Consider the following 56,453-nt stretch of genomic DNA (forward strand, 5'->3'; position numbering starts at 1 on the left):
CTTGAACGGGACCCAGCCGGGGAACAGCACGTCGATGACGAGCAGCGTCTGGTAGTCCGGCGCGTGGACGAAGATGTTGTCAGCGGTGTGGTTCGGGCCGTGGTGGGCCAGTTCCAGCCGCTCGCCGCCGACTCGCAGGGTGTGCCGATCGTGGAACGTCGTCGTCGGGAGCGGCCGGTTCGGGTCACGGTCGGTGCGCAGCAGCCGAGCGGTCTCCGCGTGAGCGATGCGTTCGACGGAGTTGCCGAAGATCCCGGCCGCGCCGATGTGGTCGGCGTGGGAGTGCGAGTACACGAGGTGGGTCACCGTACCCGGTCTGCCGTTGGCCTTCGTGACGTCGTTGATCGCCCGTAGGAGGTTCCGCCCGATGGTGGGCGGGGCGTCGACGAGCACCACGCCGGTCCGTGTGCTGAGCACCATCGCCTGGTAGCTGGAATCGGTGACCCAGTACAGGTTTCCCTTGATCCGGGCCACGTGGTAGCCGAAATCGTTGGGTTGCGGGCCGAATGCGGACGGCGGGATCGGCGCGTAGCCGGGCAGTGTATCGGCATGTGCCGGTCCTGCGAGGGCAACGGCGGGGATCGTCGTAGCGGTCGCCGCGAGGAAGGTTCGCCGCGTGGTGCCAGGTTTCATCACAGATCACTCCTGGGAATCAACTAGTTCAAGATTCAACAATCCGAATGATAGTTGCTTGCACAGGCAAGCTCAATACCCGCGCCAGACGATGTGAACAGCGTGTTGCCGCCGCTCTCAGCCGCATTGCTCTAGAGTGGCCTGGTGGCGCCGCATCGCCGGACGGTGAAAGAGCTTGCAGGCGCCAGTACGGGAAGGGCCGGTGTGATGCCGAAAAACCAGGGGCGCGAGCCCGGCCACACCGGGCCGACCACGGATCTCGACGCCACGATCGCGCGGCTGCACCGGGAAACCCCGCTATGGCAGGCATTCCTCTCGGTCCACCGGCATATCGTGGAGCGGCTGGCCGAGCAGATGCTGACCGATCACCGGCTCCCGCTCGACTGGTTCGACGTGCTTGTCCACCTCGCCGACGTGCCGGGCAGGCGACTGCGCCAGCGGGAGCTGCGCGACCGGCTGCTGCTCAGCGAGAGCGGCGTCTCCCGGCTGCTGGTGCGCATGGCCGAGGCCGGTTTTCTGGAGCGCACACCCGCCGATGACGATCGTCGTGGGGTGGCGGTGGCACTCACTGACCAGGGAGCGGCCGCGCTGGTCGCCGCCACCGGCTCACACCTCGAACTCGTCGCCGGACTGTTCACGGGCAAGCTCGACGCGACCGAGGTGGTCGCGTTGCAGCACATCCTGGCCAAGCTCGCCTGACCCAGCAGCTTGCGTGCGCAAGCATCGGCGGTGCCTAGGTATCGGGCTGGTCGAGGTCACCGAGCTCGGAGAAGACGAAGACGCGCACGGCGTGCCCGGTGTTGGGGTGGACCTGGGCGAGGTAGGCCGAGACGGGGCTGCCGACGATCTCCTCGATCGCCTCGAGGAACTCCGCCTTGGTCGCCTCGTGCAGGGCCTCGTGGTGCCGGACCACGGCGTCCAGGTGTCCCCGTTCGCTCAGCACGGCGTCGGCCACGGTCAGACTGTCCACAGACAACACGACGAGGCTGATCGGTTCGTCGTCGCTGACCGAGACCTTCACGTTGCGCGGCCCGCGCCCGTAGAACGACCGCTCCAGACTCGTGATCTTCTCGGCCACCGCGTTGCGCTGTGCTCTGGTTATCCGCACCCGGCCACCATATAGTGGCCTTTCGGGCTGTGCCGTTGGGAACGCGCGAGTGCGCGCGCGTGTCGCGGCGACACGGCTCGAGCGAGATGACAATCCGTGCTGGCCTGAGGCGACGGGATCACCCCGGCGGGTTCAGGACACCGCGGGTTCGAGCGAAAGGGCTTGTCTCGTGACGAAGGGTTCCATGGTGCCCGCACGGCGCCTCAGACACATTGTCGACGACATCGCCAACACCCCCGATATCTGGCTGCCCGAGGTCCGGTTCGACCTCTACGAACGTCACTGCGTCCGGTTGCGGCGCGACGACGAGTTCGAGGTGTGGCTGATCTGCTGGGACATCGGCCAGGACACTCTCCTGCACGACCACGGCGGCAGCGTCGGCGCGTTCTCCATCGCGCGCGGCTCCCTGGTCGAGGACTACGGCAGGATCGGCTCCCCCGCCCTGCACACCCGGCGGCACAACGCCGGGACGACCGTCGGGTTCGGCAAGAAGTACCTGCACAACCTGGTGAACGTGGGGATGGAACCGACCGTGTCCATCCACGCCTACTCCCCGCCGTTGCGCGTGATGAACTTCTACTGCTGGCTGCCGACCGGCACGCACCACCTGCGCGCCATCGAGTGCGACACCCCTGAACCGGACACCGCGGTTGTCGAGGCACAGGCCGGCGCCCTGCGCGCCGCCCAGCAGTGAACGCCATCTCCAGGCTGCTCGACCAGGCACGGGAACGGATCATCCGCTACTCCCCCGCCGAGGCAGCCGAAGCGTTGCGCCGTGGCGCGGTCCTGGTGGACCTGCGGCCGACCGAGTACCGGTGGCGGTTCGGGGAGATCCCCGGGGCCGTGCCGGTCTCCCGGCATGTGCTGGAGTGGCGGCTGGACGTGACAAGTCCCTGGCACCTCAAGGAGTTGCGGCACGGCGACGTCGACCAGGAGATCCTGTTGATCTGCAACGAGGGCTACACCTCCAGCCTGGCCGCCTACCAGGTGGCTGTCCACTTGGGACTGACCGGGCTCCGGGACGTGGCCGGCGGGGTGGCCGCCTGGCGCGCCGCCGGATACCCGGTCATGTCCCGGCTCACCACGCAGCCGGAGCGGGCGGCGGCACCACCGGAGGACGGTCGTCGCATGTGATCGTGTTGGGCAGCAGCCACGGCGCCAGCCAGCCGCCGTCGTTGCCGCCCTGATCGACCACGGAGAACTCCGAGCCGGTGGCGGGGAAGTGGAACGACCCGCAGTTGTTGACGCCGACCGCGCCGACGTTGCGGGCGTCCACGTTCTCGAAGGTGGCCGAGCCGGCCGAGCGCGCGCTCAGCACGGACGTGCCGGTGCCGTCCACCCGCAGGTCCTTGAAGTGCACGTTGGTGATCGAGTACAGGTCGCGCACGCCGAACTCGGACACCAGCATGAGCGCGTTGTAGGTGTTGTCCAGGAAGGAGTTGCCGGCGACCTGGATGTCCGCGTCGATCGACTTCTCCAGGGCGTAGATCCACAGCGCGCCCAGGCCGATGTTCCAGTTGAGCTCATAGGTTCCGGCGCGCACGGTGGTGTTGCCGGTGACCCAGACGTGCCCGGTGAACGCCTCGGCGCCGAACCGGGAGCCGAGCTGGATCGCGCTGCCCTCCCGGACCGGGTCGGCGACGAGGTTGTTCGAGATGGTGTTGTCGGTGCCGCCGTAGAGGGCGATTCCGTTGGCCAGCACCGGGGTCTGGATGGTGTTGTGGTCGAACGTGTTGCCCGCGTCGGCGGTCTTGTCCGACCACATCGCCAGGCCGTCGTCGCCGGTGTTGCGGATGAAGTTGCCGGCCACCAAGGAGTTCGTGACGCCAGTGTGGAAGTTGACGCCGTCGCCGATCTGGTCGGCGATGACGTTGCCGCGGATCGTGAGGTTGGTCATCGGGCCGTCCAGCCAGATACCGACCTTGGTCCGATGGATGTAGAGGCCTTCGATGCTGGAGTCGCTCAGGGCGCCGCCGATGCCGTTGACCTGGTCGTCGTCGATGCGTTCGCGAACGTCGCCCTCGATGGTGAACCCGTTGAGGTGGACGTTGCGGCTGCCGCCATCATTGATGTATTTGCCGTAGAAGCCGACGCCGGTGTGGATGGACTTGTCCGGCAACGGTTTCGGCAGTGTGACCTGGTGGCCCTTGATGATCGTGTGCCAGCTGCCGGCGCCGACGATGGTCACGTTGTCCACCAGGATGTGCCGGTTGACCTGGTAGGTGCCCGGCGGAATGTAGACCTTGAGGCCGGTGAGCCTGGCGAAGGCGATCGCGGTGTCGAACGCGTCGGCGGACTCGCGGCGGCCGGTCGGGTCGGCGCCGAACCACTGCACGTTCATGGCGAGGTGCTCGACGTGCGGGCCGGCCACGCGCTGGGTGTCGATCAGGTCGATCACGGTCCAGGGCGCGTTGCCCGCGGTGAGCCGGATGGTGTCACCAGCGCGGTAGGTGCGGTCCAGCTTGAGGCGTTGCTCGTCGTAGAAGTGGCTGGGGCGGAAGGGTTTCGGGAACGCCGGGGCGGGTGTGGTGGCGGCCGGGACGCAGGAGCACTCGGTGACCCACCAGTCGGGGTGCAGCAGTTCGGCGTTGGGGTCGTTGGTGAACGGGTACTGGTTGTAGAGCCACGCGTACTGCGAGGTGAGGGTCATGGTGGCTGTGCGTTTGCCGTTGACCGCCACGTCGAGGGGCGATGTGATTCCGCCGCCGTTCGGGGCGTCGGGCAGGCTGTAGCGGACGGTGATCGCGTTGGCCGCGCTGGGCAGCGTGAACTCGACGTACTGGCCCGGCGTCAGCTTGACGGCTTTGCGGCCGGACGCCTCGCCGGCCAGGGTGTAGGCGGTGCGGTCAGGGCCGATCGCGATGCCGGTGGTGGCGGCGTTCTCGGCTTCCTGCTCGGCGAACTCGACGTTCGCGCCCCGGCCCGCGACGAGGGCGGGATCCAGGGCCGCGCGGGTGACCACCGGCGCCTTCGGGGCCGCGGTCGCGGACGCTGTCACCAGGGAGAGACCGGTCGTCACCGCCGCCACGACCGCCAACCACCGCTTCATCGGGCGTCTCTTTCTCTCGGGCCACAGGGTGAAGCGACCTTAGGCCGCCATCACCGATCGAACAAGATGCTGTGCTACTTATTCGACCATTCGCCCTAGAGTTGCGTATTCTTGCCAGATGTTTGCAGACTAGGAGTCGTCCTGACGCCGGATCAGCTGCCGGACGAGGTAACAGCCGACAAGGAACAGACACTGGTGGGCCGTGGGCGTGGGCCCGGACAGCACGGCGTCCCAGCCCACCAGCAGAAGCAGCCCGTGGACGCCGATCACGATGTACGCACCGCGCAGCGCCCACACCAGCACAGGCGGCCATTTCGGCCGCTCGATCTCGCGTTGACCCACTGGACTTCCCGTCGCTCCCCCGCCGGATGACGGGCGTGCTGCAAAAAGGAGCACATACCCCGGTTGGCGACGGGTCAAACGGGTGTCCACATCGGACTGTCAGTGCAGCAGCGCGTCGGGCACCGGCAGGTCAAGGGCCACAAGGAAGCGAGACGTCTTGATCTCGATGTAGGCCGCGCCGGCGTCCTCGCCCGCTTTGGCCCGGTCCAGCGGTTCGGCAAGGTACTCCGCGATCTTCCGCCGCTTGTCGTCGATCCCCTCGGCGCTGTCCCGCGTCCTCGCCCACCACTGGACGAGCCCGTCGGCCGCCTCCTCGGCGGTGTCGCCGAGGTGCACCACGCCGTCCGGCGCGGGGCCGTAGGTGATCGTCGCGGTGTCCTGGACATCCACTTTCAGCCACGGATCCGCCGAGTCCGGCCGGGTGTCCCGGTCCACGGACGTCCAGGTCCCGTTCTCGTACAACAGCGTCCCGGAGAAGGCCATGCCTCCGGCTACCCCGTTCGCGCCTTGGAAAACGCCCTGTTTGCCCAGGTCGCAGGGCAAGGGTCTGGGCGTGATGCTCGTGCCGGGCTTCGGGTTCGGCGACCGCAGCCTCGCGTTGCGCCAGCACGGGTCTCCCGCCGTCCTCATCTTTCACGGCGTGGCAGCCGCGGCCGGCGGGATGGGCACGGCTCAGGCCGCCTGCTGGGGGTGCCAGGCGGCCTGAGCCGGTAGGGATGAACCCGGAGGTTCAGGAGGCCAGCGTCAGGCCGTAGGCCTGCAGCTCCAGGGTGAGCGGGTAGAAGTAGCTCGTCACTGTGTCACCACCGGACAGGGTGCCCAGTCCGATGCTGCCGTCGTAGGCGGGACCGCCGGAGTCGCCGTGGTCGGTGTGCGCGGTGGTGCCGAACTCATGGTTGAGCACGCCCACGTCGAAGTTCACCGACTGGTCGACCGAGGTCACCTCACCGCTGCCGCCACCGGTGGTGGAGCCCATCTTCTGGATCCGCTCGCCGACGAACGGCTCACCGGCGGTGGTGATCCGCTGGCCGGTGTTGATCTCGCCGGGTCCGGTGCCGTTGGGCCGGGTGAGCAGACCGGAGTCGGCGTCCGGGCAGTCGCTCTCGACGACCTTGGCGCCGGACACGTCGCCGCCCGCCCAGGTGCCGCCGAGGTTGGTGCAGTGCCCCGCGGTCAGCAGGAACGGCTGGCCGCCGCGGGTGACGTTGAAGCCGAGAGAACAGCGGCCCTGGTTGTTCTGGATGGCGTCACCACCGGCGATGTGCAATTCCAGTTTGCCGGTCTTGTGTTCGACACGGACCTGGTCGCCGTATTTCGCGGCGGCCGTGTTCACGGTGTCCACAGTGGACTTGCTGGCCGCCGAGTAAATCGTGACGACGACCTGGTTGGTCCGGGTGTCGATACCCCACGCGGTCTGTGGCACATTCCGCACGGTGTCCAGCGCGTTCTTGACGCCGGTGAGCGCGGTGAGGCTGTACTTCACCTTCTTGGCGGTCAGTCCGGCCGCCTTGACTTTGTCCGCGGCGTTGTCGTCGAGCACGTTCACGACGGCTTTGCCGTTGTCCAGGTGGATTCCGCCGTTGCCCATCAGCGTGCCGGCGACCTGACGCGCCTGGTCAAGGGCGGTTTGCTGCTGCCGGGCGAACGCCGCGGGATCGGCCGACGCGTCCGGGACGAACAGCGCGGCGACCGCCGCGGCAACGGTGGCCACGGCGAGGGTGTTTCGCAGGGTCATAAGGTTCCTCGAAGTTTTGGTGCAGGGCTGAAGCAGTCCGCTACCGGGCAGACACCTTCAGTGAACTCACCCCTACCCTTGATCCGAATGGCCCCCACGACTACCGCCGAAAGTAGGTTACTTGGTCACCAAGTCGGACGTATCGGCCCATTCGAGACATTCCTGGAGCCGGTCGAGGATTTCCCGCAAAATGTCCGGACTGGTCGCCAGGTTTAGCCGCACGAAATCCTGGGTATTCACCTCGGTTGGCGCGCTGAATTCCGCGCCGGGGCTGAGTTTCACCTTTGCCCGGCGCTCGACGGTGCCCGCGTCCACACCCAGCCGGAGCCAGGCCAGGTAGGTGGCCTCGGGCGGGTGGAACGAGCCGGACGCCCACTCGGTGACCATCCGCCGGTTGCCGGTCAGCTGGTTCAGCAGTCCCGCCAGCCACGCATCGCCCTCCCGCCAGGCCGCGACGGTCGCGACCCGGCCGAGGATGCTCGGCTGGCCGAAGATGTCGAGCGGGGCCGCGTCGAGCTTCGCCTTGAGGTGATCCGGTCCGATGTGTGCGACCGCGCACCGCATGGCGGCAAGGTTGAACGCCTTGGTCGCCGAGGTCGCGGTGACCGTGCGGCGGGCGACGTCCGGGCCCAGCGAGGCGAACGGAGTGTGCACGAAGGACGGATAGGTCAGGTCGGCGTGGATCTCGTCGGTGAGCACCACCATGTCCCCGGCGCCGGCCAACGCCTCCAGCTCGGCGCGCGTGAACACGCGTCCGGTCGGGTTGTGCGGGTTGACCAGGACCAGCAACCGGCAGTCCCGCAGGCCGGATGTGTCGAAGCCCCAACGACTTCCGGTGTCGACCATCGGGATCGGGACGACACGGCGACCGGCGCGGACGATGCTGGCCAGGAACGGCGGGTAGGTCGGCACGTGGATGGCGACGCCGTCGCCGGGTTCGGTGGTGGTCTCGATCATCACCTGCAGGATCTGGATCAGGTCGGTGAACACCCGCGTGCGGCCTTCCGTTGGCGCCCAACCGAACCGCGTCGCCATCCGGTCCTGGAACGCGGTGACGACCGGGTCCTCGCCGGTCCAGAACGGGTAGCCCAGATCGCCGCGTTCGATCACCTCGAGCATCCGGTCGCGGACCACGGGCGGGATGCCGAAGTCCATGTCCGCGACCCACGCGCCGAGGGTGTCCGGCGGCAGCGATCCCCATTTCACGCCGAACCCGGAGCGCAGCCGGTCCGGGTCGACCCGGTCGAACGGGCTCACCGGGACTCCGCCAGCAACACGTCGCGCATGATCTCCATCTGGCCATGGTGTTGCGCCAGTTCCTCGTAGACGTGCAGCAGCACCACCCCGCGATCCAGCCGGATATCCGGCCCACCGAACTCCGGCGGTGGAAACCCATGCAGCGGCGCCTCAAGGTCCACTTCGGACACATCGGTGTGCAGGAGCGCCTCGACTTCCCTTGCGTGGCCCACTAACTCGTCCACCGGTCCATGCGCCTCGAACTCGGCGCCGCGGTCGCGGTCGACCGGGCGGCCCGCGACCAGCCAGCCGACCCAATAGGTCACGACACCGAGGCAGTGGTGCAGCACCGCGTACGGACTGTTCGCACCCTCAAGCGCGGGACGCCGGTTGGCCAGGTCGTCGCCGAGGCCGGTGACGATCTCGATCATGCCGTTGAGGGCGCGGCCGGTGAAGTACAGGTAGTGCTCGCGGGTGATCACGTCAGCCTTCCGTCACCTACTTAGTGGGTGACTCAGCTTGAGCCGAAGCCACGTCACCTGTCAAGATGGTGACGTGAAGTTCGCGTTCGTCAGCGGCAACCTCGCCCTCGACCTGGCCGGCACCCTCAAGTGGCGCCGCGACTCCCCCGAGGAACTGCTGGCCACCCCCGACGACCTCGCCGACTGGACGGTCGCCGCCGGAGTCCTCACCAACCGCCCCGACGTCACCGCGACTGACCTCACCGCGATGCTCGACCTACGCGAAGCGGTCTACCGCCTGGTCACCACCACCGCCCACCCCGGCGACCTCGACCTGCTCAACACCCACGCCGCCGGCCCGGCGCCGACCGTGTGCGTGACCGAGAACTCCGTGACCCGCAAGGGAAGCGTGGCCTCGGTCGGCTGGGCGGTCGCGTGGGCACTGGCCGACCTGCGCACCGAACGCCCGACCGTGCGCGAGTGTCAACGCCCGGAGTGCACGCGGATCTTCGTCGACCGCTCCCGCACCGCGAACCGCCGCTGGTGCGGCATGCAGGAGTGCGGAAACCGCTTCAAAGCCGCCGCCTACCGCGCCCGCAAGGTCAACTAGCTACGCAGGGCGTCGCGGAGGGTGCGGGCGACGTGGGACATCAGGGCTTCCGCGCCGGGCTGGACCGCGGCGGGCACGTGGGACTCGGTGAGGGCGGTGATGGCGAAGGTCTGGCCGTCGTCGTGTTCGACCACGCCGATCTCGTGGCGGAGGTTGAGCAGTGTTCCGGTTTTGGAGGACCAGCGGGTCGAGTCGGACATGAAGTCGGGGGCGAGGCGATGCCGCAGGATGTTCTCCCCCATCAGCCGACGCACCTCCGCGGCGACGGGAGCCTGGATCGAAGTCGGGCGCCATACGGCCTGCAGCAGATCCGTGAATGCGCGGGCGGACCCGGCGTTGGCGCGGCTGATGTCCAGTTGTGGCACGGGGTGGCCGCGGCCCGCGGTTCCGGCGGTGATCGCCAGGGTGTGCGCGAGGTGGGCTTCGGCGCGGGGGAATCGTTCCGCGGGGGTGTCGACGAGGTCGGCCATGAGGTGGCGCACTGCGATGCCGTCGTGGCCGAGTCTGCGCAGTTCGGCGCCGACCTCGGTGGGTGGGGTGAGGCCGAAGAGGGTGTCGGCGGCGATGTTGTCGCTCATCGAGGTGCTGAGGTAGAGCAGGTCCGCGAGCGCGATCGTGGCGGGGTGGCGGAACTTGGTCAGACCGATCGGGCCGGGGACGGTGCTCCTGCCGGGTGCCACAGTCATCGGAGTGGCGGGGTCGAGTTCGCCGCGGGCGATGCGTTCCAGGGTGGCGATAGCGAGCGGCACCTTCACCAGCGAGGCCACCGGATAGTCGGTGTCGGCGTCGATGCCCAGTTCGTCGCCGGTGTCGAGGTCGCGGACGAGGAACGAGCCGCGCAGGCCCGCGTCGTCGAGTGCCTGGCGGGCCTCGCGGATGACCTTGGTCGTGCCCATCACACCGCCCCGAGGCAACGCGCGATCAGCTCGGGCGGCAGGGATCGGATCCGGGAGCCGTCCTCGGGTGAGCGGGCGGCGATGTCATAACCGCGGGCGAGATCCAGTTCGCCGATCGGCCGCCAGTGCAGGCCCAGCTCGTCGGCCTGGGCCGGTGAGCAGAGCAGCAGGTCGGTCGAGGCGAGCACGTCGGCGGTGGCCGCGATCAGCGAATCGGCGACGACGACCTGAGCGGGTTGCAGGCCGACGGCGTGCCCGAGGCGCCGCACGCGGTCGCGGATGTGCGGAACGTCGTCCTCGGCCTGGATCAGCACCCGGCGCCGGCGAGCGGCCCGCTCGGCCCGGCTCGCCCGCAGGGTCTCCACGTAGATCGCCGCTCCCGGGTCATCGCGTCCGGCGAGGCCGACCGGCACGCGCCAGGTGCTCTCATCGGGCGGGACGGCGACGATCGCGGCCCGGACCTCCAGGGTGCGGGCCAGTTCGGCGCGCCGGTCGGGTCCGGCTGGGCGTGGGTCGAGGGTGACCTCGTGGGCGCGAGCCTCGGCGACGAGCCGGGCCAGCGGGCGGGCCCCGCAGATCTCCGGCACGGCCAGCCGGAACGGGCGCAGCCTGGCCTGTTCCGCGTCGTGGTCCATCTCCTCGGCCAGCTCGACCAGCCGCCGCGCCGAGGGCAGCATCTCGCGGCCGAACTCGGTCAGCCGAACCGTCCGCGAGGACCGGGTCAGCAGCTGCCCGCCGAAATGCTTCTCCAGCGCGGCGATGCGCCGGCTGGCCACGGACTGCGGGATGCGGGCGGCCGCCGCGCCGCCGGTGAAGCTGCCGTGCCCGCTCACGGCGACGAACGCCTTGCAGGCCGCGATCACGTCCACCTGATCACCTTATATGCCGGATCGGCATCAATCCGTTCGTTCATGTCTTCGACAGCATCCGGCGGCTCCTGCGAGGCTCGTAGTCGATCAAGGAGGGGATCATGACCACTTCTCGCCGTAGCCTGCTCCGGGCGCTCGCGCTGCTGCCTTTGGCAGGGTGCGCCACCACCGAACGGCCTGCGGAGCGGGTGACCAGCGCACCGCCATCGACCACTCGGCCGCCCGAGCGGGATGAGCACCTGCTCGGCCTGGAGCAGAAGTTCGACGCGCGCCTGGGTGTCTACGCCGTCGGCGCTGGTCCCGCCATCACACATCGGGCGGACGAGCGGTTCGCGTTCTGCTCGACGTTCAAGGGCCTCGCGACGGCGGCCGTGCTGTCCCGCAACCCGATGGCGCACCTGGACACCATCATCAAGTACACCCAGGCCGACCTGATGAAGAGCTCCACCATCACCAAGGACCATGTGGCCACGGGCATGACGCTGCGGGACCTGTGTGATGCCGCGGTCCGCTACAGCGACGGCACCGCGGGCAACCTCCTGCTGCGCGACGTCGGCGGCCCGGCCGAGCTGACGGCCTACCTGCGTGGCCTCGGCGACGAGGTGACGCGGATGGACCGGATCGAACCCGACCTCACCTCCGCCATCCCCGGCGACGCCCGGGACACGACCACACCGCGGGCGATCGGCGCGGTCTACCAGCGAATCGTGCTGGGCGACGCCCTCCCGGGCGACAAGCGTGACGTCCTCCGCGACCTGATGGAGCGCACAGTCACTGGCGCCAAACGGATCCGCGCCGGTGTGCCGCGAGGATGGCGAGTTGCTGACAAGACCGGCACGGGCGATTACGGCACGGCCAACGACATCGCCGTGGTGTGGCCGCCGAACGCCGCTCCGCTGACCATCGCGATCATGTCGAGCCGGTCCACTGTGGACGCGAAGTACGACGAGGCCCTGATCGCCGAAGCGGCCGCCTACGTCGTGCGAACCCTCACCTGAGGCTCATGCGGTCTTGGCGTCGGCGCGTGCCTGCGCGGCGAGGATGTCGGGCATCCGGGCCTGCAGCAGGCCGATCAGTTCGAGGGCTTTGCCGGCGATCTCGCTGCCGACCGGGGTGAGGCTGTACTCGACGTGCAGCTTGTTGGTGGTCTGGACGTCGCGGTGGACCAGGCCGTCGCGTTCGAGCGCCTGCAGGGCCTGGGCGAGCATCTTCTGGCTGACGCCCTCGACCCGGCGGGCGAGCGCGTTGAACCGCAGCGGCCCGTCGGCCAGCGCGCCCAGCGCGAGCATCCCCCACCGCCCGGTGACGTGCTCCAACGTGGGACGGGACGGGCAGCTGCTCACGAAGACGTCGTACTCGACGTCCAGGTCCTCACTCTCCACGCTACTACGATACCCAACTCACACCGGTATCTGCATGCTTGCGCTTTCAAAAAGTTACTGCGATCCTCTGGGAACCGATCTCGCTCAGAGAGGATCTCCCCGATGGATCGTCGTTCGCTGCTGACCAACGGCGCCGCAGCCGCCTTCGGAGCACTCGCCTTGACCGCCGTGACCAGCGGAAACGCCGAGGCCGCCGCTGCGGACTGGTACGGCGGCCGTGGCCTGCACCCCGACCCCGCCAGCACGCCGGTGCCCAACCCGCCGTTCCCGCACGGCCTGAACCGGGCCGAACGCCATGAGCTGGAGACGTTGGACACGCTGGACTTCGATGTGTTCACCAACCAGAAGTGGAACCGCCTGAAGGAAAGCCACGCGCAGAACATCCGCGTGCACTGGCCCGACGGGCACTACACCGACGGCATCGACAAGCACATCGAGGACCTCAAGGGCCTGTTCGCCTGGGCCCCGGACACCCGCATCCACTCGCACTACCTGCGGCTGGCCACCGATGAGCTGAGCGCGGTGGCGGGCGTCATGCAGGGCACCTTCACCAGGCCGATGCCCGACGGCAACGGCGGGTTCATCCAGCCCACCGGCAAGAAGTACTCGATCAACATGGCCACCATCGGCATCTGGAACAAGCGCGGCACGATGGACGAGGAGTTCCTGTTCTGGGACAACAAGACCTTCTTCGGCCAGATCGGCCTCGGCTGAAACCCGTTGTGATCAGCGGGCTCCAGGCGGGACGCGCGCCGCGCCTGGAGCCCGGGCCGGCAGGCTCAGCGCCGACGGTCCCCAGCCGGCCGGGTCATCGCCCGGCGGCACGAACACCAAAGCCTGCCAGAGCAGGACGATCTCCCACCACGCCGACTCGACCGGGGTCAGCGGGTGTACGGACTGGTAGCCGGCCAGGAAGTCCGCGCGAACCTCGGCCGTTGTCGGTCCCCAGTCGCGGAAACGGGTTCCGAGCAGGACTGCCGCGCGGGCCAGTTCGATGATCCGGTGGTCGGCCCTGGCTTCCTCGAAGTCGATGACCGCGACGACCTCGCCGGCTGCGCACAGGATGTTGGCAGAGCGGAAGTCGTGGTGGCCCAGCTGAATCGGGAGCGGATCGGGTGGGGCGCCGGCGAGCAGCCCGCGCAGGGCGTCACGAGCCATCGCGGAGACGTGCTCCGCAGCGGAGTCGAGCCAGCCGGTGACCCGTGCCGTCAACGGGAGGGAAGGACCGGCGATCCGGTCAGCGTCCGGGTATGCCGCCAGCGCCTCCTGCAGCCGGGCCAGAACCGCCCCTGCCGCGCGCACCTGACCGGGCTCGGCGATGTCGAGCAACTCCCCCTTGATCTCCCGCTGCAGCCCCATCGACACACCGCCGGCCTCGACCTGCAGGCGTCCGTCCAGGGCGGGAACGGGCGCTGAGACCGGCAATCCCCGGCCGTCCAGCCAATCCGTGAGCCGGGCCATCTCCCCCAGCCGTGCGAACCGCTCCCCCGCGACCGACCACTTCGCGAGCAGCCGCCCGGACGAGGTGCCGACCCACGCCAGCGCGTTGCGGTCGCTGATCACGATCCGCTCGCACGAATCGACCCGGACGCCCCAATGGTCCGCCAGCATGGCGGCGACCCAGCGCGCGGCGGACCGTCCTTCGCTGAAGCCGAATCTCCGGTCGAGCGCGTGTCGGGGATCGTCCGCTTCCCACAACATCTCCAGCACCGGTCCGGCCATGCCCGTATCCCATCATGGGACCGGCGAACGCCCTGGACCGGTCCCCTGCGAAGATCGGTCCAGGGCCGCGGTCATCAGGCCACGAACAGGTACGCGCGGATCTCGCTGGTGTTCTCCACTCGCCAGCTGTAGTGGGTCACCGTGCCCTTGGGACACGCTTTGGCGAGCGGCACCCGGCTTTCACCGTTGCCCGCGAAGGCCTTGACGTAGGCGCATCTGCCGTCCGCCTCGGTGTCCTTCACCCAGCCGCCGATGGTGATCCCGCCGTTCGCGCAGACCAGGTTCCACGCCGCCTCGCCACCGTCGGTGGACGGGTTGAACGAGTCGTTGCAGGTGCCCTGGATGGTGACCCCGCCGTCCACTGTGGACGGGGATGCGCTGGCCGGGGCGACGAACCCCAGCAGCGCCAGCACTCCCGCGATCACCGTGGCGGCACACTTCACCATGGAATGGTTTCTCATCTGGATGTCCCCACTCTTCGGCAAGACCGCGTCAACCCGCGGTCACCTCCAGAAGGAAGCGGCGGCAGCGTGGCAGCCCCCGTCCGGCGCGGGCCACGGGTCCGGCGTCCCACGGGACGGTGGGCCACGGCACACGCTATGACCTGCTGGAACGGACGTCCCGGAAACGGCGTCCCGCAACGGCTTACGAATCCCGGCCGGATACCGATGGAGGGGGTGGGGGGCGGGCAGGCCAATTGGGGCGACAGGATCCGCTGTGATCCGGTTGTGGGGGCGTTTGTGACTGACAGTTCGTTGTATGTCCGGAATCTCGGAAGACTGCTGGCAGACTTGAAGATTCGCAGTGGCCGCAGCTATGAGAGCATTGGGCGCAGGATCCACGTGAGCAAGTCCACCGTGCACCGGTACTGTACGGGCGCGTCCGTTCCGCACGAGTTCGGCGTGCTCGAACGCATCGGCAAGGCGTGCGACGCCGCACCGGACGAAATGGTGCGCCTGCACCAGTTGTGGCTCGCCGCGACCGCCGAGGAGGAACCCGAGCGGCAGGAACCGGCCGTGCCCGCTGTACGCGTGGTGCACCGGCGCAGGTTCGTGAAGTCGTTGCTGGCGGCCGGTCTGGTCACCGCACTGGTCGCGGTCAGCACATCCAGCACGCCGACGCAGGAACTCGGCAGGCCCGCACCGGCGGTGGGCCAGTGGATCTCCGGCCCGGACTGGGAGCTACCGCCGACGCCGGTCGCCAGCACGCTGTTCGGTGTGACGATCAACAGCGGCACGGGTGCCATGCCGTCGTTCCGGGTCGGCGCGGTTCGGTTGTGGGACAGTGCGACCAGGTGGTCGGAGATCCAGCCGGCGCGGGGTGCGTCCGACTGGTCGGTGCTGGACCGGCAGCTGAGCGCAGCGGACAACGCCGGTCTGCCGGTGCTGTTCACGCTCGGTGCGACGCCGCGGTGGGCGAGCCCGCATGGGCCGATGGGCCCGTATCCGGACGGGTCGTCGCCCGCGCCGCCCGATGACCTCGCTGACTGGGACGCGTTCGTGCGTGGTCTGGTCCAGCGGTATCACGGCCGGATCGAGGCCTACGAGGTGTGGGTGCTGGCCAACGACCGGCGCTACTTCGCCGGCAGCGTCGGGACATTGGTCGAGATGACCCGCCGGGCCAGCGGCATCATCCGCGCGGCCGATCCCAGGGCCACCGTTGTGTGCCCGGGCATGGGTCAGCTGTGGACGGCCGCGGGAGTCGAGTTCCTCAAGCGGTTCGCCGAGTTGGGCGGCTACAACTACTGCGATGTGGCGGGAGTGAAGCTGTTCCAGAAAACCGCGGCCGATCCGCCGGAGACGATGCTCGACCTGGTGAGCACCATCGACCGCACCATGCACGAAGCCGGTATCCAGCCCAAGGTGTGGAGCACGGGCACGACGTATGACATCACGTTGCAGGGGTCGCTGGACGAGACGAAAGCCCGGGACTACGCGGTGCGTTTCTTTCTCGTCGGTCTGTATGCACGCAAAGCGAACCTGGAACGCATGTATTTCTACAACTGGGGCGGTACGCGAATACCCATTGTGCTGCAAGCGGTCGGTGGCGCCCCCACCCAGGCGGCATTGGCGGTCGAACAACTGGAGAGGTGGCTTGCCCATGCGCGGATCCGCTCGTGTGGTCATGGTGCCGAGATCGGTTTGCCCGGCAATGTCTGGGAATGTGACTTCACCGTTGTGGAGGCGACGCGCACCTACGACGCGCGGATTGAGTGGACCGACACCGGAACCGCGACGGTGAACGCGAACCCACGTGCGCAGGCACTGCATCGGTTGGACGGCAGTGCGACGATCATCGGATCAGGGGACACGGTCACGGTCACCGAGGAACCCGTCCTGGTCGAGTCGCGGTCGCGCTGAGGCGTCCCAAGCTCGAGGTGAAACCGCTGATCACACCGGGGGTTTCGTCCCACGGCGAAGATGGGACGCCGCGGCCATTGCCCCGGCCGGGCGCCCGGCCACATGCTTCCCGGCACATGGTCCGCCGCCGGGGAGCGGCCGGACCAGTTACAGGGGAGGAGTTCTCTTGTGAGGCGCATCATCACGGTCCTCGCGTCCGTCGCGGCCACGCTCTTGATGTCACTGGGGGTCGCCAACGCCTCATCCGGTTCCGGCGATCCGGATGGCGAGGTTGTCGTCATGGGAGGGTGCGTGGTCAAAATCTGCGGCTCGGTCATGAACGAGAGCAATGCCACGGTGTGGGCGATCCGGGATTTCGACGCCAACGGCCCGAAACCGGGAACCGAATGGCGTCCGCTGGCGCCGGGCGGGCAGACTCCGTCCAATGAGGACTGGGACGGTTTCTACGTCGCGTGCAACGCCTCCGGCCGGATCGCCACCTGGACGCCGCCGGGTGTGTGGATCTGGAAGGACTTCACGCTGCCCGCCGGGTGGTGGATGAAGATCCACACCGAGCAGGACGCGCACGTTCGCGGCCAGTCCTGCTGACCGGTCAACGAGAACGTGGTCGCCGCAGGGATGTGCTTTCCTGCGGCGACCGCGTCCTCATTCGCGGCCGGTCCTGCTGCCGGATGGACGAAAGAGCGGTCGCCGCGGGGTGCGTTCTCCGGCGGCGACCGCGGTGTCATTCGCGGCCGAGGGTCTGCTCGGGGGTCACGCCGGGCCGGGTCCATTGCGGCACGGGGCGGCTCGTCGGGCCCCAGCTGGGGTTCCCGTCGGGGTCCGAGCGCCACGTCCAGCACGCGTGCTGCCCTTCCGGCCAGCCCTCGGGGGTGTCCTCCCAGGTCTCGCCGCGGCCGTAGGGCGTCATGTCGAGCAGGGCGAAGTGCCCGCTGGCGACCTCGCCGCCGCGGCCGGTGGTCGAGTAGGTGAGGAACACGCGGTCACCTTCGCGCAGGAAACACATGATGTACCCCATCTCGCCACCGACCGGCTCGGCCACGTCGCGCACCGAGTACCAGGGCTGGGTGTAGCCCATGAACTCGGTGAACGCGGCCACCTCGTCCCAGCGGCCCGGGGTCAGGATGGCGAACGAGACACCGCGCGCGTTGAGGTACGCGGCGTCCTTCAGGGCCCACGCCGTGACGGTGCAGCCCTCGCACTGCCCCTGATGCGGAGCGCCGTCCCACCACATGTGCTTGTAGACCACGAGTTCGTCGCGGCCCTGGAACAGCTCGACGAACGGGACCGGGCCGGCGGGTCCGACCACCTCGACCTTCCCGTCGAACTCCACCATCGGCAGCCGCCGGCGGGCCGCGGCGATGGCGTCGCCCTCCCGGGTGTGCGCCTTTTCGCGGACCAGGAGCTCGTCGCGGGCGGCCTGCCAGGTGGCCATGTCGACGATCGGCGGGCGGCCGGGTTGCGTCGTGGTCATGGTGTGTCCTCCGTCGTGTCGCGTAGTGCTCACCAGAACAGACGGCCGCCGAGGTCCAAACTCATCGGTTACTCCGGTACCAGGTCGCGCTGGTACCAGGTGCCCGGCTTGCCGCCGAGGTGGGCCGGGTCGGCCGGGCCGACAGCGACGAACCCGGCGTTGGTCAGCACCTTCTGGGACGCGATGTTCGCCTCGGCCGTGGCCGCCCGCAGCGTGCGCAGCCCGTGCCGGTCCACCGCCACCCGGCACAGCTCCTGGACGGTCGCGGTCGCCACGCCGCGACCCGTGACATGCTGGGCCACCCGGTAGCCGAGCTCCGCGGTGTGGTCCTCGATGTCGATGAGGTTGAACCGGCCGAGCACCGAGCCGTCTTCGGCGAGGAGCACGTAGAAGGCGCAGATGCCGTCGTCCTGCTCGGCCAGCAGGGCGTTGAAGCGGTCGGTGAAATGCTCGAAGTACGCGTCGCCGCGGTCGGAGATCGAGGCGGCGAAGTAGGCGCGGTTGGCCAGCTCGAACGCCAGGACCGCGGCGGCATGAGCGGCATCCAGCCGCTTCAGCTCAGGCATTTGCCCGACCCTACTCAGATGATCGGCGGAGGCGATCTGGTTTTCGCCGGGACGGGTGGTGGTTGACAAGGGCGGTGGTGGTGGCGAACTATCGGATCATTGGAGAGCGCTCTCCGAACCCTGCACACCACTGCCGCTGGAGTCAACGTGGACCGGCCGTCGACTGTGGGCGCGCGCTCGCGCTCGGTTTTCCCTGTCCTAGCACTGTTGTTGTCCCTGCTCATCGTGCCCGCGCCGGGTGTCGCCGCAGCTGCGACGGCGACCGCGTCCAGCGTCGAGAACGCCGGTACCCCGGCGGCCGCGGCGGTGGACGGCGACCCGAACACCCGGTGGTCGAGTCAGTTCAGCGATCCGCAGTGGCTGCAGGTCGATCTCGGCGTGCGCACCACTGTCACCCAGGTCGTGCTGGACTGGGAGACCGCCTACGCGACGGCGTATGACATCGAGATATCAGATGACGCCAGCAGTTGGCGTCAGATCTACAGCACGACAACGAGTACTGGCGGACATCAGACGTTGTCTGTCAGCGGGATGGGCCGTTTTGTCCGCATGCTCGGCAAGCGGCGGGCGACCGGGTATGGGTATTCGCTGTGGGAGTTCCAGGTCAACGGCGCCGCGAACGGGCCGGGTGGCGTGCATGTCACCGGCACCCAGGGCAACTGGCAGCTGACAGTTGACGGCCAGCCATACCTGGTGAAGGGCCTGACGTGGGGACCGCCGCCGCAGGATGCCGCGATCCGGCTGCCGGAGCTGCGCTCGATCGGTGTGAACACCGTGCGCACCTGGGGCACCGACGGCACCACACTCCCCCTGCTCGACGCGGCCGCGAACAACGGCATCAAGGTGATCAACGGGTTCTGGCTGCAGCCCGGCGGTGGCCCGGGCAGTGGCGGCTGTGTCGACTACACAACGGACGAGAACTACAAGTCGACCATGCTCGGCGAGATCCGCCGCTGGGTGACCGAGTACCGCAACCACCCGGGTGTGCTGATGTGGAACGTCGGCAACGAGTCGATCCTGGGCATGCAGAACTGCTACGCCGAACCCGCTCTTGAGCAGCAGCGGATCGCCTACACGAGGTTCGTCGACCAGGCGGCGCAGGCGATCCACGCCATCGACACCAACCACCCGGTCACCTCGACCGACGCGTGGACCGGCGCCTGGCCGTACTACAAGGCCTACGCGCCGAACCTGGACCTGATGTCGGTCAACTCCTATGCCCAGGTGTGCAAGGTGAAGCAGGACTGGATCGCGGGCGGCTACACCAAGCCCTACATCGTCACCGAGACCGGGCCGGCCGGCGAGTGGGAGACCCCGCTGGACGTCAACAAGGTCCCGACCGACCCGACGGACATCGAGAAGCGCGACGGCTACATCAACGCCTGGAACTGCATCCTGGCGCATCCGGGAGTGGCGCTGGGAGCGACGTTGTTCCACTACGGCACCGAGGGCGACTTCGGCGGGATCTGGTTCAACATCTTCACCGGTGGCGAGAAACGCCTGTCGTACTACGCGGTGCGCAAAATCTATAGTGGACTGACAGATGGCAATACTCCACCGGTGATCAGGAACATGTCGTTGAGCCGGGTCACGGATGTGCCCGCCGGCGGGACGTTCACGCTACGGGCGGACGTGTCCGATCCGGACGGTGACCCGATCACCTACACGATGGGGTACAACAGCAAGTACATCAACAACGCCAGCGGCCTGGTCCCGGCGTCGTTCACCGGCTCGGGCACGTTCACGGTCACCGCGCCGCAGGGCCTGGGCGTGTGGAAGATCTACCTGTACGCCCGGGACGGTCACGGGAACGTTGGTATCGAGGGGAAGTCGTTGCGGGTGGTCGCTCCCCCGGTCTCCGGGACGAACATCGCGAAAGGCGCGGCGACGACCGCGTCGTCGTTCCAGGCGGTCGGGCCGGGTGCGCCCTATCCCCCGCAGGCCGCGACCGACGGTGACACGACCACCCGCTGGGCCAGTGACTGGAGCGATCCGCAGTGGATCCGGGTGGACCTGGGCCGGGTGACGAGCTTCAACCACATTCAGCTGGTGTGGGAGGCGGCGTTCGGCAAGGCTTACACGATCGAGGCCAGCGATGACGGGTCGAACTGGCGTCAGGTGTACGCGACCGGCGCCAGTGACGGCGACGTCGACGACCTGGCGGTCACCGGCAGCGGCCGGTACGTGCGCCTGACCGGGACGCAGCGCGGCACCGGGTATGGGTACTCCCTGTACGAGTTCGGGATCTACCAATAGGCATAGTAGTGGGGTGCGAACCGATGAGCTGACCGCGTTCCTCGAGGCCGAGATCGGTGCCGGCCGGGTGCCCGGAGCGGTGCTGGGGATCGCGCACCGCGGCGACGTCCACCTGGAGGCCGTCGGGTTCCTGGACCAGCCGCGGGCCATCCCGATGCCGCAGGACGCGTTGTTCTGGATCGCCTCGATGACCAAGCCGGTCACCGCTACGGCCGCGATGCTGCTGGTGGAGCGGGGCAGGCTGGTGCTGGACGCGCCGATCAGCACCTACCTGCCCGGGTTCGCCCGCGAGGTCGAGCCGACGGTGCTGGACCTGTTGCGGCACACCGCGGGCATCCCGGAAGGCCTGCTCGGCGACACCGACGTGCACAAGCTGTACGCCGAGGCCGTGGGCAACGGCATGACCTCCTACACCGGCGAGGAGTTCGTGGACCGCCTGTCCGGTCTGCCGTTTCTGCACGCGCCGGGCGAGATGTGGCACTACGGGTGGGGCCTGGACCTCGTCGGGCTGATCATCGAGCGGATCACCGGCGTGTCGCTCGGGGAGTTCCTGCGGGACAACGTGTTCGAGCCGCTGGGGATGACCAGTACGACGTTCGGGGTCTCGGCGCCCGCGCGGTTCGCCCGGCCGCTGCCGGGTCATGAGCTGCCGGACCTGTCGGTGGCGCGGTTCCAGTCCGGCGGCGCGGGGCTGGTGAGCACCGCGAGCGACTACCTGAAGTTCGTGCAGATGTTGCTGCGCAAGGGCGATCCGGTGCTGGGGCGCAAGACCACCGAGTACATGCTGGCCGACCAGCTGCCGCCCGGGACCGACATCACCCGGCTGACCAGGCCGGGCTGGAATCCCGGGCACCGGTTCGGCATCGCGATGGCGGTGCGCACGAGCGTCGGCGGGTTCCCGGCGCCCGGGTCGGCCGGTGAGGTGACCTGGCCGGGTGCGGGCGGCACGACCTGGTGGGCCGACCCGGCCGAGGACCTCGGGGTGGTGGTGATGACCCACACCAGGGCGGCGATCGAGCCCCAGATCAGGGCGATTGTCGCGGCGGCGCTGGATCGGTGAGGCTCGTTGTGCGGGCTCGCGCCGTGGTCTCTAGGCTCGGGCCGTGACGACGCTGATGCTCTACGCGGGCTCGGCCGCCGAGGACGCGCCCGGGACGCGGACCGGCGGCGTGCCGCTGGTGCCGGCCGGGTTCGAGTGGCCGACGTGCAAGACGTGCGGCGGGCCGATGCAGTTCCTGGCCCAGCTCCAGCTGCCGGACGCGTATCTGGCGATCTTCATGTGCGCCAACGACTCCGGCATGTGCGAGGAGTGGGATCCGTTCGCGGGCGGCAACAAGGCGCTGCTGTTCGGCACGGACGGGCTGACCGCGGCGACACCGCCGGACACCGGGGTGACCAAGCTGCCGGAGGTGTCGGCGGTCAAGCTCGAGGACCATCCGGACGAGGACTACGACACCGCTCGCCGGTCGTTCGGGGAACGGACGCGGGACGTGCTCGGGCAGCTCGGCGGTGAACCCTCCTGGATCCAGGGCGACGAGACGCCCACCTGCCCGGTGTGCGGCAAGCCGATGCGGTTCGTGGCGCAGCTGGAGGAGGGGCACCAGTACGAGACCGCCGCCAACTTCGGCGGCGGTTCCGGGTACGCGTTCGCCTGCATGTCCGACAAGCAGGCTGTTTTCCTGTGGCAGCAGTGAAACCTAGCTGATGCCGGTCCAGTAGCCGCGGTCGAACCCGTCGGGTCCGGTGGCGCGGCCGAACACGAGCTGGCGGTCGGCGATGGCCTTGACGGTGTCGCTGGCCTGCCGGTCGAGCAGGGCGTCGATCTCCGCGCCGGACAGGCCGTCGATCTCGTCCCAGAAGCTGAGCACCCGGTTGACGTACAGGGCGATCAGGTGGTCGCGGGCGGGCTGGAACCGGCCGAGCGACAGGGCTTCGAACGCGTCGGCGAGCAGGTGCGGCCAGTCCTGGGTCAGGATCCGCAGGCCCCACCGGGTCTCGCGCAGGTTCGCCGAGGCCGGGAACATGGCCCGGACCTCGGTGCCGTGCTGGGCGAAGTAACCGGCCACTGTGGTGGTGACGTGCTCGATCAGGGCGGGGTCCTGGCGCAGGGCGGCGGTGTCCACTGCGGACCGGCGGGACACCCGCTGGTCCATCGCGGCCGGCCGGGGCCCGTCCAGCCGCAGGGTGACGTGGAACAGCGCGTCGAGCACCTGCAGCGGCAGGTGCAGGATCTTCGGGAACGGTGAGTTGTGCAGTTTGGTGCCCAGCGGCACCTCTTCGACGTGGTGGCCTTCCCGCAGGGTGTTCGCGGTCAGCCAGATGTCGATGCCGTAGAGCTCGGCGCTGGCCGGGACCGGCCAGTTCACCGCGCGCCGCAGCAGGGCCTGGTTGAGCGCGAACTCGCCGCCGATCGGCTGCTGCAGCGGGGTTCCGAACAGGGCCGCGACCAACGGGCTGGCCAGGTGGTTGGTCGTGTTGGCCTCGTACCGGTTGCGCCGGTAGGTGGGCACGGCCAGCACCGGAGCCGGGGAGTCGACCGCGGCGGCCAGCCGCCGGATCCACTCCGGTTCGCCGGAGCGGACGTCGGCGTCGAGCAGGATGAGCCGTTCGGCGCCGTGCTCGACCGCCATTCGCATCAGGGCAAGGAGGTTCGTCCCCTTCCCGGTGCCTGCTCCCGGCGAGGAGACCACCAGCCGGCGCGTCCGCGTCTCGGCGGCCAGAAACCGCGCCGGCGTCCCATCGGTACTGCCGTTGTCGGCGAGCACGATGAGATTGTCATTACCCGGACAGGCAGCACGCAGTCCGGCGTCCGCGACCGTCGCGACATTCGCGATCGTGGCGGCTTCGTTGCGGGCGGGAATCCCCACCATCGTCGTCACAAGCGGCAGGGTGAACGTCCATTGTTTCCAGCATGTTTCGCGGACGGGCCGTTCACACGCCGGACACGGAAACTATGCGCGTTCGTCACGCTCGGCGGCCGTTTTCCTTGCCATGCCTACGTAATCTCTTCACCGCGGGAAGGTCTGGACCGTCACCTGGCGACCTGCTGTCCACTTTGCAGCGTGTAGCTGATCGGGAGGGTCTTCAGGCCGCCGGCGAGGGTGGTGGCGGCCGGCTTCGGGGTGCCGGCCAGGTCGATGGATCGCAGGCGGGGCAACAGCTCGGCGTAGAACGCGCGGATCTCCATCTTGGCCAGGGCGGCGCCGAGGCAGTAGTGCACGCCGAAGCCGAACGCGAGGTGTTTGTTGGGGGTGCGGCCGACGTCGAACCGGAACGGGTCGTCGAAGACCTCCTCGTCGCGGTTGGCCGACACGTACGACAGGAAGACCGCGTCGCCGGCCTTGATGGTCACACCACGCAGGTCGTAGTCCTCGACGGCGTTGCGCATGAACCCTTTGGCGGGTGAGGTCCACCGGATCATCTCGTCGGCCGCGGTCGGCAACAGGCCCGGATCGGCTTGGAGGCGGCGCAGCTCGCCCGGGTGCTCGATGAGCGCGTGCAGCCCACCGGCGAGCGACGCTGTGGTGGTCTCGTGCCCGGCCGTGGCGATGATCGTGTAGTAGGAGATGGTGTCCAGTTCGGACAGGAGCTCGCCGTCGACGCGGGCGTTGGCGATCACCGAGGCGAGGTCGTCGGTCGGGGTGGCCCGGCGGCGGGCGGTGAGGTCGCCGAAGTAGCTGAAGAAGTCCCGCTGGACCTCGGTGAACTTGGCCGGGTCGGTGTCCCGGGCGAGTTCCTCGTCGCTGTTGCCGAACATCTCCCGGGTCAGGTGCAGCACCCGCGGGAAGTCCTCCTCGGGCAGGCCCAGCAGCGACAGGATCGCGTACAGCGGGAAGTGCGCGGCGACATCCGTCACGAAGTCGCACCGCCCACCGAGTTCGGCCATCCGGTCCACATACCGCTTGGCCAGTTCCTGGATGCGGGTCTCCATCCGGCGCATGGCCCGCGGGGTGAACCAATCCGCGCCGATCGCGCGCATCACCTTGTGCTGCCGGCCGTCCATCTGGACCAGCGTGCGGAAGCCTGACCGCTGCTTCGTGACCTGCTCCTCCACCCTCGTGGGAACCAGGATCGGGCGTGGCGCGTTGCGGAACAGCTCGGGCTGACGCTCGATCGTCATCACATCCGCATGCCTGGTGATCCCCCAGAACGGCCGGTAGTTCGGCGACTCCACCCAGTGCACGGGCGATTCCCGCCGCAGCACCGCCAACGAACTGTCCAGCTTGTTCACATCCGTGTACGCCCCGGGATCGGCGAGCACATCCCCCGCTTCCAACGCCGTCATCACCACTGCGAAACCCCCACTGCGGAACGATTTCCCCGGATCCTACCGATCATGGTCGGCCGAACTGCCGACATGTCAAAGCTTCGGCCAGGGGAATCCTGACCTTGCCAAGCCGATCAGGCCGCTGTCGACGCCCACCGGAACCAGCCACGGCAACGGCGCGCCGACCTGTCTGACCACATTGGACACTGGGCTCGTAGGGGCCGGCCGCGCCAGACACGGCCAATCCCACAGCGCCCCCATCGTCCGCTCACCGGACGGGTGGCACGACCAGGACCACGTAGCCGCCTGGTCGTACCAGTTCACTCCAGGCCCCCGCAAAAATCTTGGCGCGATGTTGTCGATCCGCGCGGGGCCGCTTCGACGCCTCTGTGTCAGAGCGACAGAGCGAAGTCCCGGAAGGACCCCGAAATGACCACCTCGACCCTGCCCACCACCACCAAGACCGCCGTCTCCGGCGCCACCGTCTCGGCTTTCCGGGTCGTGGTGTCGTTCCTGTTCGTCTGCCACGGCCTGCAGGGGTTCGGCCTGTTCGGTGGCGTCGACGGCGCTGGCACCGCCGTCCCCTTCGGTGTGTGGCCCTTCTGGTACGCCGGTGTGATCGAGCTCGTTGCCGGAGCGTTTGTGCTGCTTGGGATCTACACTCGCCCGGCCGCCGTGCTGTGCTCCGGCATCATGGCCTTCGCGTACTTCACGGTGCACCAGCAGCTGGGCCTGTTGCCGTTGCAGAACATGGGTGAGCCCGCCGCGCTGTACAGCTGGATCTTCCTGCTCATCGCCGTGCTGGGCCCGGGTTCGCACACTGTGGCTTCCATCCTGCGCCGCCGCTGAGGAGGTCTCGCCACATCCATCCTCGGCAAGCCGCGGTTGTGAACCAATCCGCATGCACCAGACGTATTGGGGGTGCCGGTGCGCAGGCAGCAGATTTCCCTTCTCGCCGAAGAGGTTGCCGATGGATGCGCACATACGAAGACGTTCCGCTCCCCTGCTCGCCGTCTGGGTCATCGCGCTTGTCGCCGTCGTCGCAGGCTGCGGCCTGTTCGGCGGGTCGAGCCCCGGCGCGGCGGGCACCACGGGGCCGGAACGGCCGAAGATCAAGGTCGGGGCGATGACGATCATCGATGCCGCGCCGGTGTGGATCGCCCAGCAGAAGGGCTACTTCGCCCAGGAAGGGCTGGACGTCCAGCTGGAGACCGTCGCCGGCGCCGCGGTGGCCGTGCCCAAGATCGTCAGCGGCGACCTGCAGTTCACCTATGGCGCGTACGTGCCGTACTTCCAGGCCCAGGCCAAGGGCGCCGCCGACCTGAAGATCGTCGCGGACAGCTACCAGACCGCCGCGAACATCTTCATGATCATGGTGCGCCGCGACTCGCCGATCAAGAGCCCGAAGGACCTGGCGGGCAAGCGGATCGCCACCAACACCAAGAACAGCATCACCGACCTGCTGGCCAAGTCCGCGCTGGACACCAACGGCGTCGACTACTCGAGCGTGACCTGGGTCGAGTTCCCGTTCCCGGACATGCAGGCGCGACTGGCCGACGGCAGTGTGGACGCCGCCGTCATGCTCGAGCCGTACGTCACCCAGGCCGAGCGGTCCATCGGCGCCACCCCGGTGCTGGACACCTCCAGCGGCCCGACCGCCAACTTCCCGATCTCCGGGTACGCCGGGTCGGCGAAGTTCGTCAACGACAACCCCCGCACCACCGAGGCGTTCCGCCGAGCCCTCACCCGCGCCTCGACCGACGCACAGCAACGTCCGGTCGTCGAGGCCGCCGTCGAGCAGTACGCCAAGATCGACAAGTCGGTCGCGTCCCTCGTCGGCATCGGCACGTTCCCGACCAGCATCGACCGCACCCGCCTGCAGCGCACCCTCGACCTGATGAAGCGCTACCAAATGCTCACAGGCGACGTTGACATCAACACGATGCTGCTGGACACCCCCGCCGCCAAGTAGTCCCGCGTGCCTCCGCCGCTGAGCGCACACCAGCGCTCAGCGGCGCATAGGGATGCCAGCCTTCAGGTCGCCGAGGTTTGAGGGCGTCGACATCTCCGTGGTCGATGGCCAGCCGGTAGAAGTGTGCCGCCTCTTCACCGCGATGTTTGCTGTATGCAAATGTTGGGGCGGCGTGTGGGCCGTTGGATGGGGTACCCGGGCGGTATGACGACTCTTGGACACAAGATTTGGGCCATTCCGGAGGGATACCTGCCTCCGGAGGAACAGAGTGAGCACGGTACGGGGGCGTTGGTCAGTCATGAGGCTGCGTGTGTGCTCAATGCCGGGGACGCGGATGCGCACCTCGAGATCACGCTGTACTTCGCCGACCGGGAGCCAGTGGGTCCTTATGGTGTGGTCGTCCCGGCGCGGCGCACGCGGCATGTGCGGTTCAACGACTTCACCGACCCGGAGCCGGTCCCGCGCGCGACGGACTATGCGAGTGTGATCGTCAGCGATGTCCCGGTCGTGGTGCAGCACACCCGGCTCGACTCTCGCGATCCGTCGGTCGCGTTGCTGTCGACCATCGCTTTCCCGGGCTCCACCAGCTATCTGGACCGCGGGCTATAGCGTCCGGCTGCTGAGGACGGTGGACTCGTCGATCTTCCACCGGTTGTCCTGCCGGACGAGGGTGTACCGGTGCCGCTCGAGTACTGTCCTGCCGTCCTTGAAGCGGTACTCGATCGTCGCTTCGACGACGTTGTCCGCGACGGGTGTCACCGTGGTGGCGCGGACGCTGCTGATCTGCCCCCAGAACCGTTGGTACCCGCTCCACCCGCCTGCGGGGTGCTGCCGGAACTTGGCTGTCAGCCTGGTCCAGGCGTCGGTCAGGTTGCCGGGCATCAAGGTGTAGTACTCGGCGACGGTCGCCTGGGCGTCAGGTGCGGCCGGGCTGGCGACGGTGGTGGTGACCGGTGGCTGGCTGCTGGGCGGAGGCGGCGGTGTGGTGGTGGTGGTGCTCGTCGGTGCCGACACCGTGGAGGTTGTCGACGAGGGAGGTGCTGGTGCCGACGAGGTGGCGGGGGCGGCGGTGTTGTCCGGGGAGTTAGGCCGGTCTCCCGCGGTGATCGCGATGATTCCGGCGGCAAGCAGCGCGGCAGCGGTTACCAGCACTGCGCCGCGGCGCCGTCGGCGAACCGAAGCGCGGTTCGGGACCAGTACGGCCGTCGGCGGATCCGGATCCACGACCGGCTCGGCAACCGCAGGCGCATCGGTGACCACGGGCTGCTCGGCAACCACGGACGCGCCGGGCTGGGCAGGAGCCACAGCCTGCGCGGGAACCACACCGGGAACCCCGGGCTGAGCGGGAACGGCGAGCTGGGCAGCCAGCGTGGCCATGACTTCGGGCATTGGTGGGCGCCGGGCCGGGTCGGGCTGCAGCATCCGCGCGAGGATGTCCGTCAGGGGGCCCGCGTGGGTGGGCGGTGTGATCTCGCCCGATGCGGCCCGGTAGAGCAAGGCCATCGCGTTGTCGCTGTAACCGATCGGGGATGTTCCCTCGATCGCGGTACTCAGGGTGGCGCCGAGCGAGTACACGTCCGAGGCGAACGTTGGGCGTTCGCCCTTGGCCACCTCGGGCGACATGTACGCGGGTGTCCCCACGACCAGCTCGCTCGCGGTCGTGCCCGCGTCGCCGACGGCGCGGGCGATGCCGAAGTCGGTGATCTTCACCGTGTCGTTCGCGCCGAGCAGGATGTTGCCGGGTTTGACGTCGCGGTGCACCACGCCCGCCTGGTGTGCGGCGTGCAGCCCGTCGGCGATCTCCAGACCGATCCGGGCCACCTCGGCCAACGGCAGTGTGCCGCGGTCGGTGAGCACCTGCGCGAGGGTCCGGGACGGCAGGTACTCCATGATCAGGTACACGGTGCCGTGCTCGTCGAGGACGTCGAAGACGGCGATGACGTTCTTGTGCTGCAGCCGCGCGGCGATCCGCGCCTCACGTACGGCCCGCCGTCTGGCCTCCGCGGCCTGCCCGTCGTCCAGTTCCGCAGGGGTCAGCAGCTGCTTCACCGCGACCTTGCGGTGCAGCCGCTCGTCATAGGCCTGCCACACCTGGCCCATCCCGCCGCGGCCCAACACTCTGATCAGCAGGTACCGGTCGGCGATACGCACGTCGTCAGCCATCGGGGCGCCTTGTCGTTCCCGCGTTCATTTCTCCCGCCTCGTGGTACGCCATACCCACAACCGGGTGATCTCATGCGGCTGAGGAACAGGTGTCGTTCGAGCTCATCGCCGAGGCGCACGAGCGCGGCGGTCTGGGGCGGGGCGGCGATCTACACGGTGGCCAACGTCATCCTGGCCCGTCACGGAGCGCGCCACCGCAAGCGGTCGGGCAACCAGCAGCCGTCCGAGTCCGAGCAGGCCGGTTCCGGTACCGCCATCGCGCTCGGGGCGCTGCTGGACGGCATCCCGGAGTCGATTGTCATCGGGACCAGCCTGCTCAGCGGCGGTGCGGTCAGCGTGGTCACGGTGGTCGCGGTGTTCATCAGCAACGTCCCGGAGGGCCTGTCCAGCGCCTCGGGGATGCGTAACGCGGGCCGCAGCCGCCGGTACGTGTTCGGGTTGTGGGCGACCATCACGATCGTCAGCGGCCTGGCCGCGATGCTCGGCTACGGCGTGCTGGGCGGTGCTTCCGGCGTCGTTCTGGCGGCGATCACCGCGCTGGCGGGCGGCGCGATTCCCGCCATGATCGCCGACACGATGATCCCGGAGGCGTTCGAGAACGCCCACCTGTGGATCGGCATCATCACCGTCGTCGGGTTCCTCGCAGCGTTCGCGTTGTCCAGGCAGTAGACATCGCCAGATGTAACACGTGCTACATTCGCCGTTGTGACGGATGTGCGGGCGGGTCGGTGGCTGGTGCTGGTGGTGCGGGTACCAGCGGAGCCCTCGCGGCATCGGGTGGCGGTGTGGCGGGAGCTGCGGCGCGCCGGCGCGTTGTCGCTGGGACAGGGCACGTGGGCGGTGCCGGACGTGCCGGGGTTCGCCGACGGGGTGACGCGCGCGATCGAGCTGGCACAGCGCGGTCAAGGCGAGGTGATCGTGCTGAACGCGACCGGCCGCGCCGAACAGGACGGCGCCCGGCTGGAGGACATGTTCACCGCCGAACGCCAGGAGGAGTGGACGGAGTTCCTGGCCGACTGCGGGAAGTTCGACGCCGAGATCGACAAGGAGATCCGGAACGGCAAGTTCACCATGGCCGAGCTGGAGGAAGAGGAGCAGAGCCTGGAACGGCTGCGCCGCTGGCACCGTGCCCTCAAGGCCCGCGACGTGTTCGGCGCCCCGTCGGCCGCCCAGGCCGAGCTGCGGCTCAAGCACTGCGCCGACCGGCTGGCCGACTACACCGAACGCGTTTTCCAAGCGTTGCACCAGATGTGACCGGAGCTGACATGACCGGAGACGCACCTCAACTACCCGGGATCCTCGGCAGCCTGGCCCCGCTGCTGGACCACTACGGCTACCTGGGCATCGGCGGGCTGATCCTGGTGGAGGACTTCGGCATCCCGGCGCCGGGTGAGACGGTGCTGATCGCGGGCGCGGTCTATGCCGGCGCCGGGCATCTCAACATCGTGCTCGTGGTCCTGGTCGCGATCGTCGCGGCGGTGCTGGGCGACAACATCGGGTACGCGATCGGGCATTTCGGCGGGCGGCGGCTGGTGCTGCGGTTCGGGCGGTATGTGTTCCTGACCGAGGAACGGCTCGACACGGCGGAACGGTTCTTCGCGCGTCACGGCGGGAAGGTCGTCACGATCGCCCGGTTCGTCGAGGGACTGCGGCAGGCCAACGGGATCATCGCCGGGATCACCGGCATGCCGTGGCTCCGGTTCCTGGCGTTCAACGCGCTGGGCGCGGCGTTGTGGGTGGGTCTGTGGGCGGGAGTGGGTGATCTCGCCGGGACGCACATCACGGCGATCTACGAACAGGTCCACCGCTATCAGCTCTACCTGTTGATCGCGCTGGGGCTCGTGGTGGTGGCGCTGGTCGTCCGGCATGTGGTGCGGCGACGGCGGAAGAAACGCGAAGCGGCCGGGTGAGCGCCCAGTTGCGGCCGTTGTACGCGGCCGGGTTCGTCACCGCGTTCGGCGCGCACAGCATCGCCGCCAACCTCGGCTCGTACACCACCGGTGGGCTGCTGACCTTGGGTCTGCTGCTGGCGGTCTACGACGGGGCCGAGGTGGTGCTCAAGCCGGTGTTCGGGTCGCTGGCCGACCGGGTCGGCCCGCGGCCGGTGCTGCTGGGCGGGCTGGTGGCCTTCGCGGTCGCGTCGGCCGCGTTCGTCATCGCCGGGAACCCCGCCGCGGTCGGGGTGGCGCGGTTCGGACAGGGCGCCGCGGCCGCCGCCTTCTCCCCCGCCGCCAGTGCGCTGGTCGCGCGGTTGTCCCCGGCGAAGCGGCACGGCCGGGCGTTCGGTGGCTATGGGGCGTGGAAGAGCGTCGGCTACACGGTCGGTCCGCTGCTGGGCGGTGTGCTGATCGCCGTCGGCGGGTTTTCGTTGCTGTTCGGCGTGCTGGCCGGGCTGGCGCTCGTCGTGACTGTGTGGGCGTTGCTGGTCGTGCCCGCCGCGCCGCCCTTGCCGCGGACTCGTCAGACCGTGCTCGACCTCGTCCGCCGCTTGACGCACCGCAACTTCCTGCGTCCCACGGCCGCTCTTGCCGCGACCACGGCGGCGCTGGCGGTCGGTGTCGGCTTCCTGCCCGTCGTCGGCGCTTCGGCCGGACTGTCCACAGTGGTCACTGGTGCCGCGGTGTCGTTGCTGGCGCTGTGTTCCGCGTTGGTGCAGCCGTGGGCGGGTCGTGCGCATGATGCCGGGCGTCTTGGTGACCGCGCCGGTTTGGCTGGCGGGCTTGGGCTGGCGGCTGCCGGGATGGTGCTGGCGGCGTGGATCCCTGGTGTCGCAGGGGTTCTGGTGGCGGCGGTGGCCGTCGGCGCCGGAGTGGGCCTGGCCACGCCGGTCGGGTTCGCCCACCTCGCGGCGGCCACTCCGCCGGAGCGGCTAGGCCAGACGATGGGCGCCGCGGAGGTCGGGCGTGAACTGGGCGATGCGGGCGGTCCGCTGTTGGTCGGCGCGATCGCCACGGCGGCGACGCTCGGCGCCGGATTCCTTGGCCTCGCGGCACTTCTGGCCGTGCTGGCGGTCAGTTTACTGGTCGCGGCCCGGCGGGAGTGACCGCGACCAGCCGGTCTGTCAGTGGTGGTAGGCGTGCACGACGGCATGCCCGCGGCCGCGGCCGATCATCCACTTGTTCACCGGGACCGTCAGGACGAACGCGACCACCAGGGACACCGCGAGGGAGCCCCAGAACAGGACATCACCGAGTCCCGCGTCCATCGCGCCCGGGACGGCGACGACGACGGCGTTGTCGACGATCTCCATCACCACGATGGAGACGGTGTCCGCGGCGAGCGCGACCTTGAAGGCCCGCTTGAGGTCCAGCCCCGCCTTGAGCACGCCGCGCATGGTCAGCGCGTAGCCGAACACGAAGGCCAGCGCGATGGCGAGCACGATCGTGCCGAAGTTGTTCAGTCCCAGCCAGGTGCCGATGATCATGCCGAGCACCTCGCCGATGGCACAGCCGGTCAGGCAGTGCAGCGTGGCGGCCGCGGCCATGGCCCAGCTGGCACCGCCGTGCTGGTGGTGTTCGTGCGTCTCGGACATCATCACCCTCCTCCGCTCGCTACCCCCAGGGGGTACCCGATGCACCGAGGTATATACCCAGAGGGGGTATAAATGCAAGGCGGGTGAACCGGACGCGCGGCGGTCACGTGACTACTAAGGTGATCGGCATGAGGCGGAGCGGGTACGAGCGGGGAGCACGCTGGCTCCTGCTCTGCCTGCTGTTGCTGGGCGTGGTGAGCATGCACCACTTCATGCCACCGGCGTGTCCCGACCAGCCTGCGGCGATGGCGGGCGTGGCCGTCGCGTCCGTCCAGGAGGATCACCCGGCCCAGCCGCACTGCCCGGCCTCTGAACACGAGCTGGCGCATCTGTGTCTCGCCGTGCTGACCGCCGTCGCGAGCCTGCTGCTGATCGTGTTCCTGCTCCTGATGTCCCTGCCTGTGCGGATACTCACACTTCGGCGTCCACCGCTGATCCGGCGGGCCGATCGGCCGCCCGATCCGTCGGGGCGTGATCTGCTCAGTTCCGTGTGCGTGTTGCGGCTGTGAGAGGCCCAACGGCGGCTTCGGCTCGATGCCGCCGTGTTTGGCGACAACTCTCATAGTCACGACACAAAGGACATCAACACCATGAGGAAGTTCCTCGTTGGTGCGAGCGCGGCTGCCGCGCTCGCCCTCATCGCCGGCTGCGGTTCATCGAACGCCACGGACTCCAGCGGCGGAAGCACGGGCGCCACCTCGTCCGCGGCCCAGGCGGGTCACAACGCCGACGACATCACCTTCGCCCAGGGCATGATCCCGCACCACGCCCAGGCGGTGGAGATGGCGAAACTGGTGCCGTCGCGCAGCACCGACAAGAAGGTGCTCGATCTGGCGTCGCGCATCCAGCAGGCCCAGGACCCGGAGATCAAGCAGCTCACCGACATGCTCACCACGTGGGGTTCGGCACCGTCGAGCATGCCGGGAATGGACCATTCCATGCCCGGTATGGACATGGGCGGCGTCGGCATGATGACCGCCGACGAGATGCGGCAGCTGACCCAGGCCAAGGGCGCCGAGTTCGATCGCATGTGGACCCAGATGATGATCAAGCACCACGAGGGTGCGATCGACATGGCCAAGACCGAGCTTGCCAAGGGGTCCAGCGCCGAGGCCAAGGCCTTGGCGCAGAAGATCGTCGACGCCCAGCAGGCCGAGATCACCGAGATGCGGGGCGTGGTGAAGTGACCTGACCGCGTTGCGCGGAGCGCGACCGCCCGGTCGCGCTCCCCACACCTCGCCCGCCGCGACCTGGTGTCCCGATCTGGGACATTTCGGTGATTTCGCTTGTGCCTCAAGAAAAACCGACGCATGGGGGCTTGTATCCGGGGCGGACGCACCTACCGTGTGTTCGTCCTGTCTCCCAGCGTGTTCGGACTCTTGAGGAGGATCCGGTGGGAAAGAGACATTTGACGAAGGTCATGGCGCTGGTGACCGGCATGAGCACGACCCTGCTCATGTCCCCAGTGGCTGTGGCCGCACCAGAAGATCCGTTACCGCCGTCTCCACCGCGGTACGCGTTGACGCATCACTCGCACCCGGGTCTGAGCATCGCGGAGGAAGAGGAGCACGACGCCGGGGAGATCGCCGACCGGGCCGCCGAGTTCGCGAACCAGCGGATCGCACCTGGCACGGTTGTGCCACCGCAAGCGGTCGCGGCCGCTCAGGCCGACGGTGCCCGGCTGCCGCTGGCCGGCGGGCTGTGGCGAGAGGTCACCAACCAGCCCTACGATTCCGAACCGGCCGGATACGCCGACCCGGTCGAGTCGAACGCCGGCGCGGGCTGGGGTCTCGTCGGTGGCCGGACGACCGCGCTCGCCTCCGACGGTTGGGTGATCTACGCGGGCGCCGCCGATGGCGGGGTGTGGCGGACGTTCGACAAGGGCGGCCACTGGTACCCCGCGCTCGCCGGACCGCCCAGCCCGTCCATCGGCGCGCTGCTGGTCGACCCGTCCCACCGGGTGTGGGCGGGGACCGGTGAGGCCAACACCAGCTCGGATTCCTATGCCGGCCAAGGTGTCTACGTCTCGGAGGACTTCGGGACGACCTACCGCAAGGTCGGCGGCGGCGAAGTCGACGGCGCACTGATCTTCCGCTTGACCCGGGCCGGTGACGGCACGATCTTCGCGGCCACCAGCCATGGCCTGTGGCGGCACTCCCCGAGCACCTCCGGTCCGTGGCAGCAGGTGTTCGCTCCCGACCCGAACCCGACGCATTCGCCGTACCGCACCAACTTCACGACCGACGTGCAGGTCCACGGTCAGACCGTGCTCACGGCGATCGGCTGGCGCGGCACCACCGCGCCGGATGACCTTTCCTACAACGGTTTCTACGTCTCGAACGCCGGTGGCGCACCCGGCACGTTCCACCTCGTGCACCCCACGGGCGACCTGGACGTCGACGACATCGGCCGGACCACGTTCACCTGGGCCGGGAAGCAGCTGTGGGCGATCGTGCAGTCGCCGGAGAAGCTCGCCGAGGGTGAGGCTACCGCGCTGCAGGGCGTCTTCCTGTCCGCCAACGGCGATCCGGCCGGGCCGTGGAAGAAGGTCGCCGACTCCGACTCGTTGGGCGCCGCCGGATCGGCTCTGCAGAACCAGCCCGGCTACCACGTCGGCGTGCAGGCTTGGTACAACCAGGCCATCACCGCCGATCCGGCCGATCCGAATCACGTGTACCTGTCGCTGGAAGAGGTCTTCGAGACCACCGACGGCGGCGCCACCTTCCACATCGCCGGCCCGTACTGGAACCTGGGCCTGTCCTGCAACCCCAACTGTCCCAAGACCACACACCCCGACCAGCACGCGTTGACCATTGTGGACGGACAGGTCTGGGCGGGCAACGACGGCGGGGTCTGGCACCGCCCGCTCACCCACCACGGCCTGGGCGACTGGACCGACACGAACCAGACACTGCACACCTTGCAGTACTACGGTGCGGGCACCGGCGCCCTGCCGGGCGGCAAAGTCGCGTACTGGGGCGGTCTGCAGGACAACGGGACCTCGTTGCTGCCTGGCCGCAACGCGCCGACGATGCTGCAGCCGGCCGGTGGTGACGGCGGGCTGGTTCTGGTCGATCCCCGCAACGGCGGCAACTCCGTCGGCGAGTACACCAACCTCGCGATGTACCTGACCACCGACGGCGGGCACCACTTCCGCACCATCAGCCCGGTGTGCGGTGCCAACCCGGACGACCCGAACCCGATGCCCGGCTGCGACCCGACCGCCAGGTTCATCGCCCCCTTCGTCGCCGACGTGACCAACCCGGGACACTGGGTCGCCGGTGGTGAGTTCGTCTGGGACGACACCGCGTCCTGGGCCACGAAGTGCCATTCCGATGGTTGTGACTGGAAGAACGTGCACGACCTCGGTCTCGGCTCGAATGGCGCACCACGCCTGGCCACCGCATTGGCCGTCAACGGTTCCACCACCTACGCGGCGTGGGTCGCCGGTGGCGGCAACCCCGGACCGGCGTTCGCGTCCGGCATCGACACCAACTACGGCGGCACCTGGCACCGGATCACCGCACCCAACCTGCCGCAGCGGTTCATCGCCGGGCTCACGGTGGATCCGCGCAACGCGGGTCACATCTACGCCGTCTACAGCGGGTATTCCCGGCACTGGATCCCCGGTGGCGGGGTCGGGCACGTCTTCGAGTCCCGCGACGGCGGCGCCCGCTGGACCGACATCTCCGGCAACCTGCCCGACACTCCCGGCGACGATCTTGTTGTCTCGCAGGGACATCTGGTGCTGGCCACCGACACCGGAACGTTCATCAGCGACGCGGGCACACCGGGCCGGTGGTCGCGGTTGGGCATTGGGCTGCCGGGCAGCGTCGTCAACGACCTGACCCTCACCCCGGACGGCAACACCGTCGTCGCGGCCACTCATGGCCGCGGTCTCTGGCAACTCACCCTCCGCTGATCCATGGCGAGTGTCCGGCGGCCGCGGGATCACCGTCGCCGGACACTCGTTCAACACGTTTGTTCACATAGCTCTTGCCACCTTCACACTGTCCACAACGGACGGCGACCTTCGACGTGAGCCACCCGGCGGATTTACCCACGGCACGCGGTGTGGCTGGATGAGAGGCCGAGTCATGGGCCCCATCCCCGGATCACCGAAGAAGGTGACTTCACCATGTCTCTCCGTACACGCAAGTTCCTCACCGCCGCCCTGTTACCCCCAGCTGTGGTCGCCGGGCTGTTCGTGACCGCAGGTGCGGCTTCGGCGAACGTCGCGGTGACGCAGGTGAGTTCCGATCCGTTCACCGACGCGCAGGCCCAGCACCGCACGGAGGTCGAGCCGGACACGTTCGCGTTCGGTTCCACGATCGTGTCCGCGTTCCAGGTCGGACGGGTGTCGGGTGGTGGTGCGTCGAATGTCGGTTTCGCCACGTCCACCAACGGCGGCGCGAGCTGGACGCAGGGCTTCCTGCCCGGCACCACGGGGAACTCCGGTGGGCCGTGCGGGCAGCTCAGCGACGCCGCGGTCGCCTTTGACGCCAAGCACAACGTGTGGCTGATCTCCACGTTGGGGGTGAACTGCCCGAACACGCCGGTGTTCACCAGCCGGTCCACCAACGGCGGGCTCACGTGGAGCAACCCGGTCACCACGGCGACCGGGTCGAACGACAAGAACTGGATCGTCTGCGACAACACGTCCACGAGCCCGTTCTTCGGCAACTGCTACACCGAGTACGACATCACCAGCTCCGGCGACGCCCTGCGGATGAAGACCTCCAGCGACGGCGGCCTCACCTGGGGCCCGGCGCGCGCCACCGGCGACAACGCCACGGGTCTCGGCGGCCAGCCCATCGTGCGGCCCAACGGGACGGTGCTGGTGCCGTATTTGTCGCTGAATGACCAGATCCGGTCGTTCCGGTCGGTCGACGGCGGCGCCAGCTGGCGGTCCACCGTGCTGGTCTCGGCGGTCAGCCACCATGAGGCCGCGGGCGGTCTGCGCGAGGAAGCCCTGCCCACGGCGGAGATCGACGCCGCGGGCACCGCGTATGTCGCGTGGTCGGACTGCCGGTTCCGGTCCGGCTGTCCCCGCAACGACATCGTGCTGAGCAAGTCCACCAGCGAGACCACCTGGGCGGCACCGGTCCGGGTGCCGATCGACGCCACCACCAGCACGGTGGACCACTTCGTGCCGGGGATCGGCATCGATCCGTCCACTTCGGGCACCAGTGCCCGGATCGGCCTGACGTACTACTTCTACCCGAACTCCGCGTGCACCGCGGCGACCTGTCAGCTGACGGCGGGCTTCATCTCCTCGGCCAACGGCGGCACCAGCTGGAGCGCGGCGACCCAGCTCGCCGGGCCGATGTCGCTGTCGTGGATCCCGAACACGTCCCAAGGGCGGATGTTCGGCGACTACATCTCCACGTCGGTCCGCCCGGGCGGCAACGCCTTCCCGGTGCTGCCGATCGCGTCGGCGCCCACCGGGTCGACGTTCAACCTGGGCATGTTCGCACCCACGGGTGGCCTGCCGGTCACTGGCGGCGCGGTGCGCACCTCGGCCACCCCGGTCGAGGCGGCGGTCGGCGGCCAGATCGCCGGTCTGGCGTTCTGACGATGAGCGAGCCCGGCGTTCCGCGACGGAACGCCGGGCTCACACCGTCACTTCAGGGCGACTCCCTTGATGTAGATGTCCTCGTCATTGGCGATGGACGCGTTGGGCGCCCCGCCTTCACAGATCGCCGGCGGTGTGCCAGGGGTTCCGGTGCCGGGGCACAGGAACTGGTCGACCGGCCGGGTGTCCGACCAGATCGGGTACGCCGTCGTCGCGGTGACGCCGATTCCGGCGTAGTCACCGAAGAACGTTCCGTTGAACTGGGTCGGCGGCGGCATGCTGCCCGAGGTCACGCGGGTGTGCCGGAATGCGGCGCCGGTGGCGGTGGACAGGGTGATGTCGGAGAAGCCGATGTTGTTGTCCGCGCCGTATTGCCGGTCGTAGTAGCTCACCGCGAGGGTGCCGTCCGGCGCGAACGCCGCGCCTTGCCAGTACTGGTCGGTGCGGGCCTGCCCTGGCGCGGTGGTGACGACCGGGAGGGCACGTGGATCCGTTGTGGTGCCGGTGAAGCTGGCGCCGGAGTTGTTCGAAGTGGACAGCAGGATGTCGTTGTTGCAGGTGCCGTTCTTCACTCCGGTGTAGAGGTTCCCGGCGGTGCTGGGCTCGATGCCCGCGGGGGTGCACCCGGTGAGCTCGTTGGAGTCACGGTTGATGTAGGAGCCGTAGGTGACCACGACCCGGTTGGGGTGGGTGGGGTCGACGGCACCGATCGGGTACTGGCTGGCGCGGAAGACCGAGTTGAACGACGGGCCCTTCTCCGGGATGCACGCCCGGCCGGGGTCCTGGCCGTTCTGGTAGGTGGCGCAGTCGGGCAGCTCGTAGTAGAAACCGACGCGGACCGGCGCCGAGAAGCTCGCGCCGCCGTCGGTGGACCGGGCCAGCAGGACCTGGCTGCGGTTGTCCGCTCCGGACACGGCCTTGTTGAAGTTGTTGAACACCACGTACAGCGTGCCGTCGGGTGCGGTGAACGGCTGCGAGTCCTGGTTCTGGTTGCAGGTTCCGGACGGGGTCGGCAGGCCGAGAGTGTTGTCGCACAAGGGGCTTGTGGTGCTGACCAGGACCGGCGCGGAGAACGTCTCGCCGTAGTCGGCCGAGTGCGCGGAGTAGATGTAGCCCGTGCCGTCGGCGGCGAAAGTCGTCCACGTCATGTACACACGGTCGGCGAACCGGCTGCCGCGGTGGTTGTCCACTGTGAGCAATTGCTTGTCCAGCAGGAAATCACCGGCACCGGCGGTGTCGTCGTGCTGGACGGCGGGCCGTCCGGTGAAGTTGAACGAGGCGCCGTTGCTGCCGGTGGACCGGAACACGTAGAACGCGCTGGACTGGTCCGGGTTCGGCGAGGTTCCGTTGCCACGGTTGAACAACTGGCACGACAGGTACACGTTCCCCTTGGTGTCCCAGGCGGTCGAGGTGTCACCACCGCCCTGCCAGTACTCGCGTGGTTTGCCACCGGCGAACGCGTCGCCGCGGCCGAACCCGTTGGGAACAGTGGAATCCGCCCAGGAGCGGCCACCGTCGAGTGAGTACGAGACGCCACACGTGCCGTCACCGCGGCGGTAGTCGTTGTAGCTGGCGACCAGGTGCGCGCCGTTGCCGGGGTCCGCGGACACCCAGGTCTCGTTCTGTGCCTGCGCCCGGCCTTGCAGGTCCGGGTCGGTGATGTTGAGGCAGTTCTGGTTGACCTTGATGTTGTCGCCGAACCGGTTGGCGCACGCGGCCGCCGTGGCCCGGTGCATCGCCGAGGGCGCCAGGGTGCGGGCCTTGCCCGCGGCATCATCGCCGTTCAGGTTGGCCGACAGCAGCCCGGAGACGTGCCGTTGCTGGATCTTGTTCAGGTTCGCGTAGCCGAACGGGGCCGCGGCCGCCTCTGGGACGCTCGCGGCGGTCACCGCGACGACGGTGGCTGCGAGAACGATCGGGATGCGCGTTAATCGTTTCATCGGCAGATCCGATCCTGCAGAGGATGAGAACCCTCCGAAGCTAGTCCCGCGCGGCGGTTTCCGCCATGGCCGTCGGCGGGTACCAGTACGCCATGAGGCTGACCCGGACATCGGATGTGTGGTGGAAGGACGCGGTCATCTACTGCCTGGACGTGGAGACCTACCAGGACAGCGACGGTGACGGCTGCGGCGACTTCGCGGGCCTGACCCAGCAGATCGATCACATCGCGCGGCTCGGCGCCACGTGTGTATGGCTGATGCCGTTCTTCCCCACCGGTGAGCGTGACGACGGCTACGACATCACCGACTTCTACACCGTCGATCCCCGGTTGGGCACGCTGGGTGACTTCGTGGAGTTCGTCCGCACGGCCCGCGACCGCGGCCTGCGGGTGATCGCCGACCTGGTCGTCAACCACACCTCGGACCGGCATCCGTGGTTCCAGAACGCCCGCTCCAGCCGGGACTCGGCGTTCCGCGACTGGTATGTCTGGCGCGACGAGCCGCCGGCGGACGGCCCGCAGGGGATCGTGTTCCCCGACAAGGAGAAAAGCCTCTGGGAGTACGACGAGCGGACCGGCCAGTACTACCTGCACAGGTTCTACCGCCAGCAACCCGATCTGAACGTGGCCAATCCGGCGGTCCGCGACGAGATCGCGCGGATCATGGGGTTCTGGCTGGAGCTGGGCCTGTCCGGCTTCCGGGTGGACGCCGTGCCGTTCCTGCTGGAGACCAAGGGCCAGACCGACGCGTCCCGGCTGCCCGATCCGCACGACTACCTGGCCGACCTGCGGGCGTTCCTGAGCCGCCGCAGCGGTGAAGCGGTGCTGCTGGGCGAGGTCAATCTGCCCTATCCGGACACCATGCGGTTCTTCGGTGACCCGCACAGCGTCGGTGACGAACTGACGATGTGCTTCGACTTCATCGGGATGCAACGGTTCTACCTGGCCATGGCTCGCCGCGAGGCCACTCCGCTGGCGGAGGCGCTGCGTGAGCGTCCGACCCCGCCGCGCGACTGCCACTGGGCCACGTTCGTGCGCAACCACGACGAGCTCACGCTGGACAAACTCAGCGACGAGGAACGCACGGAGGTGTTCGACGCTTTCGGCCCGGAGAAACGGATGCAGCTCTACGGCCGCGGCCTGCGCCGTCGCCTGCCACCGATGCTCGACGACATCGAGCGGACGAAGATGGCCTACAGCCTCATGTTCAGCCTGCCGGGCACCCCCGTGCTGTTCTACGGTGAGGAAATCGGCATGGGCGAGAACCTCGGGCTGGAGGGCAGGCTCGCCGTCCGCACCCCGATGCAGTGGACCTCCGCACCGGACGGCGGGTTCTCCACGGCCGACCCGTCGCGGTTGGTCAGGCCGTTGGTGGACGGCGAGTTCGGTCCGCGGCAGGTGAACGTCGCCGACCAGCGGCGCGACCACCGCTCGTTGCTGTCCTGGATCCGGCTGCTGATCGAGCGCTACCGCGACTGCCCGGAGCTGGCCTGGGGCGAGTTCGAGGTGCTGGACACCGGCGCGCCCGCGGTGCTCGCGCACCGGTGCCACATCGACGGCCAGTCCGTGGTCGCCGTACACAACCTCGCGGATGAGGACATCGAGATCCAGCTGGTCTACGACGGGCTCGACGGCGTCCTGACGGACCTTCTCGTCGACGGCACAACCAAGGTGTCCGCCGACGGGAAGGCCACGATCCGTCTCGGCCGCTACGGCTGCCGCTGGCTGCGGGTGGGACCGGCGTAGGCGGTCACGGTTTGAGCAGGACCTTCACCATGCCGGCCTGTTTCTTCTGGAACGTCTGGTAGGCCATCGGGGCGTCGCTGAGCGCCACCCGATGGGTGGCGAAGCCGTCCACACCGAGCGGGTCCTCGTCGGTCAGCAGCGGCAGGATGTCGCCCACCCAGCGCTTGACGTTCGCCTGGCCCATCCGCAGCTGGATCTGCTTGTCGAACAGGGTCAGCATCGGCATCGGGTCGGCCATCCCGCCGTACACCCCGGACAGCGACACCGTGCCGCCGCGCCGGACGATGTCGATCGCCAGGTGCAGGGCGGTGAGCCGGTCCACGCCCGCCTTCTGCATGAACTTGGCCGCCACGGTGTCCGGCAGCAGCCCGGTGACCCGTTGCGCGAGCTTGGCGACGGGCGCGCCGTGGGCCTCCATGCCCACCGCGTCGATCACCGAGTCCGGTCCGCGGCCACCGGTCATGCCGCGGATCACCTCGGTCAGCCCGTTGCCGTGCTCCAGCAGGTCCAGCACCTCGATCCCGTTGTCCCGCGCCCGTTGCAGCCGTTCGGGCACGAGGTCGACGCCGATCACCTGGCCGGCCCCCTGATGCCGGGCGATGCGGGTGGCCATGTCGCCGATCGGGCCGAGGCCGAGCACGACCAGGCTGCCGCCCTTCGGGACGTCGGCGTAGTGAACGGCCTGCCACGCCGTCGGCAGGACGTCCGAGAGGTACACGAACCGGTCGTCCGGCGGCCCCTGCGGAACCTTGATCGGCAGCGTATTGCCGAACGGAACACGGAGGTACTCCGCCTGCCCACCGGGCACCTGCCCGTAGAGCTTGGTGTAACCGAACAGCGCCGCGCCCATCCCGTGTTCCCGGACCTGGGTCGTCTCGCACTGCGACTGCAGTCCCTGTTCGCACATGAAGCAGGTCCCGCAGGAGATGTTGAACGGCACCACCACCCGGTCCCCCGCCGTGAGCTCGGTGACCTCGCCGCCGACCTCCTCGACGATGCCCATCGGCTCATGGCCCAGGATGTCCCCCTCCCCCATGAACGGCCCCATCACCTCGTAGAGGTGCAGGTCCGAACCACAGATGCCGCTCGACGTGACCCGGATGATCACGTCGCCGGGGTCCTTGATGACCGGATCGGGAACAGTGTCCACCCGCACGTCACGCCGGCCGTGCCACGTCACCGCTTTCACGCCATGCCTCCACATCGGTAGCAAATCCGCCCCGCAAGACCTTCCCGCTAAAGTGGCGGTCAAACCTCGCCGCCTTCGCCGGGGATGCCGGAAATGTGTTTCTCCTGCGGTAAGCCGGTTTCACGACTTTCGGCGTAGGCCAACAGTGGCGTTTGCCTGTTGTCGCCAGGGTTTTCCGTCGATCGCCCGATGACAATGCCGATCGCAGCGGGTTAGCGTGCGCGCATCGCTGGTGAGGATCTCCCGAGGCGAGGTGCGCTATGGTCATTTTCCGCCGGTTGCAGCGGGGTTCGCGTCGATTCTGGCGCCTGGCCGGGATCTTCGCGGCGATCGTGGTCATCGCCGGGCTGCTGACCTCCGCCACGGCGGGGATGATCGGGTCCGAGGACGAGGACCACGACGCGGGCAGCGCGGAAGTCGAGGAGGACGAGGGCGACGGCGGCCCGCAGGCACCGGCGGACTTCCTCAACGACCGGTTCACCTCCCGGCAGGACATCACCGACGACCAGGTGCAACAGGCGGTCGCGCAGGCGGCGCAGTTCGGGGAGAACGGCGAGAGCTGGCGCTTGGTCGGCCCATCGAACATCGGTGGGCGGATCACCGGTCTCGTGGTGGATCCCAGGCGCCCCAACACGATCTACGTCGCGGCGGCCGGTGGCGGGGTGTGGCGCAGCACCGATGCGGGGGTCACTTTCCAGCCCGCGTGGGACTCTCGGCTGCCGCAGGCGCTCGGTTCGCTGGAAATGGGCCGCGACGGCACGTTGTGGGCGGGCACCGGCGAGGCCAACCCGTCCGGCGGCGGGTTGACGTTCTTCGGCAACGGCGTCTACCGCTCGACCGACGGCGGCCGCTCCTGGCAGTCATGGGGCCTGTCCCGTAGTGGTTCGATCGGGCGGCTCCTTGTGGACCCGGTCAACCCGCGGCGGGTGTTCGCCGCGGCAACCGGCAACCTGTCGGGAACCGCGCAGCAGCACGGGATCTACCGGCTCGCCGACAACGGCCGCGACTGGCAGCTGGTCCTCGCCGCGCCGAACAGGACCACCGGTGGCGTGGACCTGGCGATCGATCCGGTCAACCACAACAGGGTCTACGCGGTGCTGTGGGATCACCAGCGCAACAACGGCGCCCGCGTGTACGGCGGTGTCGGTTCGGGACTGTTCCGTTCGGACAATGGTGGCGACACGTGGACCCGGCTGGAGAACGTGACCGGCACCTCCCCCACCGACCAGACCGGCACCGGGCTGCGCAGTGACGCCAGCCTCGGCCGCATCGGCGTCGCGGTGGCACCCAACGACCACAACCGCGTCTACGTCATCACCGCCACGCAATACGGCCCGGACAAGGGTTTCTACGTGTCCAACGACGGCGGGACGAGTTTCGCGCCGGGCGGTCGCGCAGGCGGCGGCAGTGGGTATGCGTGGTGGTTCGGCAAGATGTGGGTCGACCCGAAGAACGAGAACCACTTGTACGCCGCGGATGTGAGCCTGCGCGAATCCATCGACGGCGGCGCCACCTGGGGTGTGTCCAGTGGCGTGCACGCGGATCAGCACGCGATGCAGTGGGATCCGAACCAGCCCAACCGGGTGTATCTCGGCAACGACGGCGGCGTCTACCGCTCCGACGCCAACGGCGCCACCACCACGTGGGTGCACGCCACTTATGAGCCGTTCAACCAGTCCTACCACCTCGCGGTCGCCCAGGACGACCCCTCACGGCTGGCCACCGGCTTGCAGGACAACGGAAGCGTGCGGACGTGGACCGACAAGGCCCCGCCGGGTGACCTGACCCAGTGGAACGCCTACGGCGGCGGCGATGGCCACGAAGTGGTGATCGACTACAAGGACCACAACGTGTACTACGAGTGCTCCCAGGTCGGCGTCTGCCACCGGCACCAGGATCCTGATGGCACATCAGTGAACTTCGGTCCGCGGCACTCCACCCGGATCACCACCGACGCGCCGGTCATCCTGGATCCCAGTGACCCCAACGTGGTCTACTTCGGCGGCAACGTCCTGGACCGCTCGACCGACCGCGGCACCACCTTCACCCAGATCAGCCCGCCCGGCGACTTCCTCACCGGACCCGTGCCGCCGGACGAGGACGACAAGGGACCGTTCTACGCCAACGAGTACGCGACCATCACCTGGATCGCCCCGGCCAAGACCGACCCGAAGACGATCTACCTCGGCACCGACACCGGCCGGTTGTGGAAGACCGGCGACCTCGGCGCGACCTGGACCGAGTTCACCGGCAAAGGCCTGCCCACCCGGTGGATCAACTCCATCGTGGTCGACCCCGCCGATGCCAACCACGTGTTCGTCGCGTTCTCCGGCTACCGCGAAGGCGACCTGGCCGCGAACATCTGGGAGACCACCGACGGCGGCACCTCCTGGGACAACATCAGCGGCAGGCTGCCCAACGGCCCGGTCGAGATGCTCACCTACGACCAACAGCGCCACCGCCTCTACGCGGCCACCGACCTCGGCGTGTTCGTCAACCGCAACGGCCGCACCAACTGGCAGCGCGTCGGCCGCGGCCTGCCGAACACCTCCATCCTGGACGTCAAGATCACCGGCGACGGCCGCACCCTGTATGCCGCCACCTTTGGCCGCAGCGTCTGGTCCATCCGCATCGACGACTGACGTTCGCCCGCTCAGAACAAGCGAGTGAGAACCCCGGACTCGAGGAGGATCCAGGCACCGATCGCGATGAACACGACCGGCACGATCAAGTGCCCGGACCTGTCCAGCGCGTCCACGACCTTCTTGTGCGAGCCCAGCCAGGCACCCGCCGCACACCACGCCGCGAGCAGGACGAGGAAGACCGCGACGGTGAGCACTGTTGCTCCGACGCCGAGGGTGCGGAACAACGGGGTGTAGATGCTGATGTTGTCCGCGCCATTGGCGATGGTGACCGAGGCGACGCCCAGCAGCCCGGACGCCAGCGGTGGGGCGTCATCGCCGTTGTGCGTCCGCGCGTGCCACAGACCGCGGATGCCGAGGGCGAGCGGGATCAGACCGAGCAGGCCCACCCAGTGATCGGGGACGATCACGAGCCCCGCTGCGGCACCGGCACTGACCGCCACCAGCGCGACGAAGCCGAGGTACTGGCCGCCCACGATCTGTCCGGGCCGCGGCCGGTCCTGGGTACGTGCGGCCAGGAACAGCGCGGTGAGCACGACTAGGTCATCGATGTTGGTCCCCGCGAACACGCCAACGGCGCCGCCGATTGTGGACAGTGGGGCGCTCACAGACGACACAGCCTAGTATCGCACTACGTGAATTCTCCCTGCGCTGTTGGGGACGACAACAAGGACAACGGAAGGCGCAGACGGACTGGGGATGAGAAGCCACAGCGAGTCACCTTCGGTGATCCCGTGAACGCCTCACCACCTTGGCCGTGACTCCTTGAAGAAACCGTCGGTCCACGGCACGGACATCGCGCGGTACTGCTCGGCGACCGCGCTGCCCCGCAACCGCTCCAGCAGAGCCGCGATCAACGCGTCGAGATGGCCGCCTGCGGGGTCAAGGCCGCTGGTGGACACCAGGGTGTCGTCCTTGCGCAGGCGGATGGTGCCAAGGAGGTCCCGGGTGGTCGGCACGCCGTGGAGCAGTTCGAACACCAGCCGGAAATACCGCGCGTCGGGGTCACCACCCGGTCGCAGCCGTTCCAGCTCGGCACAGAACCGCTCGACCAGCGACCAGTTCCCCCGCCCGGCCATCCCCTGGCACGCCAGGCTCAACGCGTAGCGGTAGTACTCGGCCGCGCTCTGCCGGTCACCCGTCCGCGGCTCGATCCCGGTCAGACCACGCATGGTCTCGCACAGGTCGGCCACCTGATCGGCCGACAGACTCGGGAAACCGTCCCGCAGCGCGAAATACAGCCACCGGGGATTGTCCGGGTCACTGGCGCGTGCCTGCGCCACGAGACTCATGTTCCTGTCCCGCTTGCGTTTCGCCGCGAACACGGCCGGGTTGTATCCGTCGTGGCGGATCTCGACGTCCACGGCCACCCGCTCCGGTGGGGTGTCCACAGCACCACGGACGACCAGGTACTCGTGGACCTGGCCCCGGTAGCGGACCGGACCGTCCACCCGCAGGATCCGCGGGATGTCATCACGGTAGCTGCCGTGATCTACGTCCCTGATCACCGGGGCGAGGACCACCTGGGAACAATCCTTGTCCCGCAACGACACCAGACACGACACGAGATCCGCCGCCGCCCCCTCGGCGAGCCACTCGTCGGCGTCCAGGCACAGCACCCAACCGTCCACAACAGACTCCAGGGCCGCGTTCCGCGCGTCGGCAAAGGAGCCGGACCATGGTGTCGGCACCACCCGGACACCATGGTCCCGATATCCGGCCACGATGCCCAGTGTCCCGTCCGTGGACCCGGTGTCGGCCACGATCACGCCGAAGCCGTGGCCGACCACACTGTCGAGGCAACGGGCGATACAACGCTGCTCATCCTTGGCCAAGATGAGCACGCTCACCGGGCTGCTCATCGGTCAGGAATGCGCGCAGGAGTCCTTGGGGCCACTGCCGGTCGCACACGGCCCCGAGTACGTGACGTAGAAGTGGTAGCAGATGGTGATCCCGCCATTGGGCGAGTAGGTGTACTCGTAGTCGAAATAGGTCGTCGTGGGCCCGCAGAAATGCACGTGGTCGAAAGGCTTGTGATCCGGTTCGAAGCAGGACGCCTGCACACTCACCGGAGCCGCTGCGGCCATCCCGGCCGAGGACAGGAACGACAGGCCCGCGAACGCCGTCGCCGCGATCGCGGCCCCAGCACGGTATGACCGCCTCGGCCGCTCCACGGACTGCTTTGGTGCCGCCGCGGTCAAGTCGGCCTCGAGGTCTTCCAGGAAGGCTTGACGTTGCGTGTTCACGTGGGTGTCCCTCCAGTTGCTGATCTTGAGCGACCAGGAGGTTGCCACGACACGGTTTCACGGCTCTGACACGAGACCCGTCACCCGTGAAGGCCGTGTGCAATCACGCCTGCTCCCCACCCGGAACCAGTTCAGCGACGGCGGGCGGAAGCCTGCAGCGAAGGGCTGGCCCAGCCGTTGTCCGCCGGGTTGAGCGTCACACCCGGCGCCACGATCCGATCGATACGGTCGAGCACGTCCTCGGGCAGCGTGATCTCCGCGGCGGCGAGCTGCGACTCAAGGTGGTCCATCGTGCGCGGGCCGATGATCGCGGACGTCACGGCGGGATGCCGCAGCACGAACGCGATGGCCATGTCGATCAGGCTGATCCCCGACTCGTCGGCGAGCGTCGCCAGTGCGTCGGCGGCGTCGAGCTTGCGCTGGTTCTCCGGCAGAGACAGGTCGAACCGGTTGGCCAGCCGCTGCCGCGCCACCGACATCGGCCCGGTGGTGGCGTCCTTGCGGTACCGGCCGGACAGCCAACCGCCGGCGAGCGGGCTGTACGACAGCACACCCATGCCGTAGCGCTGGCACACCGGCAGCACCTCGTTCTCGATGCCACGAGTGAGGATCGAGTACGTGGGCTGCTCGGTCACGAACCGTTCACGGCCACGGTCACGGGCCGTCCACTGTGCCTCCACAATGGTCGACGCGGGGAACGTGGAATGGCCGATGTAGCGGACCTTGCCCGCCCGGACCAGATCGGTCAGCGCGCCCAGCGTCTCGTCCAGGTCGACCGCCGGATCCCAGCGATGCATCTGGTACAGGTCGATGTAGTCGGTTCCCAACCGGCGCAACGAGTTCTCCACCGCGGTCATGATCCACCGCCGGGAACCGCCACGGTGGTTGGGGTTCTCGTCCAACGGCATGAAGAACTTCGTGGCCAGCACGACGTCATCACGCCTGCCCCGCAGCGCCTTGCCGACGATGACCTCGGACTCGCCCTGCGAGTAGACATCGGCGGTGTCCACAAAGGTCACCCCGGCGTCCAGCGCCCGATGGATGATCTTGATGCTCTCGTCGTGGTCCTTGGTGCCCCAGTCACCGAACATCATGGTGCCCAGGCACAGTGCGCTGACCGAGACGCCGGTGCGCCCCAAAGGCCGCTGTTGCACGGGATTCCGTCCTTCCAGAAGAGGTCCTAGCGTGGGACCAGCCGCACAGTCACCGGCGCCGCCTTGGCACCGACGACCGAACCGACAATTGCAGGTCCGTAGCGGTCGTACTTGGCGTGATAAGCGTTGTCGATCTCGCCGTGCACGCCTGGGGCGGCCTCGGCGAAGGTGATGTCACGCTCGACCCCACCCGCCCGGACACGCCCCGTACCGGCGGCCTTCGCCCGGCGGAACCACGGATTGCCCGCGCCATAAGCACTCCGGACATAGATACCGTCGCCGACACGAACACCCCAGATGGTCACGTACGGGCGCAGCGTGCCATCGGGCCGCTGCGAGGCCACCTGCAACTCCTCCGCGCCACCGATCCGGTCGAGGTCGTCGTCATTCCACTCGGTCATCGTCGCGTCCAATCCGGTCAGGGCCGCACCAGGACTTTGAGGGCCTCGCGCAGGTCCATGGCGCGGTAGCCGTCCGGAACGTGGTCGAGGTCGACGGTCAGATCGAACACCCGGCCCGGTTCGACACTGCCGTCGAGGATGCCGGGCATCAGCTCGTCGATGTAGTTGCGCGCCGGAGCCGGACCACCGGTCAGGGTGAGGTTGCGGCCGAACAGGCTGGGAAAGCCGATCGGTGCCTCGTCGTACTGCGGCACACCGACCCGGCTGATCACACCACCAGCGCGCACCACACCAAGCGCCTGCTCATACGCCGGCAGAAGACCGACACACTCCAAGACCGCGTGCGTGCCGTCGCCGCCGGTCAGGTCACGCACCAGCGCGATGCCCTCCTCGCCGCGTTCGGCGACCACATCGGTCGCACCGAACTCGCGACCCAGATCGGTACGGTCCTTGTGCCGCCCCATCAAGATGATCCGCTCGGCACCCAACCGCCGCGCGGCCATCACCGCGAGCAGCCCCACAGCACCGTCCCCGATCACCGTCACGCTGGTACGAGAACTCACACCCGCCCGCACAGCGGCATGGTGTCCGGTGCCGTACACATCAGCCAACGTCAACAGCGACGGCAGCAACGCCGAATCGGCGTCTACAGGCAGCTTCACCAGCGTGCCGGTGGCCTGCGGCACCCGCACCGCCTCCGCCTGGCCACCGCCCGAGTCGTCCGCCGGGAAGAACCCGCCGTGCCGGCACGAGGTCTGCACCCCCTCCCGGCAGAACTCACAAGTGTTGTCCTGGAACGCGAACGGGACCACAACGAGATCACCAGCCGCGAAGCCGGACACCTCCGGCCCGGTCTCCTCGACGACTCCCAGGAACTCGTGACCCATCGGCCGGCCCTGCGCGGACGGCGGCAGATTGTGGTACGGATGCAGGTCGCTGCCGCAGATACAGGACAGCACCGTTCGCACGATCGCGTCGGTGGGCTCACTCAGGCGTGGATCGGGGACGTTCTCGACCCGGACATCACCGGCGCCGTACATGAACGTGGCACGCACGTTTAGTCGATCCTTCCAGCACATGACAGGAACCGTTCCCTGCTCACCCGCCATCAAACGCCGCCGCCCGGATCCGCGGCAGGGCCTGCTCTTACAGGTACTGCCAGAACCCCCCAGCCTCAGCAACCGGTCTGTTCCGGCTGGGCGAAGTCCTGCGTGGCGGCCCAGCTGGCGAGCATCTTCAGAGCGTCGGCGGTGGGCGTACCCGCGGCCGCGGTGTAGACGTTCAACGTGAGACCGGGCTCCGACGGCAGTTCCATCGACTCGAAGTTCAGATCCAGCTGTCCCACAACCGGATGACGCAACCGCTTCTGCCCACTGCGGTGGTATTGCACGTCATGCGAAGCCCAGCGGCGCCGGAAGACCTCGCTGCGCGTGGACAGCTCGCCCACCAGTTCGATCAGGGCCCGGTCGTGCGGGTTGCGCCCCGCCTCCAGGCGCAGCATCGCGGCGGCGTCGTTGGCGATGCGGTCCCAGTCGACGAAGAACTCCCGTGCGGCCGGGTCGAGATACACGAACCTGGTGGTGTTCGCCGGTCGCCGGGGATCGGCCAGCACCGGGGCGTACAGGGCGCGGCCGAGCCGGTTCATCGCCACGATGTCATGGCGCCCGTTGCGCACCCAGGCCGGCGCGTCGGAAATGGCGTCCAGCACCTGCTGCACGGCCGGACGCACAGTGGTGGCCGTCGGACGGCGCCGCGCATCCGGATGCGCGGCCCGGGCCAGGGCGAACAGGTGCTCGCGCTCGGCCTCATCGAGCCGCAACGCGCGGCTCAACGCGTCCAGGACACTGTCCGACGCCCCGGCGAGGTTGCCCCGTTCCATGCGCACGTAGTAGTCGATCGACACACCGGCCAGCAGCGCCACCTCTTCGCGGCGCAGGCCCTTGACCCGCCGGTTGCCGCCATACGCGGGCAGTCCTGCCTGCTCGGGCGTGATGCGCGCCCGCCGCGAGCTGAGGAACTCCCGGACCTCGGCCCGCTGATCGATCTCGCCCATCACCCCAGGGTATGCGCCTGGCGGGGCTGAAGGAGGGTCTGCCGGTACCTCCTTGCCTTACTTGTCGGCGGGCACGTACCGCAGTTCGAGGACCCCGGACGGGAAGGCCGTGCTCTTCACCAGGCGGAGCCGCACGGCCTCGTCCAGTTCCGGGAACAGCGCCGCGCCCTTGCCCGTGACGGCCGGGAGCACCCACAGCCGGTACTCGTCGACCACGCCGAGCTTGATCAGCGAGTGCATGAACGCGGTGCCGCCCGCCGCGACGAGATCCTTGCCGGGCTCGGCCTTCAGCTTGGCGATCTCCTCCGCCGTGTCACCGCTGGCGATCCGGGTCTCGGGCCAGTCGTCCGCCGACCGCAGGGTGCGGGAGAACACGACCTTGGGGATCTCGTTCATCGCCTTGGCCGACGGGTGGCCGGAGGTGGGCCAGAACCCGGCCATGGCCGCATAGGTGTTGCGGCCCATGAGGAAGGCCCCGGCCTCCCACAGCTGGTTGACGAAGTACTCCTCCTGCTCGGTGTCGTCGATGCCCATCATGACGTCGCGGATGCCGTTGTCCGCGTCCGCGCTCTTGCCGTCGATGGAGACGTAGAAACCCAGGATCAGCTTGCGCATGGTGCCCTCCAGTTGCCGGCGCTCAGGTGGTCTTCGAAGCGCGCCGTATCGACCATGCGCCAACCCTCGCACCGACAATGATCGATGTCAAGACAAAAATATTTGTCGGTAGTCCTCGCCCGAGTGCCACAAGGGGTCCCTGGCCGGCGGCCAGGGACCCCTTGGTGTCACACGATGAGCGTCAGCCGTCGCCTTCCGCGGCGCGGATGTACGCGCCGGGCACTTGGTCCGGGGCGAAGACCTTGTCCTCGCCCGGGTACGGCTTGGTCCAGGCGTGCGTCTGGTACCAGGTGAAGTGGTTCATCTGGGCCGGGTTGGCGTAGTCGGCGGTGGCGTTCGGGCCGGTCAGCCGCTGGTGGGTCTGCCATTCCTGCCACTGGGCGGCCACCGCCTGCTTGTCCGCCGGGACCGTGGTCGACGGCTGGGCGGCGGCGAGCTGCGGCGGGATGGTGTCCTCGCCGCACGGGGGCATGGTTTTCAGGCCCAGGGTCAGCGAGGTCTTGTTGGGCACGAACGTGTACGGCGTGAAGTCCGGCTGCTGGCTGAACGCCGCGGTCATCGGCGTGGCCGCGCTGTCCTTCTGGTTCATCGGCCGGATGCCGAGGATCTGCTCGATGGTCCGGATCATCGTGATCTGCGTGTAGTAGTCGCTGTCCACCACGCCGTGCTGCGCCCACGGGCTGATGATCTGGATCGGCGCCCGGTGACCGTCCACATGGTCCAGTCCGGCCTGGGAGTCGTCCTCGACGACGAAGATCGCCGAGTCCTTCCAGTACGGGCTGTGCGAGATGGTGTCGACGATCTTGCCGGTGGCGAGGTCGTTGTCGGCGACCTGGGCGGCCCCGTTCGGCGGCCCGCCGGTGTGGTCGCTGGACAGCCAGAACATGTTCAGGCCGGCCGGCCCGTGCGCGTCGAAGTCCTTCTTCCAGATCTCGTACCGGTAGATGTCCGGTACGTCGGTGTCGAACTTGGGGAACCCGGGCACCGACACGGAGTTCAGCGACGGGATCGGCGACGAGGACACCAGCGGGTAGGCCGTGTTCTGCCCCGTGGAAGCCATGTTCTTGGCGTCGCAGTACAGGTTCTGCCAGGTGGCGCCGGCCGGTTTGCTCAGGAACTGGTGGAACTCACCGAAGTCCCGCACGGTGTGGCCGGCCGCCTGGGCGCCGGTCCACAGGAAGCCGGACGCCTGGTGGCCCAGCGCGTCGTCCTCGGTGTCGTAGCTGCGCAGGTACTCCCCCGCCGAGGATTCGGTGTACTCGGGGTCGTCGGCCTGCATCAGCCAGTTGTGGCCCTCGGCGGAGTTGGTGCCGATGTCGTAGGTGTTGTCGTACAACCCGAACTGGCGCTCGAGGGCGTGCTGGTTCGGCGTGACGTTCTCGCCGAACTGGATCAGCGACGGGTCGCCGTTGCCGCGCGGTTCGTCCCCGAACTGCTGGTCGTACGTCCGGTTCTCCTTGACGATCAGGAACACGTGCTTGATCGTGGACGGGTCGCCCAGCCGCCTCGGTACCGGCACGGGCTTCTTGTTGCCATTGTGATTGGCGTCGTCGTCGGCGGCTTCGGCGGCGTTGTGGGTCCATCCGTTCTGCCGGAACACCTTGTCGGTGTAGCCGCGGATGGTGTGGTCGTCGGGCAGCCGGAACCTCTGCACGCTGCCGGTGGTGTCGTGCGTGCCGTGCCCGGTGGGCTTGCGGCGGGCGTCGATGCCGCGGGTGTTGGAGATCAGCACGGTGGACCCGATGGAGGTGACCGCGCCCGGGAAGTAGTCCGTTGGCAGCAAACCGATGTAGCTCACAGGTTCCTGCGCCCGGTTGTGGTAGCGGTACACGGCGACCGCGTTGGCGCGGCCGAGCGTCACCAGCAGGTGGCCGTCGTCGGTGACGGTGATGCCGTCGGGCTCGTAGCCGACGCTCGCCTCCGGCCACGGCTGGGTCGCGATCGTCTGGACCACCTTGTTGCTGAAGGTGTCGATGACGGACACGGTGTTGCTGTTGGTGTTCGCGACGAACAGCACGCCGTTCTTGTTGTACAGCGCGGTCGGGTGCAGGCCGACGTCGATGCTCTTGACCGCGGCGCCCGGTGTCGCCAGGTCGATCACGCTGACCGTGCCGGTGGTGGTGGCGCCGGTGAACGGGTCGGCCGGGACCTGGGTGTTGTAGGAGTTCAGCGTCGCGTCGCCGGGGACCGCGGTGCGGCCGCCTTCGTTGCTGACGTAGATCTTGGTGCCGACCCGGACCAGGTCGCGTGGCGCGTTGCCCACGGCCCAGCTCTGCAGGATCGCCCCGGTCGTGGCGTTCAGGGCGACGACACGGTTCTGGCCGTTGACGGCGGCGTACACGGTCGAGCCGTCGGCCGAGAACACCGCCTGGGCGACCAGCGCGTGCTTGGGGCCGTCGGCCGCGATCGTGACGAACGTCGGGTTGGCGACAGTGCCATCGGGGTTGACCGTGAACCGGCGGTAGCCGTCGGTTTGGGGCAGCCACAGGGTTTTACCGTCGGGCGAGTAGGTGGGGCCTTCCTGGCCGACGTCGTTGCCGGGAATGCGCAGGTTGGCCGTGGCGGAGTTGCCGATCAGCTGCTGCACTTTCCAGCCGTTGAGGTCCACGATCGTCAGCGCGATCCCGCCGTCGGTGGTGAGTGCCGCGAGATGAGTGCGGTCGGGGCTGACGGTGGAGGCCATGATCTTGCCGTTGGGTACGACAAGCCGTTCGCCGATCGGGTCGACGAACTGGTCGGCGGACACGACCAGGCCCTGGTCGGTGGTCTGGCCGACCTGGTAGGTGCCGAACCCTTCGGTCGAGGCGGATCCGACACCGGAACCGACCGCGACCAGGGCCACCGTGGAGATGCCGGATGTAGCGAGACGTAACCTGCGGCCGCTGCGTGCACCGAGAAGGCGGGAACGTCCCTTCTCGACACGCCGGCGGCGGCGCGTCACCTGCATTGACCTATCCCTTCGAGGTGGTGGACAGCAGCTCGACGTTCCCGTCGAACTGCCACAAGGGGTTGGGCTGGTCCCCGGCCGGGGTCCGCACCTGGAAGTAGCCGTTGACTTCCTTGGGTCCGTCGCCGTCGGCGACGTAGTGTCCGTCGGAGGTGATGTCGAGCTGGTAGATCGCCGAGCCGGTGGCCGCGACGCCGGGCAGGTGCCACGAAACCACGCAGCGCCAGTCGTTTCCGGGTCCCTCGGCAGCGATCAGGCCGTCGCCTTTGGTGCAGGCGGCCGTCGCCGCCAGTTGCTCCTCGGTGACGTCCGGCCGGTTGAGCTGCCCGGCTTGCAGGCGGTAGAGGTGTCCGAACGCGGTGGCGACCGACCGTTGCACCTTGTCCTGGTCGATCCCTGATCCGAGCGCCGGGGTCGCCGCGGCGATGATCACGACCGCGGCGCCGATGAGGCCGACAAGCGGCAGTGCCCCGGCGGTGATCGCGCGCCGGCCTGTGCCTTCGTAGCTGGCGCTGGTGAAGTCGCGCCGCAGGAACAGCATGTACGCCAACGCGGTCGCGGTCACCGCCCAGACCAGGCAGACCGCGATGCTGATCAGCAGCGGGCCGAGCTGGGCGGGGCTGGTGAACAGACCGTTCCAGGCGATGAAGGCGTAACTGGGCAGGGCGAGCCGGACGGCGACCGGCATCGGCAGCATCTGGGCGAGATCGAGCGCGAGGGCGACGACCACGGGCAGCAGCAAGCCCATCGGTGACCGTCCTAACGCGACAGAACCGAGCAGGCCGATCGCGGCGAGGGCGAGCGTCGGGGCGAGCACCGACACCCACGCGAGCAGGACCCGGGCGAACGCGTCGGCCGAGCCGAGCAGGTGACCATCGAGGCCGACCAGGTCCTGGCCGCCGACCGCCACGAGCCCGCCGACGGCGCTGGAGATGGCCATTCCGGCTACCAGCAACAGAATCACGGTTAGGCTAGCCAGCGTTTTGGCCAAGAAGATGTGCCGGTAGGACCGCACCGCCACCAGCAGATGCCGCCACGTGCCGAGCCGGTCCTCGGCGGCGAACACGTCCCCGGCGACCAGCGATGTCAACAGCGGCAACGCATACACGCCAGCGAAGCCGAGCATCACCAACGGTCCGGCCCACCCGGTGGCGTTCATCCACCGGCCGAACAAGGTGTCCACCGGCAGCGAACTCTGCTGGCTCACCGCCGCGACGAACAGCGCGGGCGCGATCCAGCACGCGATCACCAACAGCCGGATCCGCCACTGGGACAGCAGTTTGACCAGCTCGAACCGGTAGCCGCGCGTCACC

At 68.5% G+C, this 56,453-nt stretch carries 55 protein-coding genes and 1 pseudogene (2 of these 56 cut by a window edge); 25 read left to right on the top strand and 31 right to left on the bottom strand.

The genetic code is table 11. The features are described 5' to 3' along the window. On the bottom strand, nt 1-633 hold the 5' portion of the coding sequence (locus AB0J95_RS21505) for an MBL fold metallo-hydrolase (protein ID WP_364760297.1). It extends 408 nt beyond the left edge of the window; the window shows 633 of its 1,041 coding nt (coding positions 1-633); it begins with the start codon at nt 631-633; its stop codon lies beyond the left edge, outside the window. A gap of 144 nt (nt 634-777) precedes the next feature. Here AB0J95_RS21505 and AB0J95_RS21510 point away from each other — a divergent pair, with 144 nt between their 5' ends. Beyond that, nucleotides 778-1,332 (top strand): MarR family winged helix-turn-helix transcriptional regulator, encoded by a 555-nt coding sequence (locus AB0J95_RS21510; protein ID WP_364760300.1) that lies wholly within the window; start codon nt 778-780, stop codon nt 1,330-1,332. Nucleotides 1,333-1,366: 34 nt separating this feature from the next. On the opposite strand, the gene AB0J95_RS21515 is transcribed toward AB0J95_RS21510, so the two are convergent. Then, nucleotides 1,367-1,741 (bottom strand): Na-translocating system protein MpsC family protein, encoded by a 375-nt coding sequence (locus tag AB0J95_RS21515; protein WP_364760303.1) that lies wholly within the window; start codon nt 1,739-1,741, stop codon nt 1,367-1,369. A 187-nt stretch (nt 1,742-1,928) separates the two neighbouring features. Here AB0J95_RS21515 and AB0J95_RS21520 point away from each other — a divergent pair, with 187 nt between their 5' ends. Together AB0J95_RS21520 and AB0J95_RS21525 are read left to right on the top strand one after the other, a co-directional pair. Then, nucleotides 1,929-2,435 carry a cysteine dioxygenase family protein gene (locus tag AB0J95_RS21520; protein ID WP_364760306.1) on the top strand — a complete coding sequence of 169 codons (507 nt, stop codon included), beginning with the start codon at nt 1,929-1,931 and terminating at the stop codon, nt 2,433-2,435. Beyond that, nucleotides 2,432-2,875, top strand: coding sequence for a rhodanese-like domain-containing protein (locus AB0J95_RS21525; RefSeq protein ID WP_364760309.1), 444 nt, complete (start codon nt 2,432-2,434; stop codon nt 2,873-2,875). Before AB0J95_RS21520 ends, AB0J95_RS21525 begins: the two co-directional genes overlap by 4 nt. Here the strand turns inward: AB0J95_RS21525 and AB0J95_RS21530 are convergent. From AB0J95_RS21530 to AB0J95_RS21540, 3 genes are all read right to left on the bottom strand, one after another. Then, nucleotides 2,820-4,790 (bottom strand): glycosyl hydrolase family 28-related protein, encoded by a 1,971-nt coding sequence (locus AB0J95_RS21530; RefSeq protein ID WP_364760311.1) that lies wholly within the window; start codon nt 4,788-4,790, stop codon nt 2,820-2,822. The two genes, AB0J95_RS21525 and AB0J95_RS21530, sit on opposite strands and share 56 nt — an antisense overlap. Before the next feature lie 129 nt (nt 4,791-4,919). Continuing rightward, entirely contained in the window at nt 4,920-5,132 is a 213-nt protein-coding gene (locus AB0J95_RS21535) for a hypothetical protein (RefSeq protein WP_364760313.1), read from the bottom strand. A gap of 99 nt (nt 5,133-5,231) precedes the next feature. Then, nucleotides 5,232-5,615: a hypothetical protein gene (locus tag AB0J95_RS21540; protein WP_364760315.1), complete on the bottom strand. Its 384-nt coding sequence runs from the start codon at nt 5,613-5,615 to the stop codon at nt 5,232-5,234. 40 nt (nt 5,616-5,655) lie between these two features. Between AB0J95_RS21540 and AB0J95_RS21545 the strand changes: the two genes are divergently transcribed. Further along, nucleotides 5,656-5,838 (top strand): hypothetical protein, encoded by a 183-nt coding sequence (locus tag AB0J95_RS21545; protein ID WP_364760317.1) that lies wholly within the window; start codon nt 5,656-5,658, stop codon nt 5,836-5,838. Nucleotides 5,839-5,862: 24 nt separating this feature from the next. Here AB0J95_RS21545 and AB0J95_RS21550 read toward each other — a convergent pair whose 3' ends face one another. From AB0J95_RS21550 to AB0J95_RS21560, 3 genes are all read right to left on the bottom strand, one after another. Then, nucleotides 5,863-6,867, bottom strand: coding sequence for a S1 family peptidase (locus AB0J95_RS21550; RefSeq protein ID WP_364760319.1), 1,005 nt, complete (start codon nt 6,865-6,867; stop codon nt 5,863-5,865). Nucleotides 6,868-6,984: 117 nt separating this feature from the next. Continuing rightward, nucleotides 6,985-8,124, bottom strand: a complete 1,140-nt coding sequence (locus tag AB0J95_RS21555) for an aminotransferase class I/II-fold pyridoxal phosphate-dependent enzyme (protein ID WP_364760321.1) — start codon at nt 8,122-8,124, stop codon at nt 6,985-6,987. Further along, nucleotides 8,121-8,585: a DinB family protein gene (locus AB0J95_RS21560; protein WP_364760324.1), complete on the bottom strand. Its 465-nt coding sequence runs from the start codon at nt 8,583-8,585 to the stop codon at nt 8,121-8,123. Before AB0J95_RS21560 ends, AB0J95_RS21555 begins: the two co-directional genes overlap by 4 nt. 73 nt (nt 8,586-8,658) lie before the next feature. Here AB0J95_RS21560 and AB0J95_RS21565 point away from each other — a divergent pair, with 73 nt between their 5' ends. After that, nucleotides 8,659-9,174, top strand: a complete 516-nt coding sequence (locus AB0J95_RS21565) for an ABATE domain-containing protein (protein ID WP_364760327.1) — start codon at nt 8,659-8,661, stop codon at nt 9,172-9,174. Here the strand turns inward: AB0J95_RS21565 and AB0J95_RS21570 are convergent. After that, nucleotides 9,171-10,070 (bottom strand): serine hydrolase, encoded by a 900-nt coding sequence (locus AB0J95_RS21570; RefSeq protein ID WP_364760330.1) that lies wholly within the window; start codon nt 10,068-10,070, stop codon nt 9,171-9,173. The two genes, AB0J95_RS21565 and AB0J95_RS21570, sit on opposite strands and share 4 nt — an antisense overlap. Next, nucleotides 10,070-10,939 carry a LysR family transcriptional regulator gene (locus tag AB0J95_RS21575; RefSeq protein ID WP_364760332.1) on the bottom strand — a complete coding sequence of 290 codons (870 nt, stop codon included), beginning with the start codon at nt 10,937-10,939 and terminating at the stop codon, nt 10,070-10,072. The genes AB0J95_RS21570 and AB0J95_RS21575 overlap by 1 nt, the downstream gene beginning before the upstream one ends. Before the next feature lie 101 nt (nt 10,940-11,040). Between AB0J95_RS21575 and bla the strand changes: the two genes are divergently transcribed. Further along, the gene (bla, locus tag AB0J95_RS21580; protein WP_364760335.1) at nt 11,041-11,937 is read left to right on the top strand and encodes a class A beta-lactamase; all 897 of its coding nucleotides are present in this window, start codon (nt 11,041-11,043) and stop codon (nt 11,935-11,937) included. Nucleotides 11,938-11,940: 3 nt separating this feature from the next. On the opposite strand, the gene AB0J95_RS21585 is transcribed toward bla, so the two are convergent. Further along, nucleotides 11,941-12,321, bottom strand: a complete 381-nt coding sequence (locus AB0J95_RS21585) for a helix-turn-helix domain-containing protein (protein ID WP_364760338.1) — start codon at nt 12,319-12,321, stop codon at nt 11,941-11,943. Between the two features lie 102 nt (nt 12,322-12,423). Here AB0J95_RS21585 and AB0J95_RS21590 point away from each other — a divergent pair, with 102 nt between their 5' ends. Next, the gene (locus tag AB0J95_RS21590) at nt 12,424-13,035 is read left to right on the top strand and encodes an ester cyclase (RefSeq protein WP_364760341.1); all 612 of its coding nucleotides are present in this window, start codon (nt 12,424-12,426) and stop codon (nt 13,033-13,035) included. A gap of 12 nt (nt 13,036-13,047) precedes the next feature. Here AB0J95_RS21590 and AB0J95_RS21595 read toward each other — a convergent pair whose 3' ends face one another. Both AB0J95_RS21595 and AB0J95_RS21600 read right to left on the bottom strand, forming a co-directional pair. Continuing rightward, nucleotides 13,048-14,043: a phosphotransferase gene (locus tag AB0J95_RS21595; protein WP_364760344.1), complete on the bottom strand. Its 996-nt coding sequence runs from the start codon at nt 14,041-14,043 to the stop codon at nt 13,048-13,050. Nucleotides 14,044-14,117: 74 nt separating this feature from the next. Next, nucleotides 14,118-14,504, bottom strand: coding sequence for a hypothetical protein (locus AB0J95_RS21600; RefSeq protein ID WP_364760347.1), 387 nt, complete (start codon nt 14,502-14,504; stop codon nt 14,118-14,120). A 207-nt stretch (nt 14,505-14,711) separates the two neighbouring features. Here AB0J95_RS21600 and AB0J95_RS21605 point away from each other — a divergent pair, with 207 nt between their 5' ends. Then, nucleotides 14,712-16,403, top strand: coding sequence for a helix-turn-helix transcriptional regulator (locus AB0J95_RS21605; RefSeq protein ID WP_364760350.1), 1,692 nt, complete (start codon nt 14,712-14,714; stop codon nt 16,401-16,403). Between the two features lie 168 nt (nt 16,404-16,571). After that, on the top strand, nt 16,572-16,991 hold the full coding sequence (locus tag AB0J95_RS21610; RefSeq protein ID WP_364760353.1) for a hypothetical protein: 420 nt from the start codon (nt 16,572-16,574) through the stop codon (nt 16,989-16,991). A 136-nt stretch (nt 16,992-17,127) separates the two neighbouring features. Here the strand turns inward: AB0J95_RS21610 and AB0J95_RS21615 are convergent, their stop codons facing one another. After that, entirely contained in the window at nt 17,128-17,877 is a 750-nt protein-coding gene (locus tag AB0J95_RS21615) for a DUF899 family protein (protein WP_364760356.1), read from the bottom strand. Nucleotides 17,878-17,945: 68 nt separating this feature from the next. Next, on the bottom strand, nt 17,946-18,443 hold the full coding sequence (locus AB0J95_RS21620) for a GNAT family N-acetyltransferase (RefSeq protein WP_364760359.1): 498 nt from the start codon (nt 18,441-18,443) through the stop codon (nt 17,946-17,948). A 207-nt stretch (nt 18,444-18,650) separates the two neighbouring features. Between AB0J95_RS21620 and AB0J95_RS21625 the strand changes: the two genes are divergently transcribed. The 3 genes from AB0J95_RS21625 to AB0J95_RS21635 are packed head-to-tail and all read left to right on the top strand — an operon-like array spanning nt 18,651 to nt 22,393. Beyond that, complete coding sequence (locus tag AB0J95_RS21625; RefSeq protein WP_364761114.1) at nt 18,651-20,699, top strand: discoidin domain-containing protein; 2,049 nt, start codon at nt 18,651-18,653, stop codon at nt 20,697-20,699. A 13-nt stretch (nt 20,700-20,712) separates the two neighbouring features. Then, nucleotides 20,713-21,759 carry a serine hydrolase domain-containing protein gene (locus AB0J95_RS21630; protein WP_364760362.1) on the top strand — a complete coding sequence of 349 codons (1,047 nt, stop codon included), beginning with the start codon at nt 20,713-20,715 and terminating at the stop codon, nt 21,757-21,759. Nucleotides 21,760-21,802: 43 nt separating this feature from the next. Continuing rightward, on the top strand, nt 21,803-22,393 hold the full coding sequence (locus AB0J95_RS21635) for a DUF1963 domain-containing protein (protein ID WP_364760365.1): 591 nt from the start codon (nt 21,803-21,805) through the stop codon (nt 22,391-22,393). Nucleotides 22,394-22,396: 3 nt separating this feature from the next. Here the strand turns inward: AB0J95_RS21635 and AB0J95_RS21640 are convergent, their stop codons facing one another. Further along, nucleotides 22,397-23,569 carry a glycosyltransferase gene (locus tag AB0J95_RS21640; RefSeq protein ID WP_364761117.1) on the bottom strand — a complete coding sequence of 391 codons (1,173 nt, stop codon included), beginning with the start codon at nt 23,567-23,569 and terminating at the stop codon, nt 22,397-22,399. Nucleotides 23,570-23,730: 161 nt separating this feature from the next. Continuing rightward, nucleotides 23,731-24,984, bottom strand: coding sequence for a cytochrome P450 (locus AB0J95_RS21645; protein WP_364760368.1), 1,254 nt, complete (start codon nt 24,982-24,984; stop codon nt 23,731-23,733). A gap of 411 nt (nt 24,985-25,395) precedes the next feature. Here AB0J95_RS21645 and AB0J95_RS21650 point away from each other — a divergent pair, with 411 nt between their 5' ends. The 3 genes from AB0J95_RS21650 to AB0J95_RS21660 all read left to right on the top strand — a co-directional run bounded on the left by AB0J95_RS21650 (nt 25,396) and on the right by AB0J95_RS21660 (nt 27,547). Continuing rightward, entirely contained in the window at nt 25,396-25,815 is a 420-nt protein-coding gene (locus tag AB0J95_RS21650) for a DoxX family protein (RefSeq protein ID WP_364760371.1), read from the top strand. Nucleotides 25,816-25,936: 121 nt separating this feature from the next. Continuing rightward, nucleotides 25,937-26,938 carry an ABC transporter substrate-binding protein gene (locus tag AB0J95_RS21655; protein ID WP_364760374.1) on the top strand — a complete coding sequence of 334 codons (1,002 nt, stop codon included), beginning with the start codon at nt 25,937-25,939 and terminating at the stop codon, nt 26,936-26,938. Nucleotides 26,939-27,142: 204 nt separating this feature from the next. Then, nucleotides 27,143-27,547 (top strand): sensory rhodopsin transducer, encoded by a 405-nt coding sequence (locus AB0J95_RS21660; protein ID WP_364760377.1) that lies wholly within the window; start codon nt 27,143-27,145, stop codon nt 27,545-27,547. Here AB0J95_RS21660 and AB0J95_RS21665 read toward each other — a convergent pair. Then, entirely contained in the window at nt 27,542-29,101 is a 1,560-nt protein-coding gene (locus AB0J95_RS21665) for a protein kinase (RefSeq protein ID WP_364760380.1), read from the bottom strand. The two genes, AB0J95_RS21660 and AB0J95_RS21665, sit on opposite strands and share 6 nt — an antisense overlap. Nucleotides 29,102-29,190: 89 nt before the next feature. Between AB0J95_RS21665 and AB0J95_RS21670 the strand changes: the two are divergent. The 4 genes and pseudogenes from AB0J95_RS21670 to AB0J95_RS21685 form a co-directional block, all read left to right on the top strand. Then, nucleotides 29,191-29,770: pseudogene (locus AB0J95_RS21670) on the top strand (ZIP family zinc transporter); the annotation flags it as partial. A 36-nt stretch (nt 29,771-29,806) separates the two neighbouring features. Next, nucleotides 29,807-30,355 (top strand): Chromate resistance protein ChrB, encoded by a 549-nt coding sequence (locus tag AB0J95_RS21675; protein ID WP_364760383.1) that lies wholly within the window; start codon nt 29,807-29,809, stop codon nt 30,353-30,355. Between the two features lie 11 nt (nt 30,356-30,366). Then, nucleotides 30,367-31,011 (top strand): DedA family protein, encoded by a 645-nt coding sequence (locus AB0J95_RS21680; RefSeq protein WP_364760386.1) that lies wholly within the window; start codon nt 30,367-30,369, stop codon nt 31,009-31,011. After that, entirely contained in the window at nt 31,008-32,144 is a 1,137-nt protein-coding gene (locus tag AB0J95_RS21685) for an MFS transporter (RefSeq protein ID WP_364760389.1), read from the top strand. Before AB0J95_RS21680 ends, AB0J95_RS21685 begins: the two co-directional genes overlap by 4 nt. 18 nt (nt 32,145-32,162) lie before the next feature. Here AB0J95_RS21685 and AB0J95_RS21690 read toward each other — a convergent pair whose 3' ends face one another. Continuing rightward, nucleotides 32,163-32,633: a DUF4396 domain-containing protein gene (locus tag AB0J95_RS21690; RefSeq protein WP_364760392.1), complete on the bottom strand. Its 471-nt coding sequence runs from the start codon at nt 32,631-32,633 to the stop codon at nt 32,163-32,165. A 128-nt stretch (nt 32,634-32,761) separates the two neighbouring features. On the opposite strand from AB0J95_RS21690, the gene AB0J95_RS21695 reads away from it, so the two are divergent. From AB0J95_RS21695 to AB0J95_RS21710, 4 genes are all read left to right on the top strand, one after another. Then, nucleotides 32,762-33,142, top strand: coding sequence for a hypothetical protein (locus AB0J95_RS21695; protein ID WP_364760395.1), 381 nt, complete (start codon nt 32,762-32,764; stop codon nt 33,140-33,142). An 81-nt stretch (nt 33,143-33,223) separates the two neighbouring features. Next, nucleotides 33,224-33,820: a DUF305 domain-containing protein gene (locus tag AB0J95_RS21700; RefSeq protein WP_364760398.1), complete on the top strand. Its 597-nt coding sequence runs from the start codon at nt 33,224-33,226 to the stop codon at nt 33,818-33,820. A gap of 206 nt (nt 33,821-34,026) precedes the next feature. Continuing rightward, on the top strand, nt 34,027-36,555 hold the full coding sequence (locus AB0J95_RS21705) for a hypothetical protein (RefSeq protein WP_364760401.1): 2,529 nt from the start codon (nt 34,027-34,029) through the stop codon (nt 36,553-36,555). Nucleotides 36,556-36,771: 216 nt separating this feature from the next. Beyond that, the gene (locus AB0J95_RS21710; RefSeq protein ID WP_364760404.1) at nt 36,772-38,208 is read left to right on the top strand and encodes a sialidase family protein; all 1,437 of its coding nucleotides are present in this window, start codon (nt 36,772-36,774) and stop codon (nt 38,206-38,208) included. Nucleotides 38,209-38,255: 47 nt separating this feature from the next. On the opposite strand, the gene AB0J95_RS21715 is transcribed toward AB0J95_RS21710, so the two are convergent. After that, nucleotides 38,256-40,148, bottom strand: coding sequence for an exo-alpha-sialidase (locus tag AB0J95_RS21715; RefSeq protein ID WP_364760407.1), 1,893 nt, complete (start codon nt 40,146-40,148; stop codon nt 38,256-38,258). 65 nt (nt 40,149-40,213) lie between these two features. Here AB0J95_RS21715 and AB0J95_RS21720 point away from each other — a divergent pair, with 65 nt between their 5' ends. After that, entirely contained in the window at nt 40,214-41,893 is a 1,680-nt protein-coding gene (locus AB0J95_RS21720) for an alpha-amylase family protein (protein WP_364760410.1), read from the top strand. 4 nt (nt 41,894-41,897) lie between these two features. Here the strand turns inward: AB0J95_RS21720 and AB0J95_RS21725 are convergent, their stop codons facing one another. Then, a complete protein-coding gene (locus AB0J95_RS21725) occupies nt 41,898-43,082 on the bottom strand; it encodes a zinc-dependent alcohol dehydrogenase (protein WP_364760413.1) in 1,185 nt (394 codons plus the stop codon). Nucleotides 43,083-43,342: 260 nt separating this feature from the next. On the opposite strand from AB0J95_RS21725, the gene AB0J95_RS21730 reads away from it, so the two are divergent. Then, nucleotides 43,343-45,724 (top strand): glycosyl hydrolase, encoded by a 2,382-nt coding sequence (locus AB0J95_RS21730; protein WP_364760416.1) that lies wholly within the window; start codon nt 43,343-43,345, stop codon nt 45,722-45,724. Nucleotides 45,725-45,735: 11 nt separating this feature from the next. On the opposite strand, the gene AB0J95_RS21735 is transcribed toward AB0J95_RS21730, so the two are convergent. From AB0J95_RS21735 to AB0J95_RS21780, 10 genes are all read right to left on the bottom strand, one after another. Then, entirely contained in the window at nt 45,736-46,332 is a 597-nt protein-coding gene (locus AB0J95_RS21735) for a cadmium resistance transporter (protein ID WP_364760419.1), read from the bottom strand. 135 nt (nt 46,333-46,467) lie between these two features. Beyond that, entirely contained in the window at nt 46,468-47,574 is a 1,107-nt protein-coding gene (locus AB0J95_RS21740) for a glycosyltransferase family 2 protein (RefSeq protein WP_364760422.1), read from the bottom strand. A gap of 15 nt (nt 47,575-47,589) precedes the next feature. After that, entirely contained in the window at nt 47,590-47,970 is a 381-nt protein-coding gene (locus tag AB0J95_RS21745; protein WP_364760425.1) for a hypothetical protein, read from the bottom strand. Nucleotides 47,971-48,101: 131 nt separating this feature from the next. Beyond that, a complete protein-coding gene (locus AB0J95_RS21750) occupies nt 48,102-49,124 on the bottom strand; it encodes an aldo/keto reductase (RefSeq protein WP_364760428.1) in 1,023 nt (340 codons plus the stop codon). 26 nt (nt 49,125-49,150) lie between these two features. Continuing rightward, nucleotides 49,151-49,525 carry a DUF2255 family protein gene (locus tag AB0J95_RS21755; protein ID WP_364760431.1) on the bottom strand — a complete coding sequence of 125 codons (375 nt, stop codon included), beginning with the start codon at nt 49,523-49,525 and terminating at the stop codon, nt 49,151-49,153. A gap of 17 nt (nt 49,526-49,542) precedes the next feature. Next, nucleotides 49,543-50,580: an alcohol dehydrogenase catalytic domain-containing protein gene (locus AB0J95_RS21760; RefSeq protein ID WP_364760434.1), complete on the bottom strand. Its 1,038-nt coding sequence runs from the start codon at nt 50,578-50,580 to the stop codon at nt 49,543-49,545. Between the two features lie 119 nt (nt 50,581-50,699). Then, nucleotides 50,700-51,578: a helix-turn-helix transcriptional regulator gene (locus AB0J95_RS21765; RefSeq protein WP_364760437.1), complete on the bottom strand. Its 879-nt coding sequence runs from the start codon at nt 51,576-51,578 to the stop codon at nt 50,700-50,702. Nucleotides 51,579-51,635: 57 nt separating this feature from the next. After that, nucleotides 51,636-52,193, bottom strand: coding sequence for a dihydrofolate reductase family protein (locus AB0J95_RS21770; protein ID WP_364760440.1), 558 nt, complete (start codon nt 52,191-52,193; stop codon nt 51,636-51,638). A gap of 181 nt (nt 52,194-52,374) precedes the next feature. Continuing rightward, a complete protein-coding gene (locus AB0J95_RS21775; RefSeq protein WP_364760443.1) occupies nt 52,375-55,140 on the bottom strand; it encodes a bifunctional YncE family protein/alkaline phosphatase family protein in 2,766 nt (921 codons plus the stop codon). Nucleotides 55,141-55,144: 4 nt separating this feature from the next. Further along, nucleotides 55,145-56,453, bottom strand: partial view of an ABC transporter permease gene (locus AB0J95_RS21780; protein WP_364760446.1) — the 3' portion only. 38 nt of this gene lie beyond the right edge of the window; the window shows 1,309 of its 1,347 coding nt (coding positions 39-1,347); its start codon lies beyond the right edge, outside the window; the stop codon is at nt 55,145-55,147.

Source organism: Actinocrispum sp. NPDC049592, assembly GCF_040675465.1.
Lineage (GTDB): Bacteria > Actinomycetota > Actinomycetes > Mycobacteriales > Pseudonocardiaceae > Kibdelosporangium.

What these genes read in the sequence shown, in the direction of transcription:
- AB0J95_RS21715 (WP_364760407.1), bottom strand. Translation starts at nt 40,148, where the DNA reads ATGAAACGATTAACGCGCATCCCGATCGTTCTCGCAGCCACCGTCGTC.
- AB0J95_RS21570 (WP_364760330.1), bottom strand. Translation starts at nt 10,070, where the DNA reads ATGGGCACGACCAAGGTCATCCGCGAGGCCCGCCAGGCACTCGACGAC.
- bla (WP_364760335.1), top strand. Translation starts at nt 11,041, where the DNA reads ATGACCACTTCTCGCCGTAGCCTGCTCCGGGCGCTCGCGCTGCTGCCT.
- AB0J95_RS21590 (WP_364760341.1), top strand. Translation starts at nt 12,424, where the DNA reads ATGGATCGTCGTTCGCTGCTGACCAACGGCGCCGCAGCCGCCTTCGGA.
- AB0J95_RS21655 (WP_364760374.1), top strand. Translation starts at nt 25,937, where the DNA reads ATGGATGCGCACATACGAAGACGTTCCGCTCCCCTGCTCGCCGTCTGG.
- AB0J95_RS21540 (WP_364760315.1), bottom strand. Translation starts at nt 5,615, where the DNA reads ATGGCCTTCTCCGGGACGCTGTTGTACGAGAACGGGACCTGGACGTCC.
- AB0J95_RS21665 (WP_364760380.1), bottom strand. Translation starts at nt 29,101, where the DNA reads ATGGCTGACGACGTGCGTATCGCCGACCGGTACCTGCTGATCAGAGTG.
- AB0J95_RS21615 (WP_364760356.1), bottom strand. Translation starts at nt 17,877, where the DNA reads ATGACCACGACGCAACCCGGCCGCCCGCCGATCGTCGACATGGCCACC.
- AB0J95_RS21650 (WP_364760371.1), top strand. Translation starts at nt 25,396, where the DNA reads ATGACCACCTCGACCCTGCCCACCACCACCAAGACCGCCGTCTCCGGC.
- AB0J95_RS21710 (WP_364760404.1), top strand. Translation starts at nt 36,772, where the DNA reads ATGTCTCTCCGTACACGCAAGTTCCTCACCGCCGCCCTGTTACCCCCA.
- AB0J95_RS21765 (WP_364760437.1), bottom strand. Translation starts at nt 51,578, where the DNA reads ATGGGCGAGATCGATCAGCGGGCCGAGGTCCGGGAGTTCCTCAGCTCG.
- AB0J95_RS21530 (WP_364760311.1), bottom strand. Translation starts at nt 4,790, where the DNA reads ATGAAGCGGTGGTTGGCGGTCGTGGCGGCGGTGACGACCGGTCTCTCC.
- AB0J95_RS21695 (WP_364760395.1), top strand. Translation starts at nt 32,762, where the DNA reads ATGAGGCGGAGCGGGTACGAGCGGGGAGCACGCTGGCTCCTGCTCTGC.
- AB0J95_RS21690 (WP_364760392.1), bottom strand. Translation starts at nt 32,633, where the DNA reads ATGTCCGAGACGCACGAACACCACCAGCACGGCGGTGCCAGCTGGGCC.
- AB0J95_RS21640 (WP_364761117.1), bottom strand. Translation starts at nt 23,569, where the DNA reads ATGGTGGGGATTCCCGCCCGCAACGAAGCCGCCACGATCGCGAATGTC.
- AB0J95_RS21720 (WP_364760410.1), top strand. Translation starts at nt 40,214, where the DNA reads ATGGCCGTCGGCGGGTACCAGTACGCCATGAGGCTGACCCGGACATCG.
- AB0J95_RS21730 (WP_364760416.1), top strand. Translation starts at nt 43,343, where the DNA reads ATGGTCATTTTCCGCCGGTTGCAGCGGGGTTCGCGTCGATTCTGGCGC.
- AB0J95_RS21770 (WP_364760440.1), bottom strand. Translation starts at nt 52,193, where the DNA reads ATGCGCAAGCTGATCCTGGGTTTCTACGTCTCCATCGACGGCAAGAGC.
- AB0J95_RS21595 (WP_364760344.1), bottom strand. Translation starts at nt 14,043, where the DNA reads ATGGCCGGACCGGTGCTGGAGATGTTGTGGGAAGCGGACGATCCCCGA.
- AB0J95_RS21645 (WP_364760368.1), bottom strand. Translation starts at nt 24,984, where the DNA reads ATGACGGCGTTGGAAGCGGGGGATGTGCTCGCCGATCCCGGGGCGTAC.
- AB0J95_RS21700 (WP_364760398.1), top strand. Translation starts at nt 33,224, where the DNA reads ATGAGGAAGTTCCTCGTTGGTGCGAGCGCGGCTGCCGCGCTCGCCCTC.
- AB0J95_RS21755 (WP_364760431.1), bottom strand. Translation starts at nt 49,525, where the DNA reads ATGACCGAGTGGAATGACGACGACCTCGACCGGATCGGTGGCGCGGAG.
- AB0J95_RS21605 (WP_364760350.1), top strand. Translation starts at nt 14,712, where the DNA reads ATGGAGGGGGTGGGGGGCGGGCAGGCCAATTGGGGCGACAGGATCCGC.
- AB0J95_RS21775 (WP_364760443.1), bottom strand. Translation starts at nt 55,140, where the DNA reads ATGCAGGTGACGCGCCGCCGCCGGCGTGTCGAGAAGGGACGTTCCCGC.
- AB0J95_RS21620 (WP_364760359.1), bottom strand. Translation starts at nt 18,443, where the DNA reads ATGCCTGAGCTGAAGCGGCTGGATGCCGCTCATGCCGCCGCGGTCCTG.
- AB0J95_RS21660 (WP_364760377.1), top strand. Translation starts at nt 27,143, where the DNA reads ATGACGACTCTTGGACACAAGATTTGGGCCATTCCGGAGGGATACCTG.
- AB0J95_RS21600 (WP_364760347.1), bottom strand. Translation starts at nt 14,504, where the DNA reads ATGAGAAACCATTCCATGGTGAAGTGTGCCGCCACGGTGATCGCGGGA.
- AB0J95_RS21680 (WP_364760386.1), top strand. Translation starts at nt 30,367, where the DNA reads ATGACCGGAGACGCACCTCAACTACCCGGGATCCTCGGCAGCCTGGCC.
- AB0J95_RS21550 (WP_364760319.1), bottom strand. Translation starts at nt 6,867, where the DNA reads ATGACCCTGCGAAACACCCTCGCCGTGGCCACCGTTGCCGCGGCGGTC.